This is a genomic window from Mucilaginibacter puniceus (assembly GCF_054783175.1).
On sequence record NZ_BAAGRB010000001.1, the window covers coordinates 519,043 to 576,256 of the forward strand.

At 40.8% G+C, this 57,214-nt stretch carries 58 protein-coding genes (2 of these 58 running past the window's edge); 38 read left to right on the forward strand and 20 right to left on the reverse strand.

The annotated features are described in order from the left end of the window. From ACYVJ6_RS02340 to ACYVJ6_RS02355, 4 genes are all read left to right on the forward strand, one after another. Positions 1–751, forward strand: the 3' portion of a protein-coding gene (locus ACYVJ6_RS02340) for an MFS transporter (protein WP_460692421.1). The gene continues 440 nt to the left of window position 1, outside the view; 751 of the gene's 1,191 nt are visible here — the last part of the coding sequence; its start codon lies off the left edge, out of view; the stop codon is at positions 749–751. Between the two features lie 147 nt (positions 752–898). After that, positions 899–1,114, forward strand: coding sequence for a hypothetical protein (locus ACYVJ6_RS02345; RefSeq protein ID WP_460692422.1), 216 nt, complete (start codon positions 899–901; stop codon positions 1,112–1,114). Positions 1,115–1,140: 26 nt separating this feature from the next. Further along, positions 1,141–1,299, forward strand: coding sequence for a hypothetical protein (locus tag ACYVJ6_RS02350; protein ID WP_460692423.1), 159 nt, complete (start codon positions 1,141–1,143; stop codon positions 1,297–1,299). Positions 1,300–1,340: 41 nt separating this feature from the next. Further along, a complete protein-coding gene (locus ACYVJ6_RS02355; protein WP_460692424.1) occupies positions 1,341–1,490 on the forward strand; it encodes a hypothetical protein in 150 nt (49 codons plus the stop codon). 68 nt (positions 1,491–1,558) lie between these two features. Here the strand turns inward: ACYVJ6_RS02355 and lpxB are convergent, their stop codons facing one another. The 4 genes from lpxB to ACYVJ6_RS02375 form a co-directional block, all read right to left on the reverse strand. Next, positions 1,559–2,674, reverse strand: a complete 1,116-nt coding sequence (gene lpxB, locus ACYVJ6_RS02360; protein WP_460692425.1) for a lipid-A-disaccharide synthase — start codon at positions 2,672–2,674, stop codon at positions 1,559–1,561. Next, positions 2,671–2,934 carry a hypothetical protein gene (locus tag ACYVJ6_RS02365; protein ID WP_460692426.1) on the reverse strand — a complete coding sequence of 88 codons (264 nt, stop codon included), beginning with the start codon at positions 2,932–2,934 and terminating at the stop codon, positions 2,671–2,673. Before ACYVJ6_RS02365 ends, lpxB begins: the two co-directional genes overlap by 4 nt. Positions 2,935–2,937: 3 nt before the next feature. Continuing rightward, a complete protein-coding gene (gene surE / locus ACYVJ6_RS02370) occupies positions 2,938–3,705 on the reverse strand; it encodes a 5'/3'-nucleotidase SurE (protein WP_460692427.1) in 768 nt (255 codons plus the stop codon). 89 nt (positions 3,706–3,794) lie between these two features. Next, a complete protein-coding gene (locus ACYVJ6_RS02375; protein WP_460692428.1) occupies positions 3,795–3,980 on the reverse strand; it encodes a CsbD family protein in 186 nt (61 codons plus the stop codon). A gap of 198 nt (positions 3,981–4,178) precedes the next feature. On the opposite strand from ACYVJ6_RS02375, the gene rpmB reads away from it, so the two are divergent. The 6 genes from rpmB to rimO all read left to right on the forward strand — a co-directional run bounded on the left by rpmB (position 4,179) and on the right by rimO (position 7,864). Then, entirely contained in the window at positions 4,179–4,412 is a 234-nt protein-coding gene (rpmB, locus tag ACYVJ6_RS02380) for a 50S ribosomal protein L28 (protein ID WP_460692429.1), read from the forward strand. Between the two features lie 107 nt (positions 4,413–4,519). Next, positions 4,520–4,702, forward strand: coding sequence for a 50S ribosomal protein L33 (rpmG, locus tag ACYVJ6_RS02385; protein ID WP_067063463.1), 183 nt, complete (start codon positions 4,520–4,522; stop codon positions 4,700–4,702). Positions 4,703–4,760: 58 nt separating this feature from the next. Beyond that, complete coding sequence (locus tag ACYVJ6_RS02390) at positions 4,761–4,925, forward strand: DUF4295 domain-containing protein (protein ID WP_460692430.1); 165 nt, start codon at positions 4,761–4,763, stop codon at positions 4,923–4,925. 82 nt (positions 4,926–5,007) lie between these two features. Next, complete coding sequence (locus ACYVJ6_RS02395) at positions 5,008–5,499, forward strand: hypothetical protein (RefSeq protein ID WP_460692431.1); 492 nt, start codon at positions 5,008–5,010, stop codon at positions 5,497–5,499. 63 nt (positions 5,500–5,562) lie between these two features. Continuing rightward, positions 5,563–6,528 (forward strand): signal recognition particle-docking protein FtsY, encoded by a 966-nt coding sequence (ftsY, locus tag ACYVJ6_RS02400; RefSeq protein WP_460692432.1) that lies wholly within the window; start codon positions 5,563–5,565, stop codon positions 6,526–6,528. A 28-nt stretch (positions 6,529–6,556) separates the two neighbouring features. After that, the gene (gene rimO, locus ACYVJ6_RS02405) at positions 6,557–7,864 is read left to right on the forward strand and encodes a 30S ribosomal protein S12 methylthiotransferase RimO (RefSeq protein ID WP_460692433.1); all 1,308 of its coding nucleotides are present in this window, start codon (positions 6,557–6,559) and stop codon (positions 7,862–7,864) included. A gap of 102 nt (positions 7,865–7,966) precedes the next feature. Here rimO and ACYVJ6_RS02410 read toward each other — a convergent pair whose 3' ends face one another. After that, complete coding sequence (locus ACYVJ6_RS02410; protein ID WP_460692434.1) at positions 7,967–8,347, reverse strand: hypothetical protein; 381 nt, start codon at positions 8,345–8,347, stop codon at positions 7,967–7,969. A gap of 227 nt (positions 8,348–8,574) precedes the next feature. Between ACYVJ6_RS02410 and ACYVJ6_RS02415 the strand changes: the two genes are divergently transcribed. From ACYVJ6_RS02415 to ACYVJ6_RS02430, 4 genes are all read left to right on the forward strand, one after another. Then, positions 8,575–9,306 carry an MlaE family ABC transporter permease gene (locus ACYVJ6_RS02415; protein WP_460692435.1) on the forward strand — a complete coding sequence of 244 codons (732 nt, stop codon included), beginning with the start codon at positions 8,575–8,577 and terminating at the stop codon, positions 9,304–9,306. After that, on the forward strand, positions 9,303–10,055 hold the full coding sequence (locus ACYVJ6_RS02420; protein ID WP_460692436.1) for an ABC transporter ATP-binding protein: 753 nt from the start codon (positions 9,303–9,305) through the stop codon (positions 10,053–10,055). The genes ACYVJ6_RS02415 and ACYVJ6_RS02420 overlap by 4 nt, the downstream gene beginning before the upstream one ends. Positions 10,056–10,151: 96 nt before the next feature. Continuing rightward, positions 10,152–11,039 (forward strand): class I SAM-dependent methyltransferase, encoded by an 888-nt coding sequence (locus ACYVJ6_RS02425; RefSeq protein WP_460692437.1) that lies wholly within the window; start codon positions 10,152–10,154, stop codon positions 11,037–11,039. A gap of 82 nt (positions 11,040–11,121) precedes the next feature. Beyond that, a complete protein-coding gene (locus ACYVJ6_RS02430; protein WP_460692438.1) occupies positions 11,122–12,183 on the forward strand; it encodes a hypothetical protein in 1,062 nt (353 codons plus the stop codon). Between the two features lie 123 nt (positions 12,184–12,306). On the opposite strand, the gene ACYVJ6_RS02435 is transcribed toward ACYVJ6_RS02430, so the two are convergent. Together ACYVJ6_RS02435 and ACYVJ6_RS02440 are read right to left on the reverse strand one after the other, a co-directional pair. Further along, positions 12,307–12,696: a hypothetical protein gene (locus ACYVJ6_RS02435; RefSeq protein WP_460692439.1), complete on the reverse strand. Its 390-nt coding sequence runs from the start codon at positions 12,694–12,696 to the stop codon at positions 12,307–12,309. Between the two features lie 2 nt (positions 12,697–12,698). Next, positions 12,699–13,100, reverse strand: coding sequence for a hypothetical protein (locus ACYVJ6_RS02440; RefSeq protein WP_460692440.1), 402 nt, complete (start codon positions 13,098–13,100; stop codon positions 12,699–12,701). Between the two features lie 117 nt (positions 13,101–13,217). Between ACYVJ6_RS02440 and msrA the strand changes: the two genes are divergently transcribed. The 3 genes from msrA (at position 13,218) to ACYVJ6_RS02455 (ending at position 15,509) form a co-directional block, all read left to right on the forward strand. Continuing rightward, positions 13,218–13,760: a peptide-methionine (S)-S-oxide reductase MsrA gene (msrA, locus tag ACYVJ6_RS02445; RefSeq protein WP_460692441.1), complete on the forward strand. Its 543-nt coding sequence runs from the start codon at positions 13,218–13,220 to the stop codon at positions 13,758–13,760. Further along, the gene (locus ACYVJ6_RS02450; RefSeq protein ID WP_460692442.1) at positions 13,760–14,569 is read left to right on the forward strand and encodes a 5'-nucleotidase, lipoprotein e(P4) family; all 810 of its coding nucleotides are present in this window, start codon (positions 13,760–13,762) and stop codon (positions 14,567–14,569) included. Before msrA ends, ACYVJ6_RS02450 begins: the two co-directional genes overlap by 1 nt. Positions 14,570–14,645: 76 nt before the next feature. Continuing rightward, the gene (locus ACYVJ6_RS02455; RefSeq protein WP_460692443.1) at positions 14,646–15,509 is read left to right on the forward strand and encodes an aldose 1-epimerase family protein; all 864 of its coding nucleotides are present in this window, start codon (positions 14,646–14,648) and stop codon (positions 15,507–15,509) included. Between the two features lie 45 nt (positions 15,510–15,554). Here ACYVJ6_RS02455 and hemA read toward each other — a convergent pair whose 3' ends face one another. Next, a complete protein-coding gene (gene hemA / locus ACYVJ6_RS02460) occupies positions 15,555–16,778 on the reverse strand; it encodes a glutamyl-tRNA reductase (protein ID WP_460692444.1) in 1,224 nt (407 codons plus the stop codon). A 295-nt stretch (positions 16,779–17,073) separates the two neighbouring features. Between hemA and ACYVJ6_RS02465 the strand changes: the two genes are divergently transcribed. Both ACYVJ6_RS02465 and ACYVJ6_RS02470 read left to right on the forward strand, forming a co-directional pair. Continuing rightward, positions 17,074–17,907, forward strand: a complete 834-nt coding sequence (locus ACYVJ6_RS02465; RefSeq protein WP_460692445.1) for an alpha/beta hydrolase family protein — start codon at positions 17,074–17,076, stop codon at positions 17,905–17,907. Positions 17,908–17,973: 66 nt separating this feature from the next. Then, positions 17,974–18,969, forward strand: coding sequence for an MBL fold metallo-hydrolase (locus tag ACYVJ6_RS02470; protein WP_460692446.1), 996 nt, complete (start codon positions 17,974–17,976; stop codon positions 18,967–18,969). 62 nt (positions 18,970–19,031) lie between these two features. On the opposite strand, the gene ACYVJ6_RS02475 is transcribed toward ACYVJ6_RS02470, so the two are convergent. Next, positions 19,032–20,768 (reverse strand): thiamine pyrophosphate-dependent enzyme, encoded by a 1,737-nt coding sequence (locus tag ACYVJ6_RS02475; protein ID WP_460692447.1) that lies wholly within the window; start codon positions 20,766–20,768, stop codon positions 19,032–19,034. Between the two features lie 126 nt (positions 20,769–20,894). On the opposite strand from ACYVJ6_RS02475, the gene ACYVJ6_RS02480 reads away from it, so the two are divergent. Then, the gene (locus ACYVJ6_RS02480; protein ID WP_460692448.1) at positions 20,895–21,560 is read left to right on the forward strand and encodes an energy transducer TonB; all 666 of its coding nucleotides are present in this window, start codon (positions 20,895–20,897) and stop codon (positions 21,558–21,560) included. 39 nt (positions 21,561–21,599) lie between these two features. On the opposite strand, the gene ACYVJ6_RS02485 is transcribed toward ACYVJ6_RS02480, so the two are convergent. Together ACYVJ6_RS02485 and ispG are read right to left on the reverse strand one after the other, a co-directional pair. Continuing rightward, complete coding sequence (locus ACYVJ6_RS02485) at positions 21,600–22,130, reverse strand: dihydrofolate reductase family protein (RefSeq protein ID WP_460692449.1); 531 nt, start codon at positions 22,128–22,130, stop codon at positions 21,600–21,602. A gap of 25 nt (positions 22,131–22,155) precedes the next feature. After that, positions 22,156–24,174 carry a (E)-4-hydroxy-3-methylbut-2-enyl-diphosphate synthase gene (gene ispG, locus ACYVJ6_RS02490; protein WP_460692450.1) on the reverse strand — a complete coding sequence of 673 codons (2,019 nt, stop codon included), beginning with the start codon at positions 24,172–24,174 and terminating at the stop codon, positions 22,156–22,158. A gap of 93 nt (positions 24,175–24,267) precedes the next feature. On the opposite strand from ispG, the gene ACYVJ6_RS02495 reads away from it, so the two are divergent. Next, the gene (locus ACYVJ6_RS02495; RefSeq protein ID WP_460692451.1) at positions 24,268–24,474 is read left to right on the forward strand and encodes a hypothetical protein; all 207 of its coding nucleotides are present in this window, start codon (positions 24,268–24,270) and stop codon (positions 24,472–24,474) included. Between the two features lie 121 nt (positions 24,475–24,595). Further along, positions 24,596–25,219: an RDD family protein gene (locus tag ACYVJ6_RS02500; protein ID WP_460692452.1), complete on the forward strand. Its 624-nt coding sequence runs from the start codon at positions 24,596–24,598 to the stop codon at positions 25,217–25,219. 54 nt (positions 25,220–25,273) lie between these two features. Here the strand turns inward: ACYVJ6_RS02500 and ACYVJ6_RS02505 are convergent, their stop codons facing one another. Genes ACYVJ6_RS02505 through ACYVJ6_RS02515 form a run of 3 tightly spaced genes read right to left on the reverse strand, consistent with a single transcriptional unit; the run spans position 25,274 to position 27,501 of the window. Beyond that, positions 25,274–26,224: a LiaI-LiaF-like domain-containing protein gene (locus ACYVJ6_RS02505; RefSeq protein ID WP_460692453.1), complete on the reverse strand. Its 951-nt coding sequence runs from the start codon at positions 26,222–26,224 to the stop codon at positions 25,274–25,276. Continuing rightward, the gene (locus ACYVJ6_RS02510; protein WP_460692454.1) at positions 26,221–26,769 is read right to left on the reverse strand and encodes a PspC domain-containing protein; all 549 of its coding nucleotides are present in this window, start codon (positions 26,767–26,769) and stop codon (positions 26,221–26,223) included. Before ACYVJ6_RS02510 ends, ACYVJ6_RS02505 begins: the two co-directional genes overlap by 4 nt. A 27-nt stretch (positions 26,770–26,796) precedes the next feature. Further along, positions 26,797–27,501 (reverse strand): SDR family oxidoreductase, encoded by a 705-nt coding sequence (locus tag ACYVJ6_RS02515; protein WP_460692455.1) that lies wholly within the window; start codon positions 27,499–27,501, stop codon positions 26,797–26,799. Between the two features lie 188 nt (positions 27,502–27,689). On the opposite strand from ACYVJ6_RS02515, the gene bshC reads away from it, so the two are divergent. Next, positions 27,690–29,291 (forward strand): bacillithiol biosynthesis cysteine-adding enzyme BshC, encoded by a 1,602-nt coding sequence (bshC, locus tag ACYVJ6_RS02520; protein ID WP_460692456.1) that lies wholly within the window; start codon positions 27,690–27,692, stop codon positions 29,289–29,291. A 3-nt stretch (positions 29,292–29,294) separates the two neighbouring features. Here bshC and ACYVJ6_RS02525 read toward each other — a convergent pair whose 3' ends face one another. After that, on the reverse strand, positions 29,295–30,437 hold the full coding sequence (locus ACYVJ6_RS02525; protein ID WP_460692457.1) for a putative sensor domain DACNV-containing protein: 1,143 nt from the start codon (positions 30,435–30,437) through the stop codon (positions 29,295–29,297). Between the two features lie 218 nt (positions 30,438–30,655). Here ACYVJ6_RS02525 and ACYVJ6_RS02530 point away from each other — a divergent pair, with 218 nt between their 5' ends. The 7 genes from ACYVJ6_RS02530 (at position 30,656) to ACYVJ6_RS02560 (ending at position 39,420) form a co-directional block, all read left to right on the forward strand. Beyond that, the gene (locus ACYVJ6_RS02530) at positions 30,656–31,705 is read left to right on the forward strand and encodes an alpha/beta hydrolase (RefSeq protein ID WP_460692458.1); all 1,050 of its coding nucleotides are present in this window, start codon (positions 30,656–30,658) and stop codon (positions 31,703–31,705) included. 128 nt (positions 31,706–31,833) lie between these two features. After that, positions 31,834–34,203, forward strand: coding sequence for a TonB-dependent receptor (locus tag ACYVJ6_RS02535; protein ID WP_460692459.1), 2,370 nt, complete (start codon positions 31,834–31,836; stop codon positions 34,201–34,203). A gap of 4 nt (positions 34,204–34,207) precedes the next feature. After that, positions 34,208–35,002 (forward strand): DUF4249 family protein, encoded by a 795-nt coding sequence (locus tag ACYVJ6_RS02540; RefSeq protein WP_460692460.1) that lies wholly within the window; start codon positions 34,208–34,210, stop codon positions 35,000–35,002. 12 nt (positions 35,003–35,014) lie between these two features. Further along, positions 35,015–36,025 (forward strand): glutamate formimidoyltransferase, encoded by a 1,011-nt coding sequence (gene ftcD, locus ACYVJ6_RS02545; protein ID WP_460692461.1) that lies wholly within the window; start codon positions 35,015–35,017, stop codon positions 36,023–36,025. 130 nt (positions 36,026–36,155) lie between these two features. After that, a complete protein-coding gene (locus tag ACYVJ6_RS02550; RefSeq protein WP_460692462.1) occupies positions 36,156–36,773 on the forward strand; it encodes a hypothetical protein in 618 nt (205 codons plus the stop codon). Between the two features lie 104 nt (positions 36,774–36,877). Then, positions 36,878–38,770: a DNA topoisomerase IV subunit B gene (locus ACYVJ6_RS02555; protein ID WP_460692463.1), complete on the forward strand. Its 1,893-nt coding sequence runs from the start codon at positions 36,878–36,880 to the stop codon at positions 38,768–38,770. A 164-nt stretch (positions 38,771–38,934) separates the two neighbouring features. Beyond that, on the forward strand, positions 38,935–39,420 hold the full coding sequence (locus ACYVJ6_RS02560) for a cytidine deaminase (protein ID WP_460692464.1): 486 nt from the start codon (positions 38,935–38,937) through the stop codon (positions 39,418–39,420). Positions 39,421–39,626: 206 nt separating this feature from the next. Here the strand turns inward: ACYVJ6_RS02560 and ACYVJ6_RS02565 are convergent, their stop codons facing one another. Beyond that, the gene (locus ACYVJ6_RS02565; protein WP_460692465.1) at positions 39,627–40,046 is read right to left on the reverse strand and encodes a nuclear transport factor 2 family protein; all 420 of its coding nucleotides are present in this window, start codon (positions 40,044–40,046) and stop codon (positions 39,627–39,629) included. Between the two features lie 128 nt (positions 40,047–40,174). On the opposite strand from ACYVJ6_RS02565, the gene ACYVJ6_RS02570 reads away from it, so the two are divergent. Beyond that, positions 40,175–40,681 carry a YdeI/OmpD-associated family protein gene (locus tag ACYVJ6_RS02570; protein ID WP_460692466.1) on the forward strand — a complete coding sequence of 169 codons (507 nt, stop codon included), beginning with the start codon at positions 40,175–40,177 and terminating at the stop codon, positions 40,679–40,681. A 54-nt stretch (positions 40,682–40,735) separates the two neighbouring features. On the opposite strand, the gene ACYVJ6_RS02575 is transcribed toward ACYVJ6_RS02570, so the two are convergent. Next, complete coding sequence (locus ACYVJ6_RS02575; RefSeq protein ID WP_460692467.1) at positions 40,736–41,254, reverse strand: nuclear transport factor 2-like protein; 519 nt, start codon at positions 41,252–41,254, stop codon at positions 40,736–40,738. Between the two features lie 205 nt (positions 41,255–41,459). Between ACYVJ6_RS02575 and ACYVJ6_RS02580 the strand changes: the two genes are divergently transcribed. Next, a complete protein-coding gene (locus ACYVJ6_RS02580; RefSeq protein WP_460692468.1) occupies positions 41,460–44,288 on the forward strand; it encodes a DNA gyrase/topoisomerase IV subunit A in 2,829 nt (942 codons plus the stop codon). 66 nt (positions 44,289–44,354) lie between these two features. Here the strand turns inward: ACYVJ6_RS02580 and ACYVJ6_RS02585 are convergent, their stop codons facing one another. Next, entirely contained in the window at positions 44,355–44,843 is a 489-nt protein-coding gene (locus ACYVJ6_RS02585; protein WP_460692469.1) for an SRPBCC family protein, read from the reverse strand. 31 nt (positions 44,844–44,874) lie between these two features. Between ACYVJ6_RS02585 and ACYVJ6_RS02590 the strand changes: the two genes are divergently transcribed. The 5 genes from ACYVJ6_RS02590 to ACYVJ6_RS02610 all read left to right on the forward strand — a co-directional run bounded on the left by ACYVJ6_RS02590 (position 44,875) and on the right by ACYVJ6_RS02610 (position 50,918). Continuing rightward, positions 44,875–45,342: a DUF1810 domain-containing protein gene (locus tag ACYVJ6_RS02590; RefSeq protein WP_460692470.1), complete on the forward strand. Its 468-nt coding sequence runs from the start codon at positions 44,875–44,877 to the stop codon at positions 45,340–45,342. A gap of 106 nt (positions 45,343–45,448) precedes the next feature. Then, a complete protein-coding gene (locus ACYVJ6_RS02595; RefSeq protein ID WP_460692471.1) occupies positions 45,449–46,048 on the forward strand; it encodes a YceI family protein in 600 nt (199 codons plus the stop codon). A gap of 5 nt (positions 46,049–46,053) precedes the next feature. Beyond that, positions 46,054–47,397: a hypothetical protein gene (locus tag ACYVJ6_RS02600; RefSeq protein ID WP_460692472.1), complete on the forward strand. Its 1,344-nt coding sequence runs from the start codon at positions 46,054–46,056 to the stop codon at positions 47,395–47,397. Between the two features lie 238 nt (positions 47,398–47,635). Continuing rightward, positions 47,636–48,304: a hypothetical protein gene (locus ACYVJ6_RS02605; protein ID WP_460692473.1), complete on the forward strand. Its 669-nt coding sequence runs from the start codon at positions 47,636–47,638 to the stop codon at positions 48,302–48,304. Positions 48,305–48,476: 172 nt separating this feature from the next. Then, complete coding sequence (locus ACYVJ6_RS02610) at positions 48,477–50,918, forward strand: GAF domain-containing sensor histidine kinase (protein ID WP_460692474.1); 2,442 nt, start codon at positions 48,477–48,479, stop codon at positions 50,916–50,918. Between the two features lie 113 nt (positions 50,919–51,031). Here ACYVJ6_RS02610 and ACYVJ6_RS02615 read toward each other — a convergent pair whose 3' ends face one another. Both ACYVJ6_RS02615 and ACYVJ6_RS02620 read right to left on the reverse strand, forming a co-directional pair. Then, entirely contained in the window at positions 51,032–52,102 is a 1,071-nt protein-coding gene (locus tag ACYVJ6_RS02615; protein WP_460692475.1) for an esterase, read from the reverse strand. 18 nt (positions 52,103–52,120) lie between these two features. Further along, positions 52,121–53,284 carry an alpha/beta hydrolase-fold protein gene (locus ACYVJ6_RS02620; protein ID WP_460692476.1) on the reverse strand — a complete coding sequence of 388 codons (1,164 nt, stop codon included), beginning with the start codon at positions 53,282–53,284 and terminating at the stop codon, positions 52,121–52,123. Between the two features lie 416 nt (positions 53,285–53,700). Between ACYVJ6_RS02620 and ACYVJ6_RS02625 the strand changes: the two genes are divergently transcribed. Continuing rightward, positions 53,701–57,214: the 5' portion of a type IIG restriction enzyme/methyltransferase gene (locus tag ACYVJ6_RS02625; RefSeq protein WP_460692477.1), read on the forward strand. The gene runs 245 nt beyond the window's last position; only the first 3,514 of its 3,759 coding nucleotides appear in the window; it begins with the start codon at positions 53,701–53,703; the stop codon falls past the right edge of the window.

Genomic DNA, 57,214 nt, shown 5'->3' on the forward strand with positions numbered 1-57,214 from the left:
ATCCAGAACATTAGCCGGTTTTATTTGCGCTAATTTTGGCTGGCGCACAGTATTTTACATGGCTGCCGGTATAATGATAATTGTATGGGTGCTGATATACTTTATGCTGCCTGAGATTAACCCCGATTATAAGGGCACGTACAAAAACCTGATGAAATCTATGTGGCACCTGGTGAAAAAAGAGCCTACCCTGCGTATTGCTGCCGCACGGGGGGCTTTATGCTTTGCCTGCTTTAGCGCTTTTTGGACCACACTATCCTTTTTGCTAAAAACAAACTTCAATTTGGGGAGTGACATAGCCGGTTTGTTTGGGCTGGTGGGTGCATTCGGAGCTGTGGCCGCCGGATTGATAGGCCGCTTAAGCGATACCATGGATGCCTTTAAATTAACCTTAAGCATGATTGCTTTGTTGGTGTTATCGTTCGTGATCTTCTTTTTCTCGGGATATAGTATGGTTGGATTAATTATAGGTGTTATTGCTATGGATATGGGTATGCAGGCCTCGCACTTATCAAATCAGGCATTAATTTTTGCTTTAGACCCCTCCGCACGCAATCGTATCAACACCATATATATGGTGACCTATTTTTTAGGCGGAGCCACAGGCTCCTATTTATCCAGCCATATATGGAACACCTATCAATGGACCGGGGTAAGTATAATGGGTATCATATTATCAGTAACTGCTTTGATAGTACACATAGGTAACCGCAAAAAACTACAGCAAAAGCGCATTACTGTACAGTCCTGAATACTTGTATCTACACCCTCTGTTGGCGTTTTGCTACAATCTTAAATTAATCTTTCTGTTTTTAATTAATTGATTTACAGTTAAATGTGAGTTTAATCCTTGCTCTTATCCGCTTTTTTAAGTGCCTGATGGTTTTTTGGCATCTTATTGGAATACTACTTAATAACTTATCAAATAAACATCATGGTTATTATAGATAAAAAGATACAGCCTGAAGAAAAGGAGAAAGAATGGGAAAATCCCGTAGAACCAACACATACTTCAGACGAGCGTGATAAAGAACAAATACTGCGTCAGTACAAGGAAGCCAAAAGAAGGAAAGATAACCTGACAGAAACTGACGAAGACGAGAGAACTAAATAAGTAATTAGAAATTAAAAAATATAGATATGAAAATCATCAAAAAACCCGCAACCAACAAATTAGCAGCCCGTTTTGATAATGAGTTAAGAGACATCATTATGAATGATCTGAGATCTATAAAACAAGGCGCGAAAATTGTTTTTTTAAAAGTCATGCCACAGCCTACTGAACTATCAGTAGCCTAATAACGAACCCTACATCTGTCTAACCTATAAATAGCTAACCTATGAAAACCATAAAACAACCAGCAACCAGCAAATTAGTGGCCCGTTTTGATAATGAATTAAGACAATTGTTAATGGAAGACTTAAAAGTTTTTAGAAAGAAAAACCAGTTTAAAGGCAACAACCAGGCTGCCGTACAAAAAGCTGCCTGATCAATATATACATCTACCTATCGTAACAACTACTATGAAAAAATAGAGCGCCCCATTGTTGGAGCGCTCTATTTTTTTGAACTGTATTTCATGATCAGTTCTGCCGTTCGGCCCGACGCGCCGGGCTGCCCCATTTTTTTATCCAACTCATCATAGTTATTTAGCATTTGGTTGCGGTAAGTTTCATTATTGAGGATAGCTTCCAATTCGGCACCAATTTTTTGCGGGTTACAATCTTCCTGTATCAGCTCTTTAACCACTAACGCGTTCATGATCAGGTTAACCAGGGAAATGTATCTTATTTTAACTACCATGCGCGCAATACCTATAGATATGGCATTGCCTTTATAAACCACTACTTGCGGTACATTAAACAATGCGGTCTCTAAAGTTGCGGTGCCCGATGCAACAATGGCCGCATGAGCATTGGTCAATATATCATAAGTAGCATTAAAAATTACCGGAATATTTTTATCGCCAATAAAATCCGTGTAAAAATCTTTATTAAATGATGGCGCACCCGCAATTACAAATTGATAGGCTGGAAACTGGTCCGCCACTTTTAGCATATCAGGCAATAAATAGTTGATCTCCTGTTTACGGCTGCCGGGTAGCAGTGCTATTATTTTTTTATCTGCAGATAGGCTATGGGTTTGATAAAAATTGTCGTCGGGTTTAAAAGCGATAATAGCATCCAGTAAAGGGTTGCCTACATAATCAACATCCATACCCCAGGTTTTATAAAAATCAACCTCAAAAGGCAGTATGCAATATAGGTGGTTAACCACCTTTTTAATTTTTAATACCCGTTTTTGGTTCCAGGCCCAAACTTTTGGGGATATATAATAATGAACAGGTAAGCCAATTTGCCGGGCAAAGCCCGCTATTTTCAAATTAAAGCCCGGGAAATCTATCAATATCAAAACATCCGGTTGCCAGGCGGCAATATCCGTTTTACAAAACGCCATATTTTTTAAAATGGTACGCAAGTTTAGCACCACTTCTAAAAAACCCATAAAGGCCATATCGGCATAATGCTTAACTAAAGTGCCACCTTCGGCCTGCATCAAATCGCCACCAAAAAAACGGAAATCGGCTTGCGGGTCGCGCTCTTTAAGGGCCTTCATCAAATTGGCGCCATGCAGGTCGCCTGATGCTTCGCCGGCTACCAGGTAATACTTCATGCAGGGTTACCCATTTTAAAAAGGAAAACAATTGCCATGACTATAAATGTACAAATTATAGCGCCTATGCCGGTTTGGTCCTGATCGTTTTTGAAAAAGTAGCGTATCAAAAACAAATTAAACGCTACTGCTGCCAGGTAGGGAATGCTTTGTTTTACTTGTGGAATGTAATTTAATACCACCGCATCAATTACCCAGGCCATAGCCGGGAAAAACAGTGCGGCAACAAAACCTATGACTATGTGATTTTTATTGAGCATATATTAAAGCTTCCATCCATTTAATACACTTATAGCGTGGTGCGCCGTCATATCAAACTGAACGGGTACAATAGATACATAGTTGTTCTCCAACGCCCAAACGTCGGTATCCTCGCCATGGTCGTTATTTTGGAAAACCCCGGTTAACCAATAGTAGGGGCGGTTATGCGGGTCCATGCGCTCATCAAATTCCTCGGCCCATTTGGCATTGGCCTGACGGCATATTTTAATGCCTTTTAAGTTGCCGCCAGCCGGGAAGTTTACATTAAGCAGGGTGGAAGAAGGTAAGCCGTTTTGTAAAACCTGTCGGGCTATGATTTTTATATATTTTACTACGTGACTAAAATCTGCCTGTAGGGTATAATCATCTAAAGAAAAACCTATGGAAGGTATACTCTCTATCGCCCCCTCAACCGCTGCCGACATGGTACCTGAATAAAGCACATTGATAGAATTATTTAAGCCATGATTAATGCCTGATACGCATAGATCGGGCTTTTTGCCTTTAAAAATTTTATTAACCGCCAGCTTTACACAATCAACAGGGGTGCCCGAACATTTGTACATCTCCACACCCTCATAAATATCTACCGGGTCCAATCGTAGTGGTTTGCCTATAGTAATAGCATGCCCCATGCCCGATTGCGGACTATCGGGCGCTACAACTACTACGCGGCCAAGTTCTTTCATTACATCCATCAGGGCTTTTATACCGGGGGCGGTTATGCCATCATCGTTTACTACTAATATGGTGGGTTTGGTATTTTTCATTAGGTAAAATTAGCCATAATAAAGGTATTCTTGCAATAAGGGATTATTATTAAAAAATAAAGCCTCCCGAATTTCGGGAGGCTTTGATGCTATAAGCTATTGATCCATTTTACCAGTTCATCCCGGCCCTTGCCGGTTTTTTGCTGGAGTTTGCCTAACAGTTCATCTTCTTTACCTTCTTCATAGGTCAAATCATCATCTGTCAAATCACCGTATCCTTGTTTTATTTTTCCTTTCAGCTCGTTCCAGCCACCCTTTAATTCTAATTTGTCCATAATTTTAATTGTTAGTGTATAAGTATAACAATGGTGTAGCTATATGGTTTGTAACATGTGTAATTACACAGTAACAAACGCTATGCTATTATATAACATAAAAAGTTTTAAAAATATTTGACAACAGTATTGAATATTTGAGTTTAAATCCTGATATTTGCAAACTCTTTAAGAAAAAGGGAATTAAATTTATTTGTCATGTCAAGAATTTGTGATCTAACAGGAAAAGGATCTATTGTTGGTAATAACGTTTCAAACTCGAACGCTAAAACTAAACGCAGGTTTCATCCAAACTTAAAACTTAAAAAGTTTTATATTCCTGAAGAAGATAAATGGATAACCTTAAAGGTATCTACATCTGCTGTTAAAACTATCAGCAAAAACGGCATAACTGCCTGTATCAATAAATTTGTAAAAAAAGGATACATATAGTAGGTTATACGTTGGACGTTATACGTTATACGTATAGTTTACAACGGATGAGCTCATTTAAAAAATAGCGTAGAACGTACAACGTAATACGTACAACACATAATAAGATGGCTAAGAAAGGTAACAGAGTTCAGGTAATTTTAGAGTGCACCGAGCATAAAACAAGTGGTATGCCGGGTATGTCTCGCTACATTACTACCAAGAACAAGAAAAATACAACCGAGCGTTTGGAGATGAAAAAATTCAACCCGGTGTTAAGAAAAGTAACTGTACATAAAGAAATTAAGTAATTGCTTAGTGAGGTTACTCACTAATTCAATCACTCACTAATTCAATAATTATAAAGAAATGGCAAAGAAAGTAGTTGCGACCCTAAAAACCGGACAGGGCAAAGAATACTCAAAAGTAATTACAATGACTAAATCGCCTAAAACCGGCGCTTACTCATTTAAAGAAGCAATTGTACATAACGATCACGTTAAAGATGCGATCGCCTTGGCAAAAGGTCAATAATTAGCTTTAATGAATTTATAAAGGCCGTCTTGTTATAACGAGAGGGCTTTTTTTGTTTAGTTAATATATTCTAAGCATACCAATGAAACTAAATCCCATACCCGCATTAATAGCTTTAATTTATACAGTTATTAATGTTTTATTTTATATGCATGCCACTACATTAACTGGCGGTGCTTCAATGGGGTATGTATTCATTTTTCCAATGTTTTGGATAATTACGGCTCTAGGCATCATCGTTTTATCTATAAGAAAAAGGAAATCGTGGTTTAGTAAAGATTTACTTTTGTCTACCTTAGTTTCTTTGCTTTTTTGTACTCCTATTCCACTTTTAGCAGTCGGAATATTTACCAGACCAGATTCTTATCCGGTTTCAGAGGGTTATAGAACGGTTAATGGAAATGCGTTAAAAGATGAATCGTGGGATTATTATAACGGACAGAGAGCAGCTAAGAAGTATTGGAAGAATGAAAAGAAGGATAGCATATGGGTGTATTTCAATAAAAATGGAGATACGATATTAACAGAAACGTATAAAGAGGATAGTTTAATAAGCAAAAAGGATTACAAATAGATTAAGGTTATAGTGGTGATATATCTGCACATTTGCATATCCTCACATCTGCACATTTAAAACATGGGATTATTTGATTTTTTTAAGAAAAAAGAGAGCACGCCACAAGAGCAGGAGGTGCTGGAAACAGGTTTAGAAAAAACCAAGGACAACTTTTTTTCAAAAATTACCAAAGTAATAGCCGGTAAATCTACGGTTGACGATGATGTGCTGGATGAGTTGGAAGAGGTACTGGTAACATCAGACGTTGGTGTTACTACAACCCTTAAAATTATTGAGCGCATACAGGCACGTGTAGCTAAAGACAAATACGTAAGCACCGCCGACCTTAACGGCTTACTGCGCGATGAGATACAGCAATTATTGGCTGAAAACAATAGCAACGATTTTTCCAATTTTGAATATGGTACCCATAAGCCTTATGTAATAATGGTGGTTGGCGTAAATGGTGTAGGTAAAACTACCACCATTGGCAAACTGGCACATAAGCTAAAGCAAGCGGGTAACCAGGTGGTTTTAGGTGCTGCCGATACCTTTCGTGCTGCAGCAGTTGACCAGATAAAACTTTGGGGCGAGAAGGTTGGTGTAAAGGTAGTGGCACAAGCTATGGGATCTGATCCGGCATCTGTTGCATTTGATACTTTGAAATCTGCCGTTGCTAACGGTGATGATGTAGCCATTATTGATACCGCGGGCCGTTTACATAATAAGGTTGGTTTAATGAACGAGCTCACCAAAATTAAAAATGTAATGGAGAAGGTAGTTCCGGGTGCACCGCATGAGATATTGCTGGTGCTGGATGCATCTACCGGGCAAAACGCCATTGAACAATGTAAGCAATTTACCGAAGCCACCGCCGTTAATGCTTTAGCCTTAACCAAACTGGATGGTACAGCCAAAGGTGGCGTAGTGATAGGTATATCAGACCAGTTTAAAATACCGGTAAAATATATAGGTGTAGGCGAGGGTGTTGACCATTTGCAGTTGTTTGACCGCAAAGGGTTTGTAGATAGTTTATTTAAAGATTAAGTTGAAGACAAAAGAAATATATCAGCCGATGGCTATAATTAAACCACGTGTAAACGTTGTTACGCTCGGCTGTTCTAAAAACACTTACGACTCCGAAATACTGATGGGCCAATTAAAAGGCAACCAGTTTGATGTGGTGCACGAGGCGGATAAGGTAGGGAAGGATGATATTATTGTTATAAACACCTGTGGTTTTATTGATAATGCCAAGCAGGAATCTATAGATACTATTTTACAATACAGCGAATTGAAGGACCAGGGAAAAGTTGGGAAGGTAATTGTTACCGGATGCTTATCTGAACGATACAAACCCGAACTGGAAGCCGAGATAACCAATGTTGACGCTTACTTTGGTACTAACGATCTGCAAAATTTATTACGGTCTGTAGGTGCAGATTATAAACACGAGTTGATAGGCGAACGTTTATTAACTACACCATCACATTACGCATACTTTAAAATTGCCGAGGGCTGTAACCGTCCCTGCTCATTTTGCGCCATACCATTAATGCGTGGTAAGCACTTAACTGCCCCGATTGAAGAGTTGGTAAGCAACGCAAAAAAATTAGCCCAAAACGGCACTAAAGAACTGATATTAATTGCACAGGATTTGACCTATTACGGTTTGGATCTATATGGCAAACGTAACCTGGATGAATTACTTCGCCGTTTATCTGATGTGAACGGTATTGAGTGGATCAGGTTGCAATACGCTTATCCTTCCGGGTTCCCGATGGAGATTTTGGATGTGATGAACGAGCGTGAGAATATTTGTAAATATATGGATATGCCTTTACAGCATATTACCGATAATATGTTGAAATCAATGCGCCGTGGTATTACCAAGCAAAAAACCATTGATGTGGTAAACCAAATACGCGACAAGGTACCGGGCATTGCTATGCGTACCACATTGATAACCGGTTATCCCGGCGAAACGGAACAGGATTTTGAAGAAATGCAGCGTTGGGTTGAGGATACTAAGTTTGACCGCCTGGGTTGCTTCACTTACTCGCACGAAGAAAAAACAGCTGCGCACTCGTTAGTTGATGATGTACCCGAGGAGGTTAAGCAGCAACGCGCCGATGCCATCATGGAAATACAGCAAGGTATATCATTTGATAAGAACCAGGAAAAAATTGGCCGTACGTTTAAAGTACTGATAGATAAAAAGGACGGCGAATATTTTGTTGGCCGTACCGAGTTCGACTCGCCCGAGGTAGATAACGAAGTGCTAATTGATGCCCGTGTAGATTATGCTACAGTGGGCAGTTTTGTAAATGTACAGATAGATACCGCCGAGGATTTTGATTTGTACGGGCATATAGTAAAGTAAATAACAAATAATTTCTTTGCGCCTCTCAATGGCTTCTTAGTGCCCTCTGCGGTTAATTTTTAACACGGAGTACACTAAGAAGACACAGAGGACACTAAATTATTACGGTTGGGATGCGCCGGTACCGCCTTTAGGATTTTCGTTGTTAATACCTGCTTTGGTTGTGCCGGCTGCTTTTGGGTTACTGTTATCTAACGTAGCAGAGCCACTAACTGTACCATTAGTTGGGCTGCCCATACTTCCGCTGCCCGAAACTGTTACACTGCCTGATGCACCCGCACCAATTGTGCTCCGGTTGCCGTCTGTTGTTCCGGAACTTGTTCCGTTCATTCCCGATTCAGTAGTTACGGTTGTACTATCGGTTACAATGGTAGTTGAATCTACGGTAGTAATCGTATCTGTACCTTCTGAATCATCTTTTCCTTTACAGCTATAAAGTGCCATGCCTGCACATAAGCCCATTATTAATAATTTCTTTTTCATAAGTGTAGTTTTTAATTTATTAACCCAATAAAGAAGTAAAGGTTTTGGTTAAATAAATAAACATAGTATTAATAATTAGGTGGTTAGCATAATTTTATAATCATATATAAAATAGGTATACGCGATCTTTCTGTATCCGCAACAAACATTTTTAAGTATTTTTCATTATTACATCATGCTAACGCCATGTTAAAAAGCGTATTTTTAAATCGATTTAAAAAAAATTAATGTTTTATAGTTTAGGCAGATATATACTCTTAATCAAGTTAAGCTTTAAAAAGCCCGAAAAATTTAGTGTTTACTGGAGCGAGGTAATGCGCGAAATGGTATCTATCGGCGTAGGCTCATTGGGTATTATTTGCATTATATCGGTATTTATTGGCGCAGTGGCTACCATACAGGTAGCATTTCAGCTATCCAACCCATTGGTGCCGCCAAGTACCGCGGGCAGTATCGCACGCGACTCGACCATATTAGAATTTAGTCCAACTATATCAGCATTAGTATTGGCGGGCAGGGTGGGTTCCAGCATTGCATCGCAAATCGGTACTATGCGTGTAACAGAGCAAATTGATGCTTTGGAGATAATGGGTGTTAACGCCCCGGGTTATTTAATAGCACCCAAAATTATAGGGGGCATATCTATGGTACCGTTGTTAACTATAATATCGGTTTCTTTAGGGTTGATGGGTGGGTATTTAGCTTGTGTTATTACCGGAAGCATTGCGCCAACCGAATTTTTAGATGGTATACAGGACGGTTTTAACCCGGTTATTGTAACCGTTTGTGCGGTTAAATCAGTTGCCTATGGTTTTATTATTACCTCTATATGTGCTTACAATGGTTTTTATACCGAAGGCGGTGCATTGCAGGTAGGCGAGTCGGCTACACGCGGCGTGGTTTATAGCTGCGTAATGATATTATTTGCTGATCTTTTAATATCAAGTATGTTGTTATGATAGAGGCTAAAGATATACATAAATCATTTGGCGATAATGATGTGCTAAAAGGTATCAGTGCCAAGTTTTTAGCGGGTAAAAATAATTTGATCATAGGTGGCTCGGGTTCGGGTAAAACTACGTTGCTAAAATGTATAGTTGGCTTGCATGAGCCTACTAAAGGCGATGTGTTTTTTAATGGCGAGGACTTTACAACCATGAATTTTGTGGAGCGCGTACCCATACGTAAAGAAATAGGGATGTTGTTTCAAAACTCGGCCCTGTTTGACTCTATGACGGTGGAAGAAAACATCATGTTTGCACTTAACATGTTTACTGATCAATCTCGTGCAGAAAAACTGGAACGTGCCAATTTTTGTTTGGAAAGGGTTGATTTGCAGGATACCAATAAATTGTACCCTGCCGAGTTATCCGGTGGGATGAAAAAAAGGGTAGGTATTGCGCGTGCCATATCTATGCAGCCCAAATATTTGTTTGTGGATGAGCCAAACTCGGGCCTTGACCCTAAAACGGCTATATTGATAGATGAACTGATCAACGAGATAACTGAGGAGTATAAAATAACTACCGTAATAGTAACGCATGATATGAACTCGGTAATGGGTATTGGCGATAATATCATCTTTTTGCATGACGGAAAAAAATGGTGGGAAGGGAGCAACAAGGAAATTGCCCATACCGATAACCAGGAACTAAACGACTTTGTATTTGCCAGTAAGTTTATGCGGGCGGCTAAATCGAAGATTTAGTGATTGGTTAATTAGTAATTAGAGATTAGTTGAAGAACTGATATATTTGCGCCTGTAACTAATCTTTAATCTTCAATAACTAATCTTCCAACAAAAATGATCCAACTGCTTACTCCCACCCACTGGAAAGATTACGAATTGATAGATTGCGGCGATTTTGAAAAATTGGAGCGTTTTGGCAATGTGATATTAATTCGCCCCGAGCCGCAGGCGGTTTGGAGCAAGGTATTACCTGTATCCGAGTGGCAAAAGCTACACCATATAAAATTCAGGGGCCGTTCGGCTACATCCGGCGAGTGGGTAAAGAAAAACCCTGAAACACCCGACAGATGGCACATAGAGTATAAAAATAACGATGCTGCTATTAAGTTCCGCCTGGCATTAACCTCGTTTAAGCATTTAGGTATCTTCCCTGAACAGGCAGTAAATTGGGATTATATCTCTAAAAACATCAAAAGCTTTGAAACGCCCGAGCCAAAGGTGTTGAACCTTTTTGCCTATACCGGCGGTGCATCGTTAATGGCGCGTGCGGCAGGGGCAGATACTACACATGTGGATTCCATCAAACAAGTAGTTACCTGGGGTAACGAGAACCAGGAACTATCCGGCCTTGCCAATATACGCTGGGTAGTTGAGGATGCTTTAAAATTTGTAAAGCGCGAGGTTAAACGTGGTAAAAAATATAACGGTATTATATTAGATCCACCGGCTTATGGCCATGGCCCTAATGGCGAAAAATGGAAACTGGAAGACCATATTAATGAAATGATGCAGGATGTAGTGCAATTGCTTGATCCGGAGGAACACTTTTTAATATTAAATACTTATTCGCTGGGTTTCTCGGCGGTGATCGTAGAAAACCTGATCAAAAGCGCATTCCCAAAAGTGGAAAATCTTGAAATTGGCGAGTTATATTTACAGGCAACATCAGGTGTAAAACTTCCATTGGGAGTGTTTGGAAAGTTTTATAAAAATAAACACTAATTAGTTTTAGCAATATTATATTTACAACAACATATTTAACAATACCCTGTTATATCACCGACTATAAGTCATAACCCCTTTTATGAAACTAAAAAACCTGTTTTTTTCCAGCCTGTTCCTGTTATCATTTTGTGTATTGTTTACCAGCTGCGGCCAGGGTAATACTAAAGATAAGGCGGCCAATGGTAGCGATACCTCAAAAGTAGCAACCACCGCACCTGCTGAAGATACCCTGGTTACTTCGGGTGTTACTTATCCACCTATAGACAAGGTGCTTTACGATTCATTAATGAAACGCATGGCTAATGGCGATACCACAGGCAGATGGCCGGTTAAGGGTGCGCCGTATCCATTGCCGGGGGCCATATTGCCATTTAAACGTATTGTTGCTTATTATGGTAATTTATACTCAAAAAAGATGGGTATTTTAGGAGAATTACCTCCGCGCGAAATGATAGCCAAATTAAAAGGAGAAGTTAAAGCGTGGGAACGTGCCGATCCTAAAACACCGGTACAGCCTGCTTTGCACTACATAGCGGTTGTTGCGCAGGGCGATGGTGGTAAAGATGGTAAGTTCCGTTACCGTATGCCGTTTAAACAGATTGATAGCGTATTAACCCTGGCTAAAATGGCAAAAGCTATTGTGTTTTTAGATGTGCAGGTATCATTAAGTAACATACAAGCCGAGTTGCCCTTATTAGAAAAATATCTGATGATGCCACATGTACATTTTGGTATGGACCCGGAGTTTTCTATGAAAGATGGCTCAAAACCAGGCAAAAAAATAGGTACTTATGATGCTACGGATATCAACTTCGCGTCAAACTATTTAGCCGGATTGGTTAAGAAATATAACCTGCCACCAAAAATTTTAGTGGTACACCGTTTTACTGAAAAAATGGTAACCAATTATAAAAACATCAAATTACGCCCCGAAGTACAAGTGGTAATGGATATGGATGGATGGGGAGAGCCTGACTTAAAGTTTGGCACTTACCGCCATTTTATTGCGCCGCAGCCGGTACAGTTTACCGGGTTTAAATTGTTTTACAAAAACGATATTAAAAAACCGCCGCACCACATGCTAACCCCTGCCGAAGTATTAAAATACAAACCGGCACCAATGTATATACAGTATCAGTAATTGATATCAAAGAAAAAGCCTGCTTGTGAAAACAAGCAGGCTTTTTTTGTCTGAAACATGATTAAAGAATTATTTGATTAGAGGATTTTAATCATGAAATCCTCTAATCAAGTAAATCAAGGTTCAGACCACAGGTGCTTTAGTAAACATCCCGCTATAATAGTGGCGGTAGCCATAACCCAACAAAATATTGGGTATAAACAATAGCAGACCCATGTACCAACCCGAAGGAACCAATATGGTATGGAATAACAATACATTTAAGCTTATCGGGAAAACTACCACCGCCGAAAATGCCGGATAGCGATTAAGCAGTAGAGACAGCCCCGCTAAAATTTGTATGGTTTTTATCATCGGATAAAAATAACCTACACCTTTAAGTCCTGCTACAAATGCACCTGTTACACCTGTATGTAATGGCTGGTAAGGTATAAAGTGCAAAAAATAATCTAAACCAAATACCAGGTATAAAAAACCCAGTATAAGGCGGGATATTAATACGGTTATCTTCATAATTAGTCGGCTGTAGGGACTGCGGTGAATAGGCTGGCGTAGTATTTACGATAGGCGAAGCCTAAAAATAAATGTAAAACTAATATAACTGCACCCATTGCTACTCCTGATGGCGCCAATATAGCATGGAACAAGAATATATTTACACTAATTGGTAATAATACCAGTAAAAAGAACGCTGTAAAACGATTGATCAAAATAAATAAACCGCATGTCACTTCTAATACTTTTACCATTTGGAAAAAATAACCTGAGCCAAATAAGCCGGTATTAAAAGCCGTGGCGGCGGGGCTCATAGCTGGGCCACTTGTAGGTATAAACGAAAAATGAACAAAAAAATGAAGGCCAAATATTAAAAAGATGAGACCCAATAATACACGGGCAATTAACACAGCAATTTTCATAGTAGATAGTTTGAAGTTTGAGTTTATGTAAAATTTAGTAATTAAATTGACATAATCAATAGTGGGTTTAGTATTTTAAACCAAACAGGTTGTACATTCGTTTATAGGATTATGAACATGCAAAAAATAACATTGGGCAACGGTTGCTTTTGGTGTACCGAGGCCATATTTCAAACCGTTAAAGGGGTAAAAAGCGTAACATCAGGCTATATGGGCGGCGATGTAGCAAACCCCACTTATGAGCAGGTATGCACCGGCAAAACAGGCCATGCCGAAGTAATACAACTGGAGTATGATGCAGACGAACTATCATTAGATGAATTGTTACTTATATTTTTTAAAACACATGATGCTACTACGCTTAACCGCCAGGGCAATGATATAGGTACGCAATACCGTTCGGCTATATTTTACCATAATGATGAGCAAAAGCAGGCTGCAGAGGCCATGATCGTTAAGTTAACCAACGAAAAGGTTTATGATAACCCGATAGTAACCGAGGTTACTGCCGCGACTGAATTTTATCCTGCAGAAGATTATCACCAAAATTATTTTGCGGGTAACTCTACCAAATCATATTGCGCGTTTGTGATACAACCCAAGCTGAATAAGTTTGCCAAAGAGTTTTTAGATAAGATAAAACCTGAATTATTGCAATAATGAAGAAACACTCGCCCCTATTTTTATCGGGATTATTGGTTGGCTTACTAACTTTTAACGAAGCAAAAGCGCAGCAGGCGGGCCTTTCATCTATCACAAATAGTGGCAAAACCTGGGCTCTGCTTTACCAGCAGCGCGCTGCCGAGTATAAAGCCCTATGTTTCCAGGCATATAATTTGGCTAAAATGAGTTTGGATGCAGCGCTTAAAGAGCGCCATAAAAAACCATTAGCCATTGTTACCGATATTGACGAGACAGTTTTAGATAATAGCCCATATGATGCAGCACGATCGGTTAATAATTTAGACTTTGACCCTAACCTTTGGAAACAATGGACCGCAAAAGGCATAGCCGATACCGTGCCGGGTGCACCATCGTTTTTTAAATACGCGGCATCAAAAGGAGTGAAGGTTTTTTATATTACCAATCGCGACGAAGACGAGCGGGAGGGAACCTTGAAAAACCTTAAACTATATAAATTGCCCAATGCTGATGATGCCCATCTATTTTTAAAAGATAAAATATCAAGTAAAGAAGCACGGCGGCAGCAAGTTTTAAAAAATTATGAAATTGTGCTGTTATGCGGGGATAACCTGCCCGATTTTGATGCTCTATATGATAATAAACCTGCTGAGGAAAGCCGTAATGCTACTACAGAAAGGCTTAAAAAACAGTTCGGTAACAAGTACATAGTTATCCCCAACATAGCTTATGGCGATTTTGAAAACGCTTTTTTCAAGTTTAATAATAAGCTAACTAATACTCAAAAGGATTCGGTGATACGGGCGTTGATAAAAACGGATAAGTAAGTATCTGCACAAAAAAATAAACAGGATAGGGGTAGGTTTGTTGTAAAACCAATATATTAGTACAAACCATTACACTATGACTATTATTGAGAACGATCTTTACAAAGTAACAATACGTAACCAGGGTGGAGAAATAACTTCATTTATTAATAAAGCAACAGGTGTTGAGCATATATGGCAAGCCGGGCCTGAATGGCCGTGGCATTCACCTACTTTGTTCCCGGTAATTGGGTCATTAATAAATAATGAATTATTGGTAGATGGTAAAACTTATCCTATGGGCAGGCATGGTTTTAATCGCCAGTCGGAGTTGCTGTTAATTGGGGCAGATAGCGTATCGGCTAAATTTTCTTTGCCATACAGCGAAAAGACATTGGCGGTGTACCCTTATAAATTTGATTTCCAGGTGCATTATGAACTAATAGATACCGCCTTGCGCGTAACCTATAAAGTGATCAATCTGGATAGAAAAGATATTTATTTTTCGGTTGGTGGTCACCCTGCCTTTAATGTGCCTTTTAATAAAGGCGAAAACTATGAAGATTACTACCTGGAGTTTGATGCAACCGTGAAGGTGGATACCCATTTGCTATCGGCAGAAGGTACTTTTACCGGCGAGACCAAAACGGTGCCAATGGATGGCCCAAAACTGCACCTAACCCGCGACCTGTTTGCTAATGATGCCCTGGTGTTTAAAAATATGCGTACGCGTATGGTTACAATTAGAAGTGCCAAACACGACCAATCGTTATCAGTAGAGTTTCCTCACTTTAATTACTTAGGATTATGGGGCAAGCCGGGTGCGGATTTTGTATGTATCGAACCATGGATAGGCTGTGCCGATACCGGAAGCACGCCGGTTGATATTAGTAAAAAAGAAGGCATACAGCAATTGCATGTGGGCCACGTATTTGAGGCGGCTTATTATATAAGTTTGTAACAAACAAACGCCTGCGGGGATAGAGAATTAAATAGTTGAGAATTTTTACTGATTGATCAATATATCCTTAGCCATTACCATAGGTACGCTAATATATTTTTTTTCCATGTAGTTCATTACACGTTCCAGTATCTCGCGCGATTGTTCGTCCATGTTTTGAACTTCGTCGGCAAAAACCGAGTTAATTGCGGTATGGCGTATTTCTTTAATTTTTTCAGGCACCTGGCGCATAGCTAACTCTACCTTGCGTTGTTTCAACATCTGCAAAAACTCGCACATGTTTTGCTCAATAATCACTTCGGCTTGGGTAAGCTCCTGGTAACGCTCCTGCAGGTTGCGTTTGGCCACTTCGTTTAACGAGTGTACTTCGATAAAATTAACCGGAAACTGCTCTAACACTTCGGGCGCGGTATCGTTAGGAACGGCCAGGTCCACAATAGTTTTGCGATGTGTGCAACCGTTTAATAAAGTTTTGTAAAGCTCGGGTGTAATAATGGGCTCAACTGACGAAGTACAGGTGATGATCACATCAAAGCCTTTATCGTAAGTTTTTAATGCTTCCAGGTCAAATGCTTCACCGTTCAGGTCAGCAGCCAGTTTTTGGGCCTTTGATACTGTACGGTTAAATACCGAGAAGTTAGAGAATTTATGCTTTTGAAGATATTTAGAGATATTTTGGTTGGTTTCGCCAGCGCCTATGATGAGGATACGCGCATTGGTGCAAAGTTTTAAGTCTTTTAACTTACGGTAGGCCAATGATACTACCGAGATGGGATTTTTGGAGATATTGGTGTGGGTATAAACCTCTTTAGCAGTTTTAACCACACAGGCCATAAACATTCGCAACCCGTCGCCGGTTAAACCTGCTGTCTTACAATCTTCGTAAGCCTTTCGCAGTTGCGCCAATATTTCCTTTTCGCCAACTATCAAACTCTCCAGCGAACATGATGTACGCAGCAGGTGGTTCAACGCGTCCTTACCCTCGTAAATCAATGCCGCATCTAAAAAGCTGCCCATATGCTGCGAGCATAGGCCGATGTTGAAGTGTTCAATAAATTTTTTGGCGAATTCTTTGTCAACTACCTGCGGGGTAACCATAATAAATTCTACACGGTTGCATGTGGCCAGGTAAAATATCTCGGATATACCGAATGCTTCCTTAACCTCATGAAGTTTATCTGTTAAGCTTTCCTGGCAAATAACCAGTTTTCCCAACTCCTTCAGCTCGATCTGTTTATGCGTAAAAGCTATTACTTTTAAATACTTCAAGGTATCTTTAAATTTGACCCAACAAAAATAGCAACCTTAACAGCAACCAATGTCAACACTTTGTCATACAGTAGTATTTAGAATGCTTATAAATTAAATGGTAAATATTACAAAATCAGCAAATTAGACATCAAAAAAGGCAAAAAAGTGACGAAGATCATAAAAATGTTGCACTGAAAAATAAAGTATTTAAGGCTGATAATCGTCGTATATCAACATATTGTAACGCCGGGGAAGTTTAGCAGTCTAAAATTTGGATTGTATTAGCTATTGCGGTAATATTACCTAATTAACAATGATCAAAAAAGACGTTTTTACATTAGCCGGTGCAAGGGGCATGGGCATGCTGGTTGACATTACTTACGATGATCAAATAAAAGATGCGCCGCTAATAATTTTTGCCCATGGGTTTAAAGGGTTTAAAGACTGGGGCACCCATAACCTGGTGGCCACTTACTTTGCCGAAAAGGGGTACAAGTATTTAAAATTCAATTTTTCGCACAACGGTACTACCGTTAACAGCCCGGTTGATTTTACCGACCTGAACGCCTTTAGTGAAAATACATTTACTATGGAGTTGGATGATTTGAACACTGTAATTGATTTTGCCTGCAGCGGTTCGTCCATACCACGCCCTAAAGACATATACCTGATTGGGCATAGCATGGGTGGCGGTATCAGCATTATAAAAACTGCCGAGGATGAGCGTATCAAAAAACTGGTAACCATGGCTTCGGTATCCAACTTCCGTAACCTATGGCCCAAAAAGGCCGAGGAGCAATGGCGCTTGCAGGGTTTGATGTATTTCCCTAATGCGCGCACCGGCCAGCAAATGCCGGTAAAGTCGACCTTATTGGATGATCTGGACAGGCACCCTAACCGGTTTAATATACCCATGCGGGCTGCCGAAATAACACAACCCTGGTTAATTTTTCATGGCGACAAGGACCAAACAGTACCCTTAAGCCATGCCGAAGAACTTGCAATCGCACAACCTAAGGCCCAATTAATAGTGATGAAAAATGGCGACCATACTTTTGGCGGATATCACCCTTATGCGGCTAAAACCCTACCGGATACCCTGGTGAATTATTGCGACAACGCTATTGCATTTTTTAATAAAAACTAAACTATAAAACCTGTGTTAGCAGATTAGCTATTAATGTACTATACATCAATTGATTATATATTATAAATGAGTTTATCAGGATCGCAAAAAAAAGGAAAGAAATATTTAAACCCCATACCTACAGATGAAGCCGGGTTTGATAAGATGATTCCCATATTAAAAGAATACCTTAATAATAAAGCCGAAGGAACTCCAAAACAAACTTTGGGGCCTTTTAAAACGGATGTATCTGTATATAACACACCACCTGAAAGTGGTTTAAGGGTAACCTGGGCGGGGCATTCAAGCCTATTAATTGAGATAGATGGTAAACGTATATTGACCGACCCGGTTTGGAGCAACAGGGTATCCTTTACGCAAAATTTTGGTCCAAAAAGATTCTTCCAACCACCAATCGCGTTAGCAGACCTGCCGCCTTTGGATGCGGTAATTATATCGCATGATCATTACGACCACTTGGATATGGCAACCATCAAATTTTTTAAAGGCAAAAAAACACCGTTTTATTGTTCACAGGGTGTTTGTCAATACCTGGTTAAATGGGGCGTTGAAGAAAATTATATCACCGAAATGGATTGGGGCGATAGCGCCATGATAGATGACAATATTGTACTTACAGCTACTCCCGCCCGCCATTTTTCGGGCAGGGGCATGTTTAACCGTAATGAAACGCTATGGTCGTCGTTTGTGATCAAAGGGCCAAAGCATAATATATTTTTTGGTGCCGATTCGGGTTGGTTCAGTGGGTTTCAGGCTATTGGGGCTACTTACGGGCCATTTGATTTGACGATGCTTGAAGTTGGTGCCTATGGCAAACATTGGCCCGATATACATATGGGCCCGGATCATGCCTCAAATGCGCACATCGCCTTAAAAGGAAAAGTAATGATGCCTATTCATTGGGGCACTTTCAATTTGGCCCTGCATGACTGGTTTGAACCTATTGAAAAACTGGTTGAATACGCGCAGCAAAAAAACATTGAACTATTTGTACCCGAACCGGGCAAACCTACCGAAGTTGCCGCTTATAATAGTGAGTGGTGGAAGAAATATATGAGGTAATGGCATATGGTTCATAGTTCATAGCTAAAATTGGCCATGAACTATGAACCACCAAGTATAGGCTATATAACATCCTTCAAATGTTTGTAATTAGCTTTAACCGTATCTAAAACTTCGTCCATGCGGCCATTAAGCATCATTTTGGTCATGGATAGGGCCATGCCTTTTACCTGTTCAAATTCAATTTTTGGCGGCATAGCCAGCGCGTTGGGGTCGGTCATGACATTGACCAATACGGGGCCATCAAACATAAATGCTTCCCTTAACGCTTGCATGGTATTTTCAGGATCGGTTACGGTAATGCCTTTAATACCCATAGCCTGTGCCACCATCGCAAAATCGGGGTTAACCATATCCGTTTGCCAGTCGGGCAGGCCCGCTACTTCCATTTCCAGTTTAACCATACCTAATGAGTGGTTATTAAACACCACCATTTTTACGGGCAATTTATATTGCGCCACAGTAGCCAGGTCGCCCAGTAACATAGATAAGCCGCCATCACCACAAAGCGCAATTACCTGCCTGCCGGGGCAAGCCAATGCCGCGCCAATGGCCTGCGGCATAGCATTAGCCATAGACCCATGATTAAATGAACCCAGCATTTTGCGCTTGCCTGTAGCATTAATATATCGCGCCCCCCACACGCATGACATACCCGTATCTACCGTAAATATCGCGTCGTTGTCGGCTAATTTATCAATGGTATCAGCCACAAATTCGGGGTGTATGGTGTTTTTTTCGCCGCTATCGGCTACATAGGTTTGCATATTGTCTTTTACATCCGCATAAACTTTTAATTGCGCCTGTAAAAAAGTATCATCCTTTTTTTGTTTGATGAGTGGCAGCAAAGCCCTTAAAGTATCGTCAACAGATCCGCATAAACCCATATCTACCTTGGCGCGGCGGCCTATGCGCTCGGGCTGAATATCAAGCTGCACTATCTTGCAATTGGTAGGGATAAATGTGGTGTACGGAAAATCAGTTCCCAACAGCAACAACAGGTCCGATTCATGCATACTGTGATATGCGGCAGGCAAGCCTAACAAACCGGTCATCCCGATCTCGTTGGGGTTATCATATTGCATATCCATTTTAGCACGGAACGAGTAGGCCACTGTGGCGTTTAATTTTTGTGACAACTCTACCACCTCGTCATGCGCACCGGCGGCACCTATACCACAAAATATGGTGATCTTTTGATGTTGGTTAAGCAAATTAGCTAACTCATTCAAATCATCTTTGCTGGGTTTTACTTCCGGCTTATTGGTATAATTTTTTATGGATGTTTCAATTTCTTCGGCATCCATGCTGGCCAAATCACCCGGCACGCCAACAACCGCTACTCCCCTTTTATGTAAGGCGGCTTGTATGCCGGCCTGCAGCATTCGTGGTAATTGCTTTGGGGTAACCGCTATTTGGTTGTAGTGGCTGCAATCATCAAAAAGTTTAATGGTATTGGTTTCCTGGAACGAATCGGTACCAAACTCGGTACTGTGTATAGTAGTAGCCAACGCTATAACCGGCGCGCCTGATTTATGCGCGTCATATAACCCGTTTATTAAATGTACATGGCCCGGACCACTGCTGCCTGCGCAACAGGCCAAACCATTTAGCTGCGCTTCGGCCCCGGCAGCGTATGCTCCCACTTCCTCGTGCCGCACGTGTATCCATTGTATACTCCTCTCGCGTCTTACCGCGTCATTAATATGGTTTAAACTATCGCCGGTTACGGCATAAATTCTTTTAATACCCGCGCTAACCAGCATCTCTACCAGTTGATCTGCTACACTTTTTGCCATGATCTGATTATGTTAATACCTAATTCAAACCCGGTAAAACAGTTTGGGTTTTAATTTTTGTAATTTGTTTGTGGTTATACAATATCGTTGATGATTTAAGCGTAAATTGTGTAAAGCCTAAACCGTATGAAAAATCCAATCACAAATGCCCAGCTCAAATTTAATTGCCCCGTTAGTTGGGACAGCATGGAGGATACCGCAGGTGGTAAAAACTGCCGTCAATGCCAAAAAAAGGTATTTGACCTAACCAACTGCAGCCAGGATGAAATGGATATAATTCTTATCCAAAACAATTATAATATTTGCGCAAGGTTTAATGAAGGCCAATTGGCAACAAAATCGTCATTAAAAAGATGGGCATCAGCTGCTATTATTTTACTGGGCTTTAATTTACTTAACAGTAAAGCTGTTGCTCAAAATGCAAAAGTGATAGATACTGCTAGTAAATTTAATTACACACCAATACCTAAAGGATTCTTAGGTGAAGTGTCTATAACAAGCTATGATAGTATGCCAAAATTTCCAGGTGGCATTGAAGCATTGAATGTTTTTCTGGAACAGAACCTCAACTTTACAGATAGTGAGGCAGATGTGTATGTTCAATTTAATATTGATACACTAGGTATAGTTAAAAACTTTAGAGTAATACAAGGTATGAAAACAGTTAGCGAAGAAGATGCAGCCAAAATAGTAAAGCTATCGCCACAATGGATACCAGCAATGCAAAATGGAAAGCCCGTACAGTTAAATTACACCTTGCACATTGCCTTTAAAAAAGTTCCCTCTAAATAAAGTTGACTGGCTCAATCCGGTTACCATCCCGGCGGATGATTACCTTTTTCTTATATAACTACTTTTAACCAACCCACCTTCATAGGTTTCGGTAGCGGTATGTTCAAACTTAAGTTCGGGCAGATCAGGGGTAAAAAGTGGGATACCAGCGCCCAAAACTATAGGCACGCGGGTAATGATCATTTCGTCTATTTTATCGGCGGCCAAAAGGCTTTGAATGGTTTTGCCGCCATCAATATATAAATTTAGCACACCTTGCTGATTAAGTTGGTTAACCACATCTAAAATGTCGCCTTTAACCAGTTGCGCTTTATGTGCCCATTTACCCGGAAGCTCCTTCCATGAATTGCTTAATACATAAACCGGCTTGGGGTAAAACCAGGTTTCAAAATCCATCACAATTTCATAGGTACTGCGGCCCATTAATATACCGTCTATGCGCTTCATAAAATCACCAAAGCCATAGTCGCTGCCTTGCGTATTGGGTATTTCGTTAAGCCAGTCAATACCGCCATCGCTTTTAGCTATGTAGCCATCAATACTTGTTGCTATATATACTATGTTTGCCATAAGGACTAATTTACAGACGATCGACTTAATCACCAACAGGCTCAATCCAGTTCCCATCCCCGCGGATGATCTCGATCAACTCATCAAGCGCGTTAACCGCGCTGATGTTTTTCTTAACAGCTTCCTTACCACGGTAAAGGGTAATTTTATCGGTACCCGAGCCTACATAACCATAATCAGCATCGGCCATTTCGCCGGGGCCGTTTACTATACAGCCCATAATACCAATTTTCAACCCTTTTAAATGACTGGTACGGCTGCGAATCATCTGCGTAGTTTCCATCAGGTCAAACAGGGTACGGCCACAACTTGGGCAGGATATATATTCTGTTTTTGATATTCGCGAGCGGGTGGCCTGCAAAATACCAAAAGCGGTGGATGTTATAGTTTGTGTATCTACCTGCGGGGCATCTATCCATATCCCATCGCCAAAGCCGTCAACTAAAAGTGCGCCTAAATCAGTGGCACTATAAAGTTGCAGTAGCGTAGTATCACTTTCGGTCTTTCCGACTTCCGGACTTCCCGACTCAAAAGAATAGCTACGTTTAATGATGACCGGGATATCCAACTCCAACTCTTCCATTTTGAAGAAGAATGTACGCTGGTCAGCCATACCATGCACGGCATCGGTCTCCAAAACCAACACCAATGTCTTATCAAATGGCATCGAGGCAAACTCGTCCGAATTAATATCATCAGGTTTTAAACTCACCAAATTTAAGGCCGATGAACGGTTAACATCGCCTATATATTCTTTTAAAGTAAACAGCGGGTGGCAATTAGTTTTGTTAGCGAGGTTTTTCCAGGTATTGTAGTTATATAGCTGCTTTAAATTGCCGGGTAAGGTAAACGAGGGTAACTCATCCGCCAGGTAAACAAAATCGACAGATTGCTCGGCCATGTTATATTTATCCAATATCGGCGAATACAAGTAACCCACGCTATTTAGCACTGCCGGATCTTTCAGGTTAGCTTTTGAAATATCAGCCACCACACGCGGCACCATATGCCCGCCTATAAAAGCGTTAGCTTCGTAGGTTTGGCGTTTTATGTATTCGTAGGGATTGTGTAGTCCATGGTCTATGGTCCATGGTCCATGGTCATTATCGGCTTTTTGCTTTTCGCTTTCTGCTTTTCGCTTCGAGTATCGCTCTACCAACGCAATAGCCACAGGTGCTTCTGCTTCGGGTTCTTCTGTCAGGGATACACGGACGGTATCTCCCAGGCCATCTTCTAATAAAGTACCAATACCTACGGCAGATTTAATGCGACCGTCCTCGCCGTCGCCGGCTTCGGTTACGCCCAGGTGCAGCGGGTAATTCATACCCTCGGCTACCATAGTTTCTACCAATAAACGGTAAGCCTGCACCATCACCTGCGGATTGCTTGATTTCATGGAAACCACTAAATTTTGATAGTTCAGCAACTCGCACATCCTGATAAACTCCATTGCCGACTCCACCATACCCTGCGGGGTATCGCCATAACGGCTCATGATACGATCGGACAGTGAGCCGTGGTTGGTACCAATACGCATAGCCGTGCCATACTCCTTACAAACTTTTACTAACGGCGTAAATTTTTGAAAGATGCGCTCCAGTTCGGCTTTATATTCCAGGTCGGTATAATCCAGTTGGTCAAATTTCTTTTTATCGGCATAGTTGCCCGGGTTAACGCGTACCTTTTCAACAATGCGCGCGGCAACTTCGGCGGCGTTGGGGGTAAAATGTATATCGGCCACCAACGGAACGGTATAACCGCGCTGGCGCAGTTGCTTTTTAATTTCGGCCAGGTTTTGGGCCTCTTTTATGCTTGGGGCTGTAATACGCACATATTCGCAGCCGGCATCAACCATGCGGATGGTTTGCTCAACCGTACCCAGGGTGTCCATAGTATCGGTAGTGGTCATGCTTTGTATGCGGATGGGATTGCTTCCGCCCATAGGCACATCGCCAATAAAAACCTCTCGGGTTACAAACCGCGAATATTGGGTTAACGAATTACAGTAACGGCCTTGCAGCAATTTTATAGCATCAGCACTCATGCAGTATTATTTTGCGCAAATTTAAGGATTTAATGATAGCTATTTTAGTTTAACCGATTGAATATTTAAAGATATAATTCTTAAATTTGAGTAATGACAACGCAATTTATAGTAAACGATAAAGGGGAAAAAACTGCAGCCATTGTTCCAATAGGCGAGTATGAGAATTTATTGCACCAGCATCATTTAAATTTAGAAGTATCTGACGAGTATAAATCAATGATCGATCAAATGATCAGCGAAGAAACTAAAGGTACTGCCACATTTACATCGGCTGAAAATATTAAAAGCCGCTTCTAAATTGAGACCCCTCCGCTATTAGTATCCCAGATAAAAACAAAATAACTATTTTCAGGGTATTGCATACCAAAAGATACTTTAAATAGGTCAATATTATTTACCTTTCGCAGGTATACATACTATGAACAACGAATATTACATATTAGAGGACGAAGAGCAGGTAGGCCCGTTTAGTTTTGACGAGCTAATTAAAAGGGATATTGATATTCATACCAGCATACTGGCACCAAAAGCCAACGAATGGCAGTACGCATCTGAACTGCCTGAACTTTACGAATTTTTTGAAGCTAAGGATATTTACTTCCCTACGCTGGATAATTTGGCAAGCCCCGGCTGGCGCACAGTTGCTTTTTTGGTTGATTATCTGTTATTAACCATAATTGTAGAGGTTATAGCTTTGCAATTGAGCTGGGTTACTTTACCTACTACCGGCAAGTTTGTTTTACCAGAGAACGATATTATTCTTAAAATGCAGTTATTATTTTATGGCATATATATAAGCTACAATGTGCTATTTGAAATAACGGGTTGGAAGGCAACCATCGGTAAAAAAATATGTGGTTTGCGGGTTATTGATGTTAACGGCGAAAAGATAACCGTCCTGCAATCGTTGGGCCGTAATGTTGGGGCCATATTATCTATAGCCTTAACCATGATACCGTTTTTAAGCATTTTTGGCAGCGAGTACAAACAGGAATGGTATGATAACCTTGCCAAAACCTATATGATCAAGATCTCGAAATAAAAAAAGCCCGGACATTAATGTTCGGGCTTTTAATTGATAATATGTTAGGGTTTGTTAGTAGCGTTTAACATTAAAGTCAGACACCCCTCCGTTTATTTTAATATTGAATTTATTGGTTGCACTGGCATAACCCGGGGTTTCATAACGATGATCGCGTATTTTAACAAAGCCTTCAAAATCATCTGACGATAAACCTGAATGTACATCTATACAGGCGGCAGCACCTCTAGGTATTCTGATATCCACATCAGATGCGCCAGTGTTAACCTTAATAGTAGTTACATTTAATGGCTGGCCAAATTTTACTTTAAACGATGCTGCACCACCGTCAATATGTAAAATTTTGACTTTAAATTTAGTCAGGTCAAAATCCAGGTCGGTAGCACCAGCATTGATATCCAGCTCCCACTCGGGCTTTGCGTTTAGTTTAAAAGTTGCCTTATTTGAATTATCACCAAAACCAAAGTTTTTAAACTTGTTATCTCTCATCCTAAAATCAATCACCGATGAAGAATCATCTTTGGTCACATTAAATGTATACTTTCCAAAAAACTCACGGGTTTCTGCACTGAATAACTGGTTGGTAGTATCTCTTAGCCTATAGCTGGTAGCACCGCCATGTATATTTAACCTTGCTGTTTTGATGCTATCATTATAGGGCTCTTCAAAAAAGCGGTTACTTTCACTTTTTACAACATCATTATCGTCACTGTCGTCGTCAATATCAAACTCGTAATTACCCTTTGGCCAAAAGCCAAACCTGTTTTCAAAATTTCCAAAAAACAACAAGCCAAACCCGCCTATTATAACGGCTAATTTAATGCCCATTGCCCAGGGTGCCTTGTTATTAGCAAAAATCATGTTAACACCTGCTATTACTATAAATATGGGCCACAGGTGTAAAAAATTGCTCCAATGTATATCTACATATCCGTAGTTACGCAGCAAAAAAACGGTACCAAGTAGTAATAGTACTACACCCGGTATTAATTTATTGTTTCTCATAATTGTATAGTTGGTGGGTTATCGTTTGTGTTGTCGTCCTGGGGCTTATCCACAGTTGTTTCCTGGTTTTTTTTATCGGTTTTATTCCAGTTGTCTTGCTCCCACGGCTCTTTTTTGCCTTGCGAAAAAATAAACCCAAAACCCATAACTATTAATATTGCCGGCCATAATTTACCAAAATCAATATCAGGTATAAAATTCAACTCATCCAGCAGGAAGAATGATCCCATCACAATTAACGCCGCGCCTGCAATTATCGAAAAATTAGATTTTTTCTTAACCGGGAACGGGTTTGCAGGATCATAGTATCCCATAGGGTCGGGCGGCACTTTATAATCTACTGTTGGGTCGTTAAATATGTAATTCTTTTTAGGCAGTACTATCCATAATATAATGTACGGTAAAAAACCTACGCCTTTCATGACCATCGAGGCTAAAAATATAACCCTGATAATGCTTACATCAATATTTAAATATTCAGCCAAACCTGCGCAAACACCACCTATTACTTTATGTTGTTCGTCTCTATATAGCTTTTTGTCCATTTTGTTATTTGTTTAATTGTTCTTGTTTTAAAGTTGGCCCTTAACAGGCTTTATTATTATCTCGTCGACATTTGCGCCAACACTCATTTTATAAATATTAATTATTGCCGAGGCAATATCTTCGGGTAAAACCATGCTGTTTTTGTCAACATCCTGGCCCTTCCATGAATCGGTTAATGTCGAGCCGGGTATTACCGCGGTAACTTTTATCCCGTACGGCTGCATTTCCAGTTTCATTACTTTGCTAAGGCTTAACAATGCGGCTTTGCTTACGCTATAACTGCCTGCTTCGGCAATCACATCTAAAGCTGCTACAGAGCATATATTAAAAATGTGCCCCTTGCCTGCCGCTATCATTTTTTTACCAAAAAAGCGGTAAAGCTCATAAGCAGGCATTAGGTTGGTGTTCAGCATTTTTTCAAATGTGCCTTCGGGTTCATCCAATATACCGGTATATTGGTAGGTGCCTAAGTTATTTACCAGCACATTAATATTACCCAGGTCGGCCTCAGCAGCTTTTGCAAATTGCAACAGTTCATCCTTTTTGCTTCCATCAGCCACGGCGGTAAAAACTTTAATGCCGGGGTTAATTTGCAACAGCTCCTTTTTAAAGGATGACAGGTCTTCCTGGTTACGGGCGCATACCGCTATGTTTACGCCTTGCTTAGCAAATGCTATTGCTATTGCGCGGCCCATGCCTTTGGTTGCTCCGGTTATTAACGCGTTTTCCATAGAATAAAAGTAGATATATTTAACACAAGTGTAGTATGCAAATCGGGGAATGACGGGTATTTGTCGGTGAAATAAATATTTTAACAGGATAAAATTTAACTCAAAACCGCATGACTCCCATTATGAATGAATTGTAAAATATTTAAACATAGTGGTTAATTATAATTAATGATTTTACATTTGACCTAATGGACAGTTGTTGTATCAGTTATAAAGACACGGGATTTTTCTCGCCAACGGTTATCGATTATATTGATAACGCTCCTACGTTAAAGCCATTTTATAGCCATCGCCCGGATATTAAGGGGTTTGGTGAACTGCTTGCTGATAAAAAGGTTGTTGCCAACCGACAGGTATTGCATGAGGTGCTGACAGATCAATATAGCAGTATTTCGGATGTCGGATTTTCGATTTCGGATTTGGTGTCGGGTAATATAGATCTGCTTAAAGAAAACAACACTTATACCATTACCACGGGCCACCAATTGAACATATTTGCCGGGCCTTTATACTTTATATATAAAATAGTAACCGCCATTAAACTGGCGCGCCAATTAAAAGCCAAATTCCCTGATAAAAACTTTGTGCCTGTTTACTGGATGGCATCCGAAGATCATGATTTTGCCGAGATAAACTATACCAATATTGGCGGCAAAAAAGTGCATTGGTGGTATGAAGCTACCGGGGCTACTGGGCGTATCAGTCCGGAGAGTATCCGCGAAGCGTTAAACCAATATAAAGGTGCCTTGGGTTTGGATGGCCACGCTGCCGACCTGGCTAAAATTGTGGAGAAAGCCTACATGGGTTTTGATAAACTGGCCGATGCTACCCGCTATTTGGTAAACGCTTTATTTGGCCAATATGGTTTGGTAATTATTGATGCGGATGACCAGCGCTTTAAGCAACAATTTGCCCCGATTATTGAAAAGGATATTATTGAGCAAAATAGCTTTGCAAAAATTAACGCCACTAACGAGCAATTAAAAAAGCTGGGCGTACATATACAGGTAAACCCACGCGAGATAAACTTTTTTTACCTGCAGGATAAACTGCGCGAACGTATAGTTTTTGAGAACGATACCTACAAGGTATTGAATACCGAAACCAGCTTCACTAAACTCGAACTGCAACAGGAGATTGCCACTCACCCGGAAAGGTTTAGCCCTAATGTGGTGATGCGCCCGTTGTACCAGGAATGTATTTTACCCAATATAGCTTACATAGGTGGCGGTGCCGAGGTAGTTTACTGGCTGGAACTGAAATCGACTTTTGAGCATTACAAAGTTGATTTTCCGATACTGATTTTGCGTAACTCGGGATTGGTTATCCGTAAGGAGTCTGCCGGTAAAATAGCCAAAATGGAATTAGCACCTGCTGATATTTTTAAACCTGCCGATGCTATTAAAAGCGATTGGGTTAAAAAGCATAGCGAACATACCCTATCCCTGCAGGAAGAATGGAAAGAGTTAGCAGCCGTTTTTGAAAAGATCAAACAACGTTCGGCTAAAATTGATACTACCCTTGCACCATCTGCCGAGGCAGTGCAGGTGCGGTTAAAAAAGGCTTTGGATAACCTGGAGAAAAAACTAATTAAAGCCGAAAAGAAAAACTTTGAAACCCGCCTGCAACAAATTGACCAAATTAAAGCCGAGCTATTCCCAAAAAATAGCTTACAGGAGCGTACTGAAAACTTTGGTTTGCTATACGTTAAATGGGGCCAGCAATTTATTGACGAACTCATCAATCACTTTGAACCGCTTGATTTTAAGTTTACGGTTTTAAGCGAATAACTTTTACAACAATAAAATATCTATCCTATGTGCATGCACCATTTGCATATGGCTTGACCATGCAAAAATGGTAAAGTGGCCATCCTGCGATGCCACCAAGGCAATCGCATCGCGCTGGTCATATACAAACTGGGCAGCGGCTAAATGCCTTGTCCCACCGTTTTGGCCCGGGTGTACATATTCGGCAACTCCATCCTGCACCGGTTCGGTAGTAACAATTTGGTCAACAGGGGTACTCATTTCTGACCGGGCTATTTTGGCACCGAATGCAATTAATTCATATTGGCGGTTTATGATCGTAGCCCCGTCAACAGCCGTAAAGCCACCAACTATATCAATGGCACGACGCAAGCCGTCCTGCCATGCGGTAGTTAAGCGTTCGCCCGGGTCCTGTTGTATCAATTGGGTAATACCATCAAAAGCCGGAATTACCGGGTACGATATAGGATGAATGATTGATTTTTGCCAGTCGGCAGACCCAGTCGGCACTATCAATACCAGCCCCCCGCGCCCATGCACCCGCATAGATGCTGCCAGCTCCACCAATACATTAATAGATTCATTTAAAAATACCGGCAGGGGCATCCCTAATAAGGAGTTGATCAATGCGGGGCAATTATTTAAAGCCGTATTATGCTCATCAACTATTTTTATATTGTCGCCTTTTAAGATGGCAATGTTTACAAATTTGCCAAAGCCATCAACGCGGCTATGCTTAATAACTAATAAACCCGGCTCAACTACCTCCAGCACAAAACAAATACCCGGTATGGTTAAGGTGGTGCCCCATACGTACAACTCATCATTTTCAAACCAAACACCCAGATGTATGCCGGGGCTTTCAACCGCGGGGGCCAGTTTAGTTAAATTATGCGGGGTTAAACGCAATTGCTTACCAAATACCAACGGGTTATGGCATTGCTGCGGTGGCAATAGGGATATAGATATTTTGGGCGATTTACCCTCTTCCTTACGTAGACTGGCCCAAAAAGCTACATCAATAATAGCTTCAATAATAGGTGCCTTAGGATTATCAGCTAAATTTTTTGCACCTGCTAACCTTGCACTTGCTAAATGCGCTGCAAAGTGTGCCTCTATAGTTGAGGCCACCATACGTGCGGCTATGTAGGTTGGTTCTGAAAGCATATATTGAAGTTAGAAAATTACTTATTTAAAATTGTCTTTTCAAATGTATTGGTATTAACAGGTGCCTGCAATATGGGTTTAGTAAAATGGTGTTGGGATGACAGCCCCACCCAAACCCTCCCCGGAAGGGCTTATTTGCTTGTTAAAAAACATTCCCCTACAGGGGGATATTTAGAGGGGGCTAATTATTTGTATATTTAACCAACCAATTATCAACCATGTATAAATTCAGATATATAACCATACTGGCATTATCACTCATCCAAAGCCTATGCTTTGCCCAATACCCACCAGCCGAGAAAGTCGCGGCAGATTTTAAAGCTTTGCTGCAACGGCCGATAGTGGCTGCTAACCCAACATTTGCGATAACTAAAACCGATGATGTTATTATTGAAAAAGGCACAATAAACACCGAGGCTAATGAAAAAATGCCCATACTTATTTACAAACCCGCAACCGGGCAAAAAAACTACCCGTTAGTTATATTTATGCATGGCACCGGTGGCAGTAAGGATAGCAGGGAAGTAACCGATATGCTTTTAAAATTGACCAAAATGGGTATAATGGGCGTTGGTATTGATGCCCGCTATCATGGCGGGCGTGTTGCGGGCGGCGCGCATGGCGGCACAGCATATACAGCGGCTGCTTATGATGCCTGGAAAAACACGGATCCAAAAAAGCAAACCTATCCCTTTTTGTATGATACCAGCTATGACCTTTGGCGGTTAATGGATTATTTGGTTACGCGACCAGATGTACAGGCGGATCGTATCGGCATGTCCGGCATATCCATGGGATCTATGCAAACCTATCTGGCGGCGGCTATTGATAAACGAATAAAAGTTATTGTGTTAAACATCGCGGCGCAAAGTTTTAAATGGTCGTTAGATAATGACCAATGGCAGGGGCGCGCCGGTACCATAAAAGAAGCTCACCAAAAAGCAGCATTGGATATGGGAGACAGGGAACCAAATAAAAAGAATGTAAAGGCCGTTTGGGATAAACTCATACCCGGCATAACTGATGAGTTTGATTGTCCATCCATGATACGCCTATTGGCGCCGCGTCCTTTACTAATATTGAGCAACGAGAAAGACCAGAACTGCCCGCTACCCGGTGCATTGATAGCTTTTGAATCGGCTAAGCAAGCCTACTCTGCTCAAAAAGCTGCAGATAAATTAAAAATGGATGTTGCCGCCAATGAGCCACACCGCTCAACACCGCAACATATTCAAATGACGTTGGATTGGTTTGCCAGGTGGCTTTAAATGTTAAATTACTATTGTATTAAAATAATATTTTGCTTGCACCGTTCTTTGGGCGTGGGGTTACCATATAAAAAAGTAATTTTGCCCCAGGTAAACGGCAACGCGCTGTATACCTGTACTCAAACAATATGTTAAATCAAATCCTGTCACGTACCTCGTTCAATATCTTTATCCCATTTAAAGCATTACCACTTTTTACCTGCTTTTTGCTGATGGTGGTCTCCGCTATGGCGCAAAAAAAATATACCATCAGCGGTAAAATAAAGGATGAAGCTACCGGCGAATTATTGATTGGTGCATCAGTAGTGGTAAAAGGTGCTACCCAAAGTGCTACGTCAAGCAATAGTTATGGCTTTTATTCGCTTACTGTTCCTGAAGGAGACTATATCCTTACCTACAGCTATATAGGTTATGAGTCGATAACCAGATCTGTTTCATTAAACGCAGATATGGAGATAAATATTGACCTGGCAGTTAAAAACGAATTGGAGGAGGTAGTTATTAATGATAACAGGCCCAACAACCGTAATTTAATATCACCGCAAATGGGGGTAGAAAAATTGGATATGACGCAAATAAACAATGTACCTGTAATATTTGGCGAGAAGGATATTTTGAAAACCATATCGCTGTTACCGGGTATCAAAGCAGCCAGCGAGGGCAATACGGGCTATTATGTGCGTGGCGGCGGATCTGACCAAAACCTGATATTGCTGGACGAAGCTACGGTTTATAATGCGTCGCACTTATTTGGCTTCTTTTCTACTTTCAACTCTGATGCTATAAAAGATGTGAGCATATACAAAGGCGGCATGCCATCGCAATACGGCGGCAGGCTATCATCAGTTTTGGATGTGAAGATGAATGATGGTAACAATAAAAAATTTACCGTACAGGGCGGTATAGGTTTAATAGCCTCGCGCTTAAAAGTAGAAGGCCCCATCCTTAAAAACAAAGGCTCATTTATGATAAGCGGCCGCCGTACCTATGTAGATATGTTTTTAAAACTCTCGTCTGATACTACAGTAAAAGGCAGCAGCATTTATTTTTATGATCTGAATGCTAAGCTTAATTACCGTTTTAACGAGAAAAACACCATATACCTATCCGGCTATTTTGGTAAAGATGTATTAGGGTTAAAAAACACTTTTGGTACCAATTGGGGTAATGCAACCGGTACCATTCGCTTTAATCACCTTTTTTCTAACAAATTATTCTCTAATACATCCATCATATACAGTAATTATAATTACGTAATTCAAAGCTTTTTGCGGGATAACGACTTCAAGGCAACCTCACAAATTACAGATCTGAACATTAAAGAGGACCTTCAATATTATGCCAATACCAAACACACTTTACGGTTTGGTGTAAATACCACCAACCATTCGCTGGTACCGGGGGATATTACATCAACCCAATCATCAAGTGTTAACACCCGGGAAATTGAGCGCCGCTATGGCCTGGAAGCCGCGGCTTATGCAAACGATGAATGGAAAGTAAATGATAAACTAACCTTACTATACGGCCTGCGTTTAAGCGGCATGTTTTTATTGGGCCCCGGTACCTTTAAAACGTATAACGCCAACGGCACTGTAGCCAGCAGCGAAACCAAATCAAGCGGCGATGTGGTTAAAAGCTATATTAATTTAGAGCCGCGCTTTTCTGCAAGTTACTCCGTTAACGAGCAGACTTCGGTTAAGGCATCTTATAACCGTAATACGCAAAATATCCATATTATCAGCAACTCAACCAGCAGCAACCCAACTGACCTGTACGTACTAAGCAGCAATAACATTAAACCTCAAATTGCCGACCAGGTATCGCTTGGCTATTTTAAAAACTTTGCCGATAATTTATATGAGTTTTCTGTAGAGACCTATTACAAAGCATTACAAAATCAAATTGATTATAAAAACGGCGCGCAACTGATAGCCAATGATAATGTAGAATCGCAATTATTGTATGGTATTGGCAGGGCGTATGGCGCCGAATTCTTCTTTAAAAAACGATACGGAAAATTTAATGGCTGGGTAGGTTACACCTTATCAAAAACCGAACGTAAGTTTGACCAGATAAACAACGGCAATTACTTTGCGGCCAAGTATGACCGTACACATGATATATCATTGGTAGGTATTTATAAATTAAATAACAGGTGGACATTTTCGGCTACCTTTGTTTATGGTACGGGTAATGCGGTTACTTATCCTAATGGAAAATACACAGTAGCCGGTGTAACAACCTATTATTACAGCCAACGCAACGCCGACCGCGAGCCGGCTAACCACCGTTTAGATATTGGCGCGACCTGGGAAGGGAAAGAACATAAAAAGTACCATTCCAGCTGGTCATTTGGTATTTATAATTTATACAACCGCAAAAATCCGTACACTATAAATTTCCGCGATAATGAGGTTGACCCAACCAAAACAGAGGCCGTAAAAACCAGCCTTTTTGGTATCATCCCTTCAATAACCTGGAACTTTAAATTTTAATATAATGTGTATCAAATTCAAATATTCTATACTGGTAGCGGCAATAATTGTATTGCTGTTTTCGGGCTGCGAAAAAGTAATAGACCTCAAATTGAAAGATGCTTCGCCACAATTGGTAATTGAGGGTAATGTAACTAATCAATTAACCAACCATATCGTCAAAATAAGCAAATCGGTACCCTTTACTGATAGTAATAAGTTTCCTGCTGTAAGCGGCGCGGTAGTGACTATTAATGACGACAAGGGCAACGTTTACAATTTAATAGAAAGCTCACCCGGTACATATATCACTCCACGATTTGCCGGGCGCACTAATTATAAGTATACGTTAACCGTAAACGTTAATGGCCAAACCTATACCGGAAGCTCAGTTATGCCTCTAATTGTTCGTTTTGACAATCTATCGTATAAGGATAGCTTTTTTGACAGTAATAAAAAAATAATGACTGTACATTACCAGGACCCGCCCAATGTAGTTAACCAATATCATTATGTAATATATATTGATGGTGTACAGATCAAAAACACTATATTGGTTAATAACGATAATTTCACCAATGGCAGGTATGTGGATGATGACCTTTTTCAGACTGAAAATGATATATTAGTTGGGCAAAACATTACCGTAGAAGCGCAGTGTATTGACAATAATATATATACCTATTTATTCAGCCTGCGCGAGCAATTGACCGGCGGGCCAGCACCTACGCCGTCCAATCCGCCCTCAAACTTAAACAACAACGCTTTAGGGTATTTTAGCGCGCATACGGTACAACGTTTGAATATTTTGATCAGATAATTGCCGGTTATTATGAAGCGCATAATTGAATGTGTTCCTAACTTTAGCGAAGGTGTTAACCAAAGTATTATTGATGCCATTGCGTATGAGATTGCGGGTGTGCAAGGCGTTAAATTATTAAACATTGACCCCGGGAAAGATGCAAACCGCACCGTAATGACCTTTGCCGGCGAACCCGAAAGTGTTATTGAAGCGGCCTACCTGGCCATTAAAAAGGCCGGCGAGTTAATTGATATGCGTACCCAAAAAGGCGAACACCCGCGCATGGGCGCTACAGATGTTTGTCCGCTTATCCCCATTAGTAATGTTACCATGGCAGAAACGGTGGACTATGCTAACAAGCTGGCCAAACGCGTAGGTGAGGAGTTGGGTATACCGGTTTATTTATATGAGTATTCGCAGCCCGATAAAAACCGAAGCAATTTATCCGTAATCAGGGAAGGCGAATACGAAGGCTTTTTTAGCAAGATAAAGCAGCCCGGCTGGCAACCCGACTTTGGCCCTGCCGAATTGGATGCCAAACGAGGTGCAACAGTAATAGGTGCTCGGGATCTGCTGGTAGCATATAATGTCAATTTAAACACTACATCAACCCAAATAGCACATCAAATCGCACTGGATATACGCGAATCAGGGCGTATAATACGGGATGGCGGCGGTAATAAAAAACAAATACCGGGAACTTTAAAAAAAGTAAAAGCTATTGGCTGGTATATTGAAGAGTACGGTGCCGCCCAGGTATCCATGAACTTAACCGATATTAATACCACTCCTTTTCATGAGGTTTTTGATGAGGTATGTAACAAAGCAGCCCACTATGGCGTTAAAGTTACCGGCAGCGAGCTGATAGGCATGATCCCCTTAAAAGCCATGCTCGATGCGGGGAAATATTTTTTTCGTAAACAATTATTACCTGACGATGTTAGTGAAAGCGAATTAATTGAAAAGGCCATCAAACATATGGGTTTAGATGAGTTAGGGCCTTTTGATCCGTATAAACGCATCATTGAATATCAACTGTAAAAATATTGCGACGTCCTTGTTAACCGGGTATGACAGCGGTATGTTTACTCTAAATATTAATTAATTATTTAATTTTTATATTTATATTAAACTTTAAGCGATATTTAAAGTCATTTACCTCGAAAAAACAGTGATCAAACAATTAAAATATATAGGTTTTTGCGTCGCTTTGCTGTTGAGTATCGCACCTGTTTTAGCACAGGTAAAACAGCCTGCAACATTAACCAGGGATTTGAAAAGTTTTGATAAAAAACTTACTAAAGCTAAAATGACCTTTATTTTTCCTCCCGGATTTAAAGAAGTTAAGGCAACCGATATTTACAATTTTGATTATGGTATTATTGCGTCTGAAGGCGATTTCGAAATATGGTTTAAAGTACAATCGCAAAAGGATAGCTGGACCAATTATTTAAAAGCCAAAAATGACAACCGCATTGTGCATCCCGATTCATTATACAACGAAATTGGCTTGGCTCAGGCACAAGCATTTAAGGCCGACAAGGATCCCATTATACGTCCTATCCCCTCATATACGTTAACCCGGTACAATGCTGATTTGGGCAAAACCTATTTAGTTAATCTTCCTGATTCACCGCAAACCAAACACTATAAATTTGCTATGGTTGTTGTACTGCAAAAAAATAAGGTGGGTAATGTATTGGCCGTGTGTTTTGCCAACGAGCTGGGACCCGGGTTTTTCAAGAGCCTTAACCAGGCCAGCAGCTGCCTCAAATTTAATCCATCCTAATTTTCAAAATGTTGATAAGTTAAGATTGTTTGAACATAAAGTTCGGCATCAAATCTTATTTTTGCTTTAGGGATAAATTCCCTTTGTTTTAATATCCTCTTGACATGGCAGAACCAGTAAATTATAGTGAAGATAGTATCCGGTCGTTAGACTGGAAAGAGCATATACGCCTGCGTCCCGGCATGTACATTGGTAAGCTGGGTGATGGCTCGGCGTATGATGATGGTGTGTATGTATTACTAAAAGAAATTATTGATAACTCAATCGATGAGTTTGTAATGGGCGCCGGTAAAACTATCGAGGTTAATTTAAGCGACCATAAAGTATCCGTACGTGATTATGGCCGTGGCATTCCATTGGGTAAGGTGATAGATTGCGTATCAAAAATAAATACCGGCGGAAAGTATGATAGCAAGGCCTTCCAAAAATCGGTAGGTTTAAATGGTGTGGGTACCAAGGCGGTTAATGCCTTATCCAACTCGTTTATTGTACAATCTTACCGCGATGGCCGCACTAAAGTTGCCGAGTTTGAAAAAGGTGAGCTTATAAGAGATGAACCTGAAAAAGAAACTACGCAGCGTAACGGCACATCCATAAATTTTATTCCTGACGATACCATATTCCGCCATTACCGTTTTATACCCGAGTTTGTTGATAGTATGATATGGAACTACGTTTATCTAAACTCGGGCCTCACCATCAATTTTAACAACCAGAAATACTTTTCAGAGCGCGGGCTGTATGATCTGCTAACCAAAAAAACTGATAACTCTGAAACATTACGTTACCCTATTATTCATCTTAAAGGCGATGATATTGAAATTGCCATGACACACGGGCAGGCATACGGCGAGGAGTATTATTCATTCGTTAACGGGCAAAATACTACCCAGGGAGGTACGCACCAGGCGGCATTTCGCGAGGCGGTGGTAAAAACGGTTAAAGAGTTTTATGGTAAAGATTTCGATGCTGCGGATATTCGTGCATCTATAGTAGCGGCAATTGCCATTAAGGTACAGGAGCCGGTGTTTGAATCGCAAACCAAAACCAAACTGGGTTCGCAGAACGTTGGTCCGGAAGGACCGTCAGTTCGTACCTTTATAGGTGATTTCGTAAAACGTGAACTGGATAATTACCTGCATAGAAATCCCGCAACTGCGGATGCGCTAAAAGCAAGGATACTGCAATCAGAGCGCGAGCGTAAGGATATTGCAGGTATTAAAAAGCTGGCTAATGAGCGCGCCAAAAAAGCATCATTACATAACCGCAAACTGCGCGATTGCAAACTGCATTTTGAAGATAACCACGAGCGCCATCAGGATACCACCTTGTTTATTACCGAGGGGGACTCAGCAAGCGGATCTATCACCAAATCGCGGGATGTGATGACGCAGGCGGTATTCAGCCTAAAGGGTAAACCATTAAACTGCTACGGGCTAACTAAAAAAGTGGTTTACGAGAATGAGGAATTTAACCTGCTGCAACATGCCTTAAATATTGAAGATGGTCTGGATAACCTACGCTATAACAACATCGTGATAGCTACCGATGCCGATGTGGATGGTATGCACATCCGCTTGTTATTAATGACTTTCTTCCTGCAGTTTTTTCCTGATTTGGTAAAAGCCGGGCACGTATTTATTTTGCAAACACCGTTATTCAGGGTGCGTAATAAAAAGGAAACCATTTACTGCTACAGCGACGAAGAGCGCCGTAACGCCATAGCCAAACTGGGTGTTAAGCCCGAGATCACCCGCTTTAAAGGTTTGGGTGAAATATCACCGGAAGAGTTTGGCTTGTTCATCGGTAAAGACATCCGTTTGGACCCGGTGATACTAAAAGATGCCAACATTAAGGGTTTGCTGGAATATTTTATGGGTAAAAACACACCATCGCGGCAGCAGCATATTATTGGCAATTTACGGGTAGAGAAAGATGATGAAACCATCAACCCTACTATTGTTGAAGATGAGGTGGAATTGCCGGTAGCGAGTTAAATAACCCACACGTCATTGCGAGGAACGAAGCAATCTCTACATAGGACAAGCATACGGTTTTTACTGTCTGGCTTAGAGATTGCTTCGTTCCTCGCAATGACGCTTTTTTATTTGACAGATAATCCTTATCTTGTTTACCCCCTCTTTTATACGGGACGAAACAAATGACCAACCACGAAATTAAAGTAGCCTTTGATGAGTATACCTCATTACAGGAATTAGATATAACCGACCGCGACCTTTGCGAGCAGGCTGTTAAGGCCATGGGAAATTCGCATTCGCCCTATTCTAAATTCAGGGTTGGGGCAGCATTAAAACTCAAAAGTGGTAAAGTGATTTTAGGCAGCAACCAGGAAAATGTGGCTTACCCATCTGGCCTATGCGCCGAACGCGTGGCGCTGTTTCACTGGGGTGCCAACCACCCGGATGACCTGATAGAAAGTATGGCTGTTACCGCCCATACCGACGAATTTAAACTACTTAAACCCGTTACCTCGTGCGGCTCATGCCTGCAGGTAATGGCCGAGTATGAGAAGAAGCAGGGCAAGCCTTTACGTGTGCTATTATATTGTATTGATGGCCCGGTTTGGGTAATAAAAGGAGTTGAAAACTTACTTCCGTTTTTGTTTTTTGAGGATAGGTTAGCTTAGACTCACCCTCCCGATAGAATCGGGACTAAGACGCTTGTCGACCCTCTCTTCCGCAAGCGGGAAAGAGGGTAATATATTCAAAAATAAAATCCTCCTTACGCCAAACGAAGGGAGGATGTCGAGTGCAGCGATGACAGGAGGGTAAAATAAAAAAGGGACAGGTAAATTACCTGCCCCCATACATTAACTAACATTTGCAAGATTTTTTATGCGTTATTCGCAACAGAGGTGTTAACCTTTGTTATTTTCCATCCGTTATTTGTATTAACCATAGTTACTACATTGGTGCGGGTATAAGTATCGTATTTCATGTCAATTTTAACAATTACATTATCGCCGTTCTCAATAGTATTACTAGTGCATATGCAAGCCTGCTCAATGTTCTGGTTGGCTTTATAAGAATCCAGAAATTGCTTTTTGTTGGCAATAGTAATTTTGTTCCCCCTTTTTATTTGGTACTCCAGGTCGTTATCCAAAACATTTTCCAGCCCTTCAATTTTACCGTGTGCAGATGCATTCATAAAAATGTTTATTACTTCTGCTTTTGTAGGTTTTCCGTCGGCTTTGGCAGCGGTGCAAGCTATAATTAAGGCCAGGCCCAGAACGATTGATTTTAAAATTTTCATAATATTTGTTTTTAAGGTTATTTATTTGTTTTAATTTACATCTATAAGACGTTGATTGTAATGGCCGCGTTACATTAAAATCAACATTTGCTAATTTTTTTTAGTGATTTATTTAACATTTCAAAGGTATGATCCAGTTTAACGCGATGATATTGCAATTCGGCGAAATGGGTGAAAAAACCGGTTGGCGATATATAGAAGTGTCGGCAGACATTGCTCAGGAGCTTCTTCCCGGTAATAAAAGATCTTTTCGTGTCAAAGGAAAAGTAGATAATTATCCCATAAGCGGTTTTGCTTTGATGCCTATGGGCGAGGGTAAATTTATTATGCCCTTAAAGCTGGAGATACGGAAAGCTATTCATAAAGAATCAGGAGCTATGGTAACCATATCCCTTGAAGTACATAAAGATTACAAAGTTGAAGTACCCGAAGACCTGCAGGAATGCTTTGAATTTGACCCTGAAGCCGGAGCGTTCTTTAATAGCCTTGCCAAATCGCACCGCGATTATTTTATCAAATGGATTGAAAGTGCCAAAACCAACGAGACACGCAATAAACGTATTGTAAATACCGTAAACGCTATGCTCCGTAAATGGGATTATGGGACAATGATAAGGGCAATGAGGAAGGATTAATAAAATGCCCTCCCCTGGTAGGGAAGAGCATTATCAAATTAGTGTATAATAAATTTATTTCATTTTAAAATGGCGCGTGTACTCATTCACTTTCACAATTTTCCCATCTTTTACTTGTACATCGTCAACAAATTCTGCGGAATCCGCTATTCCTTTGGCATTTGTCCAGTGTTGGGTGTTCCAAACCGTTACCCACTCTTGCTTTTCGCCGGCTTTGCTAACAACAGCTTCCCAGTCCTTCACTTCTAATTTAATATTAGTGTCTTTTGATTCACTATTCATTTTCACAAATTCCGTATTTGTACCTTTAAATGTATAACCATCAAAATTAAAGGTTATACTATCCGCGAAGCATTTTTTCATCAAAGCCGTATCGCCATTTTCATATGATTTTAAAGCCGTTAAAACTAGCATGGTATTGGCATGGCTGGTGTCGGCTACCCAGTTGTCTGGGTTCTTAATTTTGTAAGGATAATCTGGTGTTGGACCAGCAGTAGCAACTTCGGTTGTTGGTTTTGATTGGCACGCGGCAAATAATAAAGGCATTAGCAGCAGCAAATAGTTTTTTTTCATGTGATTAGGGATTTTGTTAATAATATATAAATATAAATATTTACATATTAAATAATTACAAATAATATTACCTCTTAGGCCTATTTGGGATACATAGAGGTTATAGCGTTTATAAAGTTAAAAATGTGTATAAAATCCACACATCTGCACAGCCGCACATCTGCACATTTCCCTATCTTTATCCATCCAAATTTTTTAGTTACTAATGAGCGAAGATCTGAACGAAAATCCTATAAATAACGAAGATAAAATACATAATGTTACCTCATTAGACGGATTGTACGAAAACTGGTTCCTGGATTATGCCTCGTATGTAATTCTTGACCGTGCCGTTCCGCATATTAACGATGGTTTAAAGCCTGTACAGCGTCGCATATTGCACTCGCTTAAAGAGATGGACGACGGGCGTTTTAATAAAGCCGCCAACGTTATCGGTAACACCATGAAGTATCACCCGCATGGTGACGCATCTATTGGTGATGCCATGGTGCAAATAGGTCAAAAAGATTTGCTGATTGACTGCCAGGGTAACTGGGGCGATCCGGTAACCGGCGACTCGGCTGCCGCGCCGCGTTATATTGAGGCGCGCCTGTCAAAATTTGCTTTAGAAGTTGTTTTTAACCCTGATACTACCGTTTGGCAAGCCAGTTACGATGGCCGTAATAAAGAGCCGATAACCCTGCCGGTTAAGTTCCCGCTGCTATTGGCGCAAGGTGCCGAGGGTATTGCCGTAGGTTTGGCTACCAAAATATTACCCCACAATTTCATTGAACTATTAGACGCCTCAATTGCAGTATTAAGAGGCGAAACACCCAACTTATTGCCCGATTTCCCGACAGGTGGCATGGCCGATGCTTCGTTGTACAACGACGGGCAACGAGGAGGACGTGTACGTGTTCGCGCTAAAATTGTGGAGCGCGATAAAAAAACGCTGGCCATTACCGAGATACCTTTTACTACCACTACGGGCAGTTTGATTGATAGTGTGATATCTGCCAATGACAAGGGTAAGATCAAGATCAAAAAGATAGAGGATAATACGGCGCAGAACGTGGAGATCATGATTCACCTGGCACCGGGCATATCGCCTGATGTGACTATTGATGCGCTTTATGCCTTTACCGATTGCGAAGTATCCATATCGCCTAATACCTGCGTAATACAGGATGATAAGCCCCGCTTTATGAGCGTGAATGATATGCTGAGCGAAAGCACGCATTTTACCCGTGGGTTATTAAAGCAGGAGTTGGAGATAAAACTCAAGGACCTGATGGAGAAAATTTTCTTCAGCTCGTTACTAAAAATATTTATACAGGAAGGGATGTACAAGCACCCCGACTATGAAACCTCTACCAGCTTTGATGAAGTGCTGGTGGTGTTGAACAAATTGTTCGAGCCATTCTTCCCGCAGTTTTACAGGCCCATTGTTGCTGATGATTATAAAAAGCTTATTGATAAACCAATGAGCAGCATTACCCGTTTTGACGTAAAGAAAACGGATGAGCAGATAAAAAACCTGGAGAATGAGATCAAGACTGTAAAAAATCACCTAAAGCACTTAACCCAGTACACTATTGACTGGTTTGAAAAGCTAAAGGAAAAATACGGCAAGGGACGCGAGCGAAAAACCGAGCTGCGCACCTTTGATAAGGTTGAAGCATCGCAAGTGGCATTGGCCAATGTGAAATTATACGTAAACAGAGAAGACGGTTTCATCGGAACCGGACTTAAAAAAGACGAATTTGTTGGCGATTGCTCTGACATTGACGAGATCATTGTGTTCAGGAAAGATGGCCGTTGTATCATTACCAAAGTACAGGATAAAGTATTTGTAGGTAAGGATATAGAACATGTTGCGGTATTTAAAAAGAACGATGAGCGCACCGTATATAACATGATATACAAAGACGGGCAAAGTGGTACAAGCTACATTAAACGTTTCTCGGTAATGGGTGTTACCCGCGATAAAGAGTATGACCTAACCAAAGGCACTAAAGGCACCTCTGTACTTTATTTCAGCGCTAATCCAAATGGCGAAGCCGAAGTAGTTAACGTACAGCTAAAACCCCATGCCAAGTTGAAGAAGCTGCAGTTTGATGAAGACTTTGCACAGGTGGCTATCAAGGGCCGGGGCTCAATGGGAAATATTGTAACCAAGTACCCGGTTAAAAAGATCATCCTGAAAAGCAAAGGTATATCTACCCTGGCAGGGCGTAAAATTTGGTATGACGATATTTTAAAACGTTTAAATGCCGATAGTAGGGGCAAATATTTAGGCGAGTTTGATGGCGATGACCGTATACTAACCGTAATGTCAACCGGTGTGTACGAACTAACCAGTTTCGACCTGAATAACCACTTTGATGATAAGATGATCGTCATTGAAAAGTATAACCCCGAGAAGGTTTATTCGGTGGTGCATTATGACGGCAAATCAAAAAATTACCTCATCAAAAGGTTTACGTTTGAGAATACGGCTATAGGCCGCCAAACCAGTATCATCAGTGATGAGCCGGGTTCAAAAATGCTGATCATATCCGGTGCTATGCAACCTATTGTTAAGGTGGACCAACTAAAAGGCGCTACCAAAACACCTGAAACAGTTGAACTGAATTTGGCCGACCTGATTGATGTAAAAGGCATGAAAGCCATGGGTAACCGCCTATCGGTACACCTAATACAAAATGTTACACTAATGACCGAGCATGACGATGAAGCTGATGTACCCGACCCTGAACCAGATTCGGTTGCAGAAACCGAGATCGTAATAACGCCCGAAGATAAAGTAGTGGCGGATGTAGCGCCGGCTATTATTGAAGAAACCGTTGCACCTGCAATAGAAGAAGAAACTACAGAGCCTGAAATAATAGAAAAGGCATCGGTAAAACCAGCTGAAAAATCTGAGGAATCGACTGCAAAATCTGAGGAATCATCCAACCCATCTGTGGAATCCCCAATAAAAAAAGTAGATTTTGAGATCACCAACCCGGATGATATTGAAATTGATGATAAAGGGCAGTTAGGGTTGTTTTAATTCGGCCCGCCCTGGTATCAGGGTCAGAGACAGAGGGGGTAAAATGATGAAGTTTGAGATTTTGGATCACAGTTTTGCCAGCAATGCCGGCAGTTTTTTGCCCAATTGCTTTTTCCAGCCCATTTGCATAATCAAACTCACCAGTATCATTTTAAAACCTTTGTAACCGGCGTGCTCCATCTTTAATAATGTGCCGCCACAGGTAGGCTCCAATGTAAAACTTAATACAGTATCCAGTTCGGCAAAAATACCTTTGGTTGCTTTATCAGCCGTGTCCGAGTGAATACCGGCACAGGCCAATGCCTTTTCGCCGCTGGCTTTGCCACTATAGGTGTAGGCTATATATTTATTTGGTTCAATAGCAATAATTTGGCAATGCGTAATACCATCCCATCCTTTTTGCGGCGCCATTTTAAATTCAAATTCATGCCCAATAACAGGCTCAATATCGTTTGGCATAAACCATTTGCCTAACATGTCGGCATCCGTTATTGCCCGCCATACCATTTCGGGCGGGTAGGGCAGCATTTGTTTGATTTTTATGGTCCGGGTCATTATGGTGCAAATTAAAAGGTAAAGCTAAAAAATGCAAACCTTAACTATCCGTCGCGGTTATTTTAATATGACCACCCATAACCTCCAACATTTCATCACCGCCCAGCAAAAAGACTATTCTGCCGCGCTGGCCGAAATTAAACAGGGCCGCAAGCGCAGCCATTGGATGTGGTACATCTTCCCACAAATTGCGGGGCTGGGTTTTAGTGAAATTTCCCGGCATTACGCTATTAAAAATATCGGAGAGGCCCAAGCCTATTTAGATCATCCTATTTTAGGCAGCAGGCTAATTGAAATTTGTACCGAGCTATTAAAACTCCCCACCAACAACGCTACCCAAATTTTTGGTACGCCCGACGATATGAAATTACGCTCATGTGTTACTTTGTTTGCCACCCTTCCCCATACGCATCCCATATTTAAAAAAGTGCTGGCTCAATTTTTTAATGGTGAGCCAGATACCGCCACTTTGCGAATTATAGGGAAACATCTGCAGTGATTAACTTACAATAAATTTAATTAATTGATTTGTATCACTTTTTAACCTAAACGCCCATCACTATTAGCGGTGTTGGTAAGGGTACCTTTGATCAAATTCAAATACCATGAAAAACACAGGCAATACACTTGCGGCTATGTTTATAGCCGCATTTATTTTTTTAGGCGTTCCGCAAATCGCGGCAGCGCAAGTCACCTACCAACTGGTGCAAAACCCGGCGGTAGTAATTAAGGTATCAGGTAAATCAAACGTACACGATTGGACGATGACCACCACGGCCATAGAAAGCCAGGGAAAGTTTAAACTCAACGGCGATAATTTGGCGGATGTTACCTCGCTAAGTTTTAGTGTAGTAGCCAAAAGCCTTAAAAGCGGTAAATCATCCATGGATAACCGCACCTACAAAACCATCAAGGCAAGTCAGTATCCCAACATCACCTACAAGCTCACATCAGCAACGGTTTCATCTATCAGCTCAAAAAATTACCTGGTCAAAACCAAGGGCCAGTTAACTATTGCCGGCGTAACGCAACCCATAAATGTGAGCGTAACTGCCACGGTAAATGCTGATAATACCATCACCTGCACAGGTACAGAAAATATCAAGCTGACCGACTACGGAATTAAACCACCAAGCTTTTTGCTGGGTGCCATGAAGGTATATGATGACCTGGCTATTCAATTCACTTTGATCTATAAAAAATAAATCCCATGAAAATTAAATATATACTAATAGCCATCGCGCTATTACCCATAAGTGCTATGGCACAGCAAATGCAGTTTTTTCGTCCTAATACGCAATTAGGCATCAACGTTTTTGAAACCAAAAAGGTCGATACCGTAGCTTTTAACGGCCTGCAGGTTAAGGTTGGTGGCAATTTTGCAATGGCGTTCCAAATGCTGCGTAATTATAACACCGCCCTGCCCGCTACCCGTCCCGGCTTTACGGGTAATGTAAATAGTTTAACCCCGCTTAATAACGGTTTTAACCTGCCTATGGCTAATTTAAATATTGACGTGCAATTAGCAGATGGTATACGCTTAAATTTAACCTCATACCTATCCTCAAGGCACCATGAAGATACCTGGGTTAAAGGGGGCTATATACAGTTTGATAAACTGCTGTTTTTAAAGAGTGATATAATAAATGAGCTCATGAAAAGTGTTACCATTAAGATAGGGCAAAGCGACCTGGATTATGGCGATCAACACTTCCGCCGGTCAGACGGTGGAAATACCATATATAACCCATTTATGGAGAATTACCTGATGGATGCTTTTGCAACCGAAATTGGTGCTAATTTATATTATCACCATACATCAGGATTGTTTGCTATGGGCGGGATAACCAATGGCGAATTAAACACAACTGTTGTTGCGCCCACAAAAATTGACGCTGCTACCGGCCGGGTTAATAAATATCCGCCTGCCTATTTGGGTAAAATAGGTTTTGATAAGCAATTAAATACCGATACCAGGGTAAGGCTGACCGGCTCATTTTATACAGTGAGCAGTGCCAATAATAACACATTATATAATGGCGACCGTACCGGCTCACATTATTATTTCGTGATGTCGAACCCTAACATTGCGGCAGGCACTACTTTAAACAGCGCGGTTGATTATAACGCGTTTTCGGGCAGGTTTAACCCCGGCTTTAACCAGGAAGTGCATGCTTTAATGGGTAACCTGTTTTTGAAGCATAAAGGGCTGGAGTTTTTTGGTACCTATGAAAGATCAAACGGCCGCACCATTACTGAGGTTAATAACCGCAACGCTACACAATATGCTGCCGACCTGATATATAGGTTCCCCGCAAGTACAGAGAATTTTTGGATAGGTGCCCGTTACAATGCTGTAATTGCAACCATACAGGGTGTGCCCGATGAGGTAAGGGTAAACCGTACCGTAGCATCAGCAGGTTGGTTCATGACCCAAAACATTATGCTAAAGGCCGAATATGTGAACCAGGTTTATAATAACTACCCTAACAGCAATATACTTAACGGGGGTAAAATTAAGGGCATGATGTTGGAAGCCTCTGTTGGGTTTTAAGTATTAAGTATATTAAAGCATCCGTTGCGATCCAACGGATGCTTTTTAGTTTAATAACACTTACTATTATTTATACAGGCTTAATAATAAAGCAAAAAGTTTATTATTTTTTATGTAACCTGTTTTATGTTACTCTCGTACAAGTATAGTATACATGATGATAATCATGTTTTTTTCCTCTTTTTCATCCGAACTGACGATGTTTTATGAGGTAAAAAGAAAGGGGAGAGAGAAAATTATGAAACATTTTAAACCAACATTATTAATTAATAAGCTAATTGTAGCCATCGTTTTAATCATAGCTACACAAAATGTAAGTGCACAAGTCATTTACACATTGACATCAAATACCGCTGTCGAAATTAAGGTACTGGGTAAAACCAGTACGGACGATATGGTGATAACTACCACCGCTATGCAGGGCCAGGGAAATTTCAAATTTGACGGACAAAACCTGGATGATATTACTTCACTAAGTTTTAATTTATCGGCTCAAAATATAAATGGTAAAAAGGCTGGTGTTAACAAACGTGCTTATAAAGCGCTTTATGCCGGCAATAATCCAACCATTAGTTATAACATTAAATGTGCTACCGTTACACCAACCCATGACAATAAGTATGGAGTAATATTAGGCGGCGAACTTACTGTAGGTGGCATAACCCAATTAAAATGTATGTTGTTAAATGCTACCATGAATGATGATAGTACCATCACTTTAACCGGCCACACCAATGTGCAATTAACCGATGACAACTTAAAATCTATTAAATTTATGGAGGGCCCTGTTCAGATTGACAATGATTTGGCCATACAGTTTACCTTTATTTATAAAAGGGATGTGATGCAGGATGCCCCTATGGATATTCAACCAGTTATATATAACGATTATATTACTAAGCTATAAGCAAATATATAATGGCTTCCCGAAAAGCTGTTATGTAAGGCCCGCCCATAAAGTGGGTCTTTTTTTTTATTTATGGATTAAAGCTAAATTGTTTATTACCAATTTATTATAAAACAAATTTATTTATTACTTATTTTAATAGTAATATGCCAATTATATAATTAAACCTAATATGCTTCTTATAGGCGGTATTGTACTAATATTGATATTAATTTTTGTCTTCTGGCTTGTTTGGAGGCAATGGAATAAATATGCACTAAAAGCATCATTGGCCGAAAAACTGTATAATACACTTATAGAAAACGGTGGCGACGCTATTGTTATTTTAACCACCGAAGGAAAGCCTGTATACGCGTCGCCTTCTGTAAAAAAAGTGCTTGGATATACGGTAGCTGAAGCATTGAAATTGGATTTATTTAGCATTGCCTGGCCCGACGATGTACCCGCTATACAACAGGTGATGGAGCAGGTATTAGCTAATCCGGGTATACCCATTAAGGGCCACACCAGTCGTTTACTGCATAAGGATGGCACCTGGCATTGGTATGAATCGGTGGTAACCAATATGCTGAATGATCCGGATATAGGGGGTATAGTGGATAATTTTAGGGACGTCACTGAACAAGTTGAGGCAGAGAACAAACTTATAACCGCCAACCGCCTATATGCGTTTATTAGCCAAATTAACCAGGCTTTGGTACACGCTGATAATGAGCAGGATGTTTTTAAGGAAGCTTGCCGGATTGCTGTCGACTCAGGGAAATTTGCAATGGCCTGGGTTGGGCTGGTTGATACGGTAAACCAAACGCTGACAATTACTGAAGGTTTTGGCATGCCGGCTGAAGACCACCCCAAATTTACCAATGCAACTTATGAAACCAATGGTCCGGTGGCCCAAATTTTAGCTAACGGCACCTCGTTTATATGTAATAATATTGCGCGCGATTACAACCTACCCATATGGCAGGCTTATGCTGCTTCGCGCGGCCTGCAATCATTAATGATGTTGCCATTAAAAAGAGGCGGTAAAATAACAGGCATTTTTAGCCTGTACGCTACTCAAATAAATTTGTTTGATGAGCAGGAAAAAAAATTGCTGGAAGAAGTAGCAGGGGATATATCATTTGCTATGGATGTTTTTGAAAAAGAAGCACTGCGCGAACAGGCCGAACAAAAAATGCGCCATAGCGAACTTCGCCTCACCGAAGCACAAGCAATAGCCCACGTTGGTAGTTGGGAACTTGATTTTAATACCGGCGTGGCCCTATGGTCTGACGAGGCACTGCGGATATATGGACTTACACCTGAGGAGAACCATCAAACCTATGAGTCGTGGCTATCCTTTATTCACCCGGATGATAGGGAATACGTATTAGCGGAAATTAAAAAGGCAAATGAAAGCTTAAGCAGCCTGGCTTTATACCATCGCATTATTTGTAAGGATGGCACACTAAAATACCTTTATTCAAAAACCGAGTTTGATTTTAAAGACGGAAGGCCGGTTGGTATACATGGTATAGCTCATGATATTACCGATATCCGTGTATCTGAACAAGCCAGGGAACAGGCAGATGCTAACCTGCTGATGATCATCGACCTGATACCGCAATCTATTTTTGTACGTACCATTGATGGTAAATACCTGTTTGTTAATAAAACTTTCGCGGCAACTTATGGGCTCAGCCCCGAAGAGTTGATGGTGAGAGCAGATAGGGGAGAGATTATAGCGGACGAAATATTTTTAGCCCACGACAGAGAGGTTATAACTACCGGTACAGCAAAAGCTATCCCCGAGTTGAAGTATACCGGCCCGGATGGTAGTGCCCGCGTGTTTTACGAGCTAAAAGTACCCTATATCGTTCCCGGTAGTAGTGAAACGGCGGTGCTGGGCATAGCTTTGGATATTACCGAGCAGCGCACCATTAATGCCAACCTTTTGCAGCGCAATAAGGACCTGGAGCAATTCTCGTACATCATATCGCATAATCTGCGGGCACCGGTAGCCAATATATTAGGGCTGTCCGAAGTACTACAAAATACCGATGTTATAGCGGATGATGAAAAGGCCATCCTAAAAAAGATACGCTTCTCGGTAAAAAAACTTGACCGTGTTATTAATGACCTTAACTACATACTGGAGTTTAAAAACCAGGATTTGCAGCAAAAAGAGTGGGTTGATTTTAACAGCCTGCTGGAGGATGTTAAAACAAGCCTGGCCAATGGCCCCGAAAATGCAGAGGTAAAGATTATTGACGACTTTGACGGCACCCGGGGCATGCATACCGTAAAAAGTTATTTGTACAGCATTTTTTATAACCTGATAGCCAACAGTATTAAATACCGGCAGCCGGATACCGATGCGGTAATAACCATTAGCAGCAGCAGTACCGATAATAAAGTGCGCCTTAATTTTAAAGACAACGGCATGGGGATAGACCTGCAGACAAAGGGCCACCAGTTATTTGGCCTGTATAAACGCTTCCATTTCCACGTAGAAGGCAAAGGCATGGGCCTTTACATGGTAAAAACACAGGTTGAGGCCCTGCACGGCAAAATTACCGTGGATAGCGAGGTAAATAAAGGCACCGAGTTTATGATAGAGTTTGAGGCGTGATTTAGAGATTAGTAATTAAAGATTAGAGATTAGTTGCTTCCTGCCAAGCTGATATCAACAAAAAAAAGCCGATCTTATTACAGATCGGCTTTTATGTTTTAGAATGAAATAGCTTATTTAAACAACTTAGGCAGCGTAGTTGCCAGGTATAGTTTACAGTTCATCCAGGTGTGGCCGCCTGGTACAATTTGTGGCTCCACATTGATGCCTTTTTCTTTAAACATAGCCAGGTTTTTTTTTACGCTTTCATATAAAAAGTCTTCGGTGCCTACGCTGATGCTAAACAGTTTTAATTGTTTATTTACCTCAGCCGCGTTAGGTTTAAAGTTTTCGCCAAAAATAGCTCTAAACTCTTCTGTTTCAGGATACGGCGCGTATGAAGCTACGTAGCTAAACTTATCCAAATTGGTAAAGGCAATATCCAACGTTTGGCCGCCACCTACCGAGAAGCCCGCAATTGCGCGGTTGTTCCTGTCGGTTAGGGTAGAGTAGTTGCTCTCCACAAACGGAATAATATCCTTGGTCATTTCGTTGATGATCGCATCCTTACGGAAACCCACAGCAGCATAAGGCATCACAATAATCATCGGTTTCATTTTGCCCTGGGCTATCAGGTTGTCGGCAATCAGGTTGGCTTTACCCACTTTGGTCCAGGTCTCTTCCGTGTCCGATCCACCGTGAATTAAATACAGCACCGGGTATTTTTTACCGACCGAGTATCCCGGAGGAGTATAAACCAATAGCTGGCGGGTGGTATTTAACGTGCCCGATTTATACAACCGGTAGCTTATTTTACCATGCGGTACGTTTTGCAACGAATGTATCAACGGGGTTTTGCCCGGTACATCCACCAAACTAAATTTAAAACGCTCGTTGGCAAATAGGTAGGTATTGTTAGGGTCGGCAACCTGGGTGCCATCTACTACGAAAGCATACGGGTAAATGTCCGGCTTAATATCGGGCACGGTAATGGTCCATACGCCGTTGGCGCCTTTGGTCATGGGTTTTTTCTCGGCCAGGAACTGGCCATCCAATTGTACCTCTTTAGCGTTGGGTGCCGAAAAATTAAACGTCACGCTGTTATCGGCATGCACATCCGGCGAAATTGGGTAACCGCGCTGCTGCGCCATGGCACTAAGCCCCGCACAGCCCAATAATATTAAAGTATATAATGTCTTTTTCATCTTCCTATTCAGTATAAATTATTGAAATAACAGCGGTACGGTTGTAGCCACATAGTTTTTTACGTTCATCCAGGTATGCGCGCCGCCGGTTATCAGGCTTTTGGTGTTTACCTTGTGGTCCTTTAAGTACGCCAAAAATTCCACCGCGCCCGGGTGCAGGCGGTCCTCGGTGCCTACGCTTACCCAAAGCAGTTTTAGCTGCTTGTTGGTTTTTTCGGGTTCGCCGGCTACAAATTTATACTCTTTCTCCATCATCTGCGGAGTAAGGTACGCGCTGTAGGCCAATATGTAGGCAAACTTATCCATGTTGCCAAAGCCGGTATGCAGCGTATGGCCGCCACCGCGCGAAAAGCCGCCAATGGCCCTGTTTTCGCGGCCGGGCAGTACCCGGTAGTTTTTCTCAATAAACGGAATAATATTTTTAGTGATATCGTTACTTACGTTGCGTGCGCGGGTTACCGCCTCGTCGCCTTCGCGATCTGCCGGGTCTGCGGGTTTTTGCCCGCCTTTTTGCTCGGCTATGCGCGCCTCTACGTTACCGTATGGCATTACAATGATCATGTCTTTAGCCTTACCTTCGGCTATCAGGTTATCCAGTATCAGGTTTACTTTACCAACCTTAAAAAAGGTTTCTTCGGTATCGGTAGTGCCGCTTATCAGGTAAAACACCGGGTATTTTTTGCCGGGGTTTTTATCATAACCCGGCGGGGTATAAACCACTACGCTGCCAATGGTACCACCGGCGGCATTGTTATACAACTCGTAATTAACGGCACCATGCGGCACATCCCTTACCGAGTGGATCAGCGGGGTATCGCCCGGTACATCCAATAGGCTGCCTTTAAAACGCTCGTTGGTGAAGAACCACTCGTTGGCAGGGTCCATTACCGATATACCATCAACCACAAAATTGTATGGGTAAATATCAGGCGTAACGGGCGGGGTAGTAACCGTCCAGGTGCCTTGCGCGTTTTTGGTCATGGCCAGCGGGGCCTTTAAAAACTGGCCGCTTAATTTTACATCCTTGGCGTTGGGTGCAATGAAACTAAAGGTTACCGATTTGTCGGCAGCTATGCGTGGGCCCGGTGCCAGCGGACCGCGTGGCGGCTGCCCCATTACCAGTACCGGCAGGTACAGCAAACAGCATAACAGTGCCGTTTTAAATAATTTGGTGATCATCATGTTGATTGTTTTGATTGGTTATACTTGGTTATCGTAACAGTAAAGTTATAAATGTTTTATAATAAGCAATAATTTTTTGCGCCAACCAAATTACTTGCGCTGGTTTGTAACCAGTGCTTAACGTGGGGCTATACACCGGGGCCATGCAATCGCCAATAGCATTTTAAGCACTCGTTGCAAACGAGCGCAAGAGCAGTCGAAAGATGTATGGGGAATGTTTATACTATTGACAGGCCTAATCTCTAATCTCTAACCTCTAATCACTAATTAGGGCGTTCCCTGCGGGCCGGGCTATCCGCTCATACGGCTGCAGGCATTAGGCGCGGGGCCGGTATACGCTGCTATCCCTAACGCGGGTGGATATTAAATTTTCGCATATCCGTTATCTTTATTAATTTACAGGTCTTGTAAACAACATGCACCTAAAACTACTCAAGCCTAAGCAATCACTCAATAAAGCCTATCTTAAAGAAAAGATAAGCCGTACTGATATTGAGCTTTTTAAAACCCAGTTTACGGGTTTATTAGATAAGATAAATGATAAAGGCGACGAGGAACATCTCAAATCATTAATTGCCGATTTCCTGAAATTTACATGGTATAAAGATTCTCACCAGATCAATCCCATCGGTAAAAACGATTTGGTAATACATACCGGTAAATCAACCACTGACCCGGTTGGTGTAATATTAGAAGTAAAAAGCCCAAGCAATAAAACCGAAATGGTAACGGCTGATAAGCCCAATGCCAAAGCTTTGCATGAGTTGATATTGTATTACCTACGCGAACGGTTTGAGCATAACAACAACGAGATAAAATATTTAATTGCTACCAATATTTACGAGTGGTATGTTATTGATGCCAACGAGTTTGATAAAAAGGTTTATCGTAATTCTTCCATTAAAAAATTATACGAACTTAAAAAATCTGACAATAAGGATAACCCCTGGTTTTATGCAGAACTAAAGAACCTTTTAGAAAGTAGCGACTTAACTTTTGAGGCTACCAGCTTTGATATTAGGGATTACAAAAGGATAATTCAAGATGCGGACAGGGAAAATGATAAGGGCCTAATCTCGCTGTATAAAATATTATCGCCTATACATTTATTGAAGTTGCCGTTTGCTAATGATAGCAATACGCTGCAACCCAAATTTTACTCGGAGTTATTGCACCTGATAGGGCTTTATGAATATAAGGACGGCAGCAAAAAATTAATAAGCCGTAAAAAACAAGGAGAGCGCAATAACGGCTCGTTGTTAGAGAACACCATTATCCAACTGGAAAGCCACGATAAAATGTCGCGGTTGGATAAACCCTCGCAATACGGCGAAAATTATAACGAACGCATTTATGCCGTAGCGTTAGAATTGGTGATTACCTGGGTTAACCGCATACTGTTTTTAAAACTGCTGGAAGCGCAACTGATCAATTACCATAAAGGGGATAGGAGCTACACCTTTTTAGATAAAGCTAAAATTAAGGACTTTGACGATTTAGATAAATTGTTTTTTAGGGTATTGGCTAAACGAGCCAATGAGCGTACCGATGATGTGCAAAAGCTGTTTGGCAAAGTGCCCTACTTAAATTCATCGTTATTTGAACCTACCGAACTGGAACACCAGGCCCTGTTTATTAACGGGTTAGAAGATTACGTAAAGCTGCCGGTATTAAGCAGTACCGTTTTAAAAGATGCCAACGGAAAAGCATTAAAGGGCGATTTAGATACGCTGGAATACTTCTTTGCCTTTTTAAACGCCTATGACTTTAGCAGCGAAGGAGCCGAAGAAATACAGGAGGATAACAAGCAACTGATAAATGCATCAGTTTTAGGTTTAATATTTGAAAAGATAAATGGTTATAAAGATGGTTCGTTTTTTACGCCGGGCTTTATTACCATGTATATGTGCCGCGAAACTATACGCCGCGCCGTGGTACAAAAGTTTAATGAGGTTAAAGGGTGGGATGTAAAAGAATATGCCGACCTGTATAACCAAATACAGGATAAAAAGGAAGCCAACACCGTTATTAACAGCATAAAAATATGCGACCCTGCCGTAGGCTCGGGCCATTTTTTGGTATCGGCGTTAAACGAAGTTATTGCTATAAAAAGCGATTTGCAGGTATTAATGGATAAGTATGGCCGTGCGCTATTGCATTATGGTGTTGTGGTTGAAAATGATGAGTTAATTATTACAGATGCCAACGGCGATATTTTTGAATATAACCCCAAATGCAAGGAGAGCCAGCGCATACAGGAAACGCTTTTTCATGAAAAGCAAACCATTATTGAGGGTTGCCTTTTTGGGGTAGATATTAACCCCAATAGTGTTAAGATATGCCGCTTGCGCCTTTGGATTGAGCTGTTAAAAAACGCCTATTATAAAAGCGATAGTACCGAATTAGAAACCCTGCCCAATATTGATATTAATATTAAAATTGGTAACTCGCTTATTAGCCGTTTTGCTTTGGATGCTGATTTAAAGCAAGCATTGAAAAAAAGCAAGTATTCAATTGATAGTTATAAAATAGCGGTACAAACTTATAGGGAAGCGGTTTCTAAAGAACAGAAGCGCGAAATGGAGAAACTGATCGCCACTATTAAAAGCGATTTCAGGACCGAAATAAGCGCAAATGACCCTAAAGTAAAATCGCTTGAGAAAAAAAGCATTGAACTTTATAATAAATACAAAACGGATAAGCTATTCAATGAAAAGTTGACTAAAGCTCAATTGAAGGACAGGGAAAATCTTGAACAAGAAGTTGATAAACTAAGCAAGGAGATTAAGGAAATTAAGGAAAACAAAATTTATGAAAACGCATTTGAGTGGCGCTTTGAGTTTCCTGAAGTATTAAATGATGAAGGTGGTTTTGTTGGATTTGATATAGTCATTGGGAATCCACCATATGTAGAGTCTCGTAGTTCGCAAATTAATGATAAAATTAAAGATGCAATTCATAATATTATTAAGCAGAGACGAAAAGAGGTTTCGGATCTGATTACAAGAGGTAGTGATATATTGATTTATTTTTTCGAATTATCACTTTCTATTATCAGTACAAGGGGATTTAATTGTTTTATTACTCAAAATTCTTGGTTAAACACAGATTATGGTTTTAAATTTCAAAAATTTTTAAAATCTAAAACCAATATAATTGGAGTATTTGACAGTGAAAATAAATATTTTCAAGATAGCGCAAATATCAATACCATAATTACCTTATTTCACGGGAAAGAGGCGAATGCTGATCATGAACTAAAACTTATTAAATTTAGAGAGGGGTATGAAAAAGTCCCAAGTTTGCTTATTGACCTTGAAGATTTTAAGAAATATGGAATTGCTAAATCGTTTTCACAAAATCATCAGATATTAGATTTATTTAAACTCGGAGTTATTTTCGATTCTGATGACTTCATAATTGATTTACATGAAGTTTTGTTAGAAAAGTCTGTAAAGAATGTTGCTCTAAGAATTGGGCAGGGGTTGAATCTGTCTAAGGATTATATAGTTAGCAAGTCAATTATTGATGAATTGGGTATTGAAAAGAACTCACTTATTCCATTTTTTACGAATGATGATGGTGCTCCTTTTTTGCTACAGAACACATCGAATTTTTTGGTTAAAGAAGTATTTCCGGAGCAGGAAGAACTATTGAGAAAAAAAGGTAAAAATACAGTAGATAAACAAAATATTTTAAGAGAGAAGCCATCTTTAATACTTCCTAGAGGCTTAGGTAGATATTTTTGTGCGGATAATTTTGTTGGTGCATACTCTTCAAGCTATGTTGAGATTTATTTTGGACAGCCTTATGTAAATGAACACAAAATTTATGCATGGGCGTTTCTTAATTCCTCTATCGGCTGGTTAATAAGAGAGATTTCAGGAAGGAAAAATTTGGGCGGGGGCATGTTAAAGGCTGAAGCCATCG

What these genes read in the sequence shown, in the direction of transcription:
- ACYVJ6_RS02410 (WP_460692434.1), bottom strand. Translation starts at nt 8,347, where the DNA reads ATGAAAAAGAAATTATTAATAATGGGCTTATGTGCAGGCATGGCACTT.
- ACYVJ6_RS02430 (WP_460692438.1), top strand. Translation starts at nt 11,122, where the DNA reads ATGAAACTAAAAAACCTGTTTTTTTCCAGCCTGTTCCTGTTATCATTT.
- ftsY (WP_460692432.1), top strand. Translation starts at nt 5,563, where the DNA reads ATGGGATTATTTGATTTTTTTAAGAAAAAAGAGAGCACGCCACAAGAG.
- surE (WP_460692427.1), bottom strand. Translation starts at nt 3,705, where the DNA reads ATGAAAAATACCAAACCCACCATATTAGTAGTAAACGATGATGGCATA.
- ACYVJ6_RS02600 (WP_460692472.1), top strand. Translation starts at nt 46,054, where the DNA reads ATGAAAATTAAATATATACTAATAGCCATCGCGCTATTACCCATAAGT.
- ACYVJ6_RS02500 (WP_460692452.1), top strand. Translation starts at nt 24,596, where the DNA reads ATGAACAACGAATATTACATATTAGAGGACGAAGAGCAGGTAGGCCCG.
- ACYVJ6_RS02365 (WP_460692426.1), bottom strand. Translation starts at nt 2,934, where the DNA reads ATGCTCAATAAAAATCACATAGTCATAGGTTTTGTTGCCGCACTGTTT.
- ACYVJ6_RS02605 (WP_460692473.1), top strand. Translation starts at nt 47,636, where the DNA reads ATGAAACATTTTAAACCAACATTATTAATTAATAAGCTAATTGTAGCC.
- ACYVJ6_RS02540 (WP_460692460.1), top strand. Translation starts at nt 34,208, where the DNA reads ATGTGTATCAAATTCAAATATTCTATACTGGTAGCGGCAATAATTGTA.
- ACYVJ6_RS02620 (WP_460692476.1), bottom strand. Translation starts at nt 53,284, where the DNA reads ATGATGATCACCAAATTATTTAAAACGGCACTGTTATGCTGTTTGCTG.
- ACYVJ6_RS02355 (WP_460692424.1), top strand. Translation starts at nt 1,341, where the DNA reads ATGAAAACCATAAAACAACCAGCAACCAGCAAATTAGTGGCCCGTTTT.
- ACYVJ6_RS02560 (WP_460692464.1), top strand. Translation starts at nt 38,935, where the DNA reads ATGACCAACCACGAAATTAAAGTAGCCTTTGATGAGTATACCTCATTA.
- rimO (WP_460692433.1), top strand. Translation starts at nt 6,557, where the DNA reads ATGGCTATAATTAAACCACGTGTAAACGTTGTTACGCTCGGCTGTTCT.
- ACYVJ6_RS02505 (WP_460692453.1), bottom strand. Translation starts at nt 26,224, where the DNA reads ATGAGAAACAATAAATTAATACCGGGTGTAGTACTATTACTACTTGGT.
- ACYVJ6_RS02470 (WP_460692446.1), top strand. Translation starts at nt 17,974, where the DNA reads ATGAGTTTATCAGGATCGCAAAAAAAAGGAAAGAAATATTTAAACCCC.
- ftcD (WP_460692461.1), top strand. Translation starts at nt 35,015, where the DNA reads ATGAAGCGCATAATTGAATGTGTTCCTAACTTTAGCGAAGGTGTTAAC.
- ACYVJ6_RS02575 (WP_460692467.1), bottom strand. Translation starts at nt 41,254, where the DNA reads ATGAAAAAAAACTATTTGCTGCTGCTAATGCCTTTATTATTTGCCGCG.
- ACYVJ6_RS02425 (WP_460692437.1), top strand. Translation starts at nt 10,152, where the DNA reads ATGATCCAACTGCTTACTCCCACCCACTGGAAAGATTACGAATTGATA.
- ACYVJ6_RS02375 (WP_460692428.1), bottom strand. Translation starts at nt 3,980, where the DNA reads ATGGACAAATTAGAATTAAAGGGTGGCTGGAACGAGCTGAAAGGAAAA.
- ACYVJ6_RS02350 (WP_460692423.1), top strand. Translation starts at nt 1,141, where the DNA reads ATGAAAATCATCAAAAAACCCGCAACCAACAAATTAGCAGCCCGTTTT.
- rpmG (WP_067063463.1), top strand. Translation starts at nt 4,520, where the DNA reads ATGGCTAAGAAAGGTAACAGAGTTCAGGTAATTTTAGAGTGCACCGAG.
- ACYVJ6_RS02595 (WP_460692471.1), top strand. Translation starts at nt 45,449, where the DNA reads ATGAAAAACACAGGCAATACACTTGCGGCTATGTTTATAGCCGCATTT.
- ACYVJ6_RS02580 (WP_460692468.1), top strand. Translation starts at nt 41,460, where the DNA reads ATGAGCGAAGATCTGAACGAAAATCCTATAAATAACGAAGATAAAATA.
- msrA (WP_460692441.1), top strand. Translation starts at nt 13,218, where the DNA reads ATGCAAAAAATAACATTGGGCAACGGTTGCTTTTGGTGTACCGAGGCC.
- ACYVJ6_RS02535 (WP_460692459.1), top strand. Translation starts at nt 31,834, where the DNA reads ATGTTAAATCAAATCCTGTCACGTACCTCGTTCAATATCTTTATCCCA.
- ACYVJ6_RS02395 (WP_460692431.1), top strand. Translation starts at nt 5,008, where the DNA reads ATGAAACTAAATCCCATACCCGCATTAATAGCTTTAATTTATACAGTT.
- ACYVJ6_RS02515 (WP_460692455.1), bottom strand. Translation starts at nt 27,501, where the DNA reads ATGGAAAACGCGTTAATAACCGGAGCAACCAAAGGCATGGGCCGCGCA.
- ACYVJ6_RS02615 (WP_460692475.1), bottom strand. Translation starts at nt 52,102, where the DNA reads ATGAAAAAGACATTATATACTTTAATATTATTGGGCTGTGCGGGGCTT.
- ACYVJ6_RS02565 (WP_460692465.1), bottom strand. Translation starts at nt 40,046, where the DNA reads ATGAAAATTTTAAAATCAATCGTTCTGGGCCTGGCCTTAATTATAGCT.
- ACYVJ6_RS02495 (WP_460692451.1), top strand. Translation starts at nt 24,268, where the DNA reads ATGACAACGCAATTTATAGTAAACGATAAAGGGGAAAAAACTGCAGCC.
- ACYVJ6_RS02390 (WP_460692430.1), top strand. Translation starts at nt 4,761, where the DNA reads ATGGCAAAGAAAGTAGTTGCGACCCTAAAAACCGGACAGGGCAAAGAA.
- ACYVJ6_RS02455 (WP_460692443.1), top strand. Translation starts at nt 14,646, where the DNA reads ATGACTATTATTGAGAACGATCTTTACAAAGTAACAATACGTAACCAG.
- ACYVJ6_RS02415 (WP_460692435.1), top strand. Translation starts at nt 8,575, where the DNA reads ATGTTTTATAGTTTAGGCAGATATATACTCTTAATCAAGTTAAGCTTT.
- ACYVJ6_RS02480 (WP_460692448.1), top strand. Translation starts at nt 20,895, where the DNA reads ATGAAAAATCCAATCACAAATGCCCAGCTCAAATTTAATTGCCCCGTT.
- ispG (WP_460692450.1), bottom strand. Translation starts at nt 24,174, where the DNA reads ATGAGTGCTGATGCTATAAAATTGCTGCAAGGCCGTTACTGTAATTCG.
- ACYVJ6_RS02435 (WP_460692439.1), bottom strand. Translation starts at nt 12,696, where the DNA reads ATGAAGATAACCGTATTAATATCCCGCCTTATACTGGGTTTTTTATAC.
- lpxB (WP_460692425.1), bottom strand. Translation starts at nt 2,674, where the DNA reads ATGAAGTATTACCTGGTAGCCGGCGAAGCATCAGGCGACCTGCATGGC.
- ACYVJ6_RS02585 (WP_460692469.1), bottom strand. Translation starts at nt 44,843, where the DNA reads ATGACCCGGACCATAAAAATCAAACAAATGCTGCCCTACCCGCCCGAA.
- ACYVJ6_RS02450 (WP_460692442.1), top strand. Translation starts at nt 13,760, where the DNA reads ATGAAGAAACACTCGCCCCTATTTTTATCGGGATTATTGGTTGGCTTA.
- ACYVJ6_RS02525 (WP_460692457.1), bottom strand. Translation starts at nt 30,437, where the DNA reads ATGCTTTCAGAACCAACCTACATAGCCGCACGTATGGTGGCCTCAACT.
- ACYVJ6_RS02530 (WP_460692458.1), top strand. Translation starts at nt 30,656, where the DNA reads ATGTATAAATTCAGATATATAACCATACTGGCATTATCACTCATCCAA.
- ACYVJ6_RS02420 (WP_460692436.1), top strand. Translation starts at nt 9,303, where the DNA reads ATGATAGAGGCTAAAGATATACATAAATCATTTGGCGATAATGATGTG.
- ACYVJ6_RS02510 (WP_460692454.1), bottom strand. Translation starts at nt 26,769, where the DNA reads ATGGACAAAAAGCTATATAGAGACGAACAACATAAAGTAATAGGTGGT.
- ACYVJ6_RS02610 (WP_460692474.1), top strand. Translation starts at nt 48,477, where the DNA reads ATGCTTCTTATAGGCGGTATTGTACTAATATTGATATTAATTTTTGTC.
- rpmB (WP_460692429.1), top strand. Translation starts at nt 4,179, where the DNA reads ATGTCAAGAATTTGTGATCTAACAGGAAAAGGATCTATTGTTGGTAAT.
- ACYVJ6_RS02485 (WP_460692449.1), bottom strand. Translation starts at nt 22,130, where the DNA reads ATGGCAAACATAGTATATATAGCAACAAGTATTGATGGCTACATAGCT.
- ACYVJ6_RS02465 (WP_460692445.1), top strand. Translation starts at nt 17,074, where the DNA reads ATGATCAAAAAAGACGTTTTTACATTAGCCGGTGCAAGGGGCATGGGC.
- bshC (WP_460692456.1), top strand. Translation starts at nt 27,690, where the DNA reads ATGGACAGTTGTTGTATCAGTTATAAAGACACGGGATTTTTCTCGCCA.
- ACYVJ6_RS02475 (WP_460692447.1), bottom strand. Translation starts at nt 20,768, where the DNA reads ATGGCAAAAAGTGTAGCAGATCAACTGGTAGAGATGCTGGTTAGCGCG.
- ACYVJ6_RS02590 (WP_460692470.1), top strand. Translation starts at nt 44,875, where the DNA reads ATGCAAACCTTAACTATCCGTCGCGGTTATTTTAATATGACCACCCAT.
- ACYVJ6_RS02570 (WP_460692466.1), top strand. Translation starts at nt 40,175, where the DNA reads ATGATCCAGTTTAACGCGATGATATTGCAATTCGGCGAAATGGGTGAA.
- ACYVJ6_RS02555 (WP_460692463.1), top strand. Translation starts at nt 36,878, where the DNA reads ATGGCAGAACCAGTAAATTATAGTGAAGATAGTATCCGGTCGTTAGAC.
- ACYVJ6_RS02440 (WP_460692440.1), bottom strand. Translation starts at nt 13,100, where the DNA reads ATGAAAATTGCTGTGTTAATTGCCCGTGTATTATTGGGTCTCATCTTT.